Raw genomic sequence first — 57671 nt, 5'->3', positions numbered from 1 at the left:
TACATTTATAAATTATGTAAAATTAGTATGGTTTGTATCTTCACTAGGTTTACTTGCTGGGGCAATGGGGTCTACTGTAGAGAATGAAGAAAAAATCCGTCAGATTACTTATTCGTATCGACAGTATCATCGTTATAAAGAAGCAGAACAAGAGAAGAAAGAAAAAGAACAAGCTCAATCATCTTCTCATGATGCATCAAATCAACAAGTTAAAGAAAGTGCATCCAATAAACAAAATAATGATAACCAACAAGATGAACATAAAAAACAAGATCATAGAGAGGAGGAAACAACATGAGTGAAGAAAAAATAATTGGTCTCGTTGTGGCACCAGGAGTGACGGAGAAATTAGCACAAAGTTTAATTAATGAGATACCCAATATATTATCAGAACAAGATAATCACCAACGTGACTGGAAAGTTGATCTCGTGGTGGATCCTCTTACTGGTTTTGCGGAAAGTGTGGAAGAAATATTCAAAAAAATTCAAGATTATCATAATAAAAGAGAATGGGATTATGTTGTAGGAATTACAGACTTACCTATGTTCTATCATCAAAACGTACTTGCTTTAGATATTAATAAAAAAAATGGCGCTGCAATATTTTCGTATCCTGCTTTTGGATGGCGTCCTGTAAAGAATCGTTTTAAACATGCTATCGTAACTATTATTAATGAACTTCATTATTCTGAAAGAGCGCATGTGGGTTATGATGACAATAATAGGGTTAAGAAAGAAATCAATAAACAATTTCCTTTTTCACGTATTGAGAAAACAGAAGTACATTTAAAAGAAACAGGAAACAATCATTTAAGATATTTATCAAATTCACGTAGCCTTGGAATGATACGACTTGTCAGTGGGATGACCTTTGCGAATAACCCACTGAATATGATGGCAAGTTTAAGTAATATTGTAGCGATTGCTTTTACGACAGGTGCATTCGGATTGATTTTTTCAACCATGTGGAATATGGGGCTTAATTTTTCTCCATGGCGATTATTTGGAATTTCCATCATGGCAATTTTAGGTATGCTCGTTTGGATAATGGTCTCCCATGGTCTATGGGAATCTACAAAAAAAGCTAAGCATAAAAGAATTGTAATGTTATATAATTTAACAACGATCATGACTTTATTGATAGCCATTGTGATATATTATATGATTTTATATTTATTATTCTTAATTGCAGAGCTTGTTTTATTACCTCCAGGATTCTTAGGACAACAAGTAGGTTTAAAAGGACCAGCCAGTGTCCAACTTTATTTAAGTATTCCTTGGTTTGCAACCTCAATATCTACTGTTGCAGGAGCAATAGGCGCAGGTTTGCTTAATGATCAATTAATTAAAGAAAGCACATATGGTTACCGTCAAAAAGTACGTTATGAACAGAATAACTAATTAGTAATAATGAAGTGAGAAACACTTCATTATTATTTTTATATACTATAATAAATTTATAGAAAATATCTTTAAAGTCATTTGAAATCATGAATAAATATAAGTGTGAATGGATATATAGTTTTTCAAGTATGACTGAAAAGGAAGTTAAAAAGATAGTCGGAAAATATAAAATTCATATAGAGTGTATAGATTATGAATTGATTACAAGGATTTAGTAGTTAATTATAATCCTAGTTTTAAAGAAAAGGTAGTAATTACAGTTGGAGTTGCTTCAACAATGAAAAAAACGATTATGAAGTAGGCACTTATTTAAGTAGGAATAAAATAAAACTTATATTTGTAGTTCGAATCAAAAATGTATGTTTATTTTAAAATAAATATTCCCTAAACTTTCTTGACTTTCTCCTCAAAACTCGTTAAAGTATTAGCATATTATTCTGACAATTCTGATAGGTATTAGATTAATAAATTTGTAAATACTGAGGAGGGACCATAGGTTTATGTCAGTATCAAAGATAACGTATGAGAGTTTTGATGGCGATCCATTTATTGACTCCATTTCTACTGACGACGCGACAAAGGGTGCCTATGAAATTTTAAAATGGGCTTATACTACGTATGGTGAAGATATCGTTTACTCATGTAGTTTTGGGGCAGAGAGCATGGTACTTATTCATTTGATTTATCAAATTAAACCAGATGCTCAAATTGTATTTTTAGATACAGATTTACATTTTCAAGAAACATACGATTTAATTGATAGAGTAAAAGAACGTTTTCCTAAGTTACGTATTGAAATGAAGAAACCAGAATTGACGCTTGAAGAACAAGCTGAGAAATACAATCCTGCATTATGGAAAAATAATCCAAATCAATGTTGTTATATTCGTAAAATTAAACCTTTAGAAGAGGTACTAGGTGGTGCGATTGCCTGGATTTCAGGACTACGAAGAGATCAATCTCCGACTCGTGCTAAAACAAATTTCATTAATAAAGATGAACGTTTTAAATCGATTAAAGTATGTCCTTTAATTTATTGGACGGAAGATAACGTTTGGGATTATATTAAACAACATGATTTACCTTATAATGAACTTCATGACCAGCATTATCCAAGTATTGGTTGTATTCCTTGTACAGCGCCAGTATTCAATTCTGATGATTCCAGAGCAGGACGTTGGTCAAGTTTTGAAAAAACAGAATGTGGACTTCATGTTGCAGATAAACCGTGATGTAAGGGTTAAAAAATTTTTTATATAAAACATAGTATTCTGATAAGGATTTAAAAATATTCTATATTCGATTTTTACTGGAAAGGCGAATATAGATTACATAATATAGAGATAGTAAGTATTTTAAATAAAATAAAGATTGAAATGATAGAGGTGGATGAATTGAATCTAAGTGTTACCAATAGTCCTTTTACTGAAGGACAAGCCACACAAATTAATGAATTATTACAGACACTTACGCCAGAACAAAAAGTATGGTTAAGTGGCTATTTAGTCGCAAATCAACAACTTACATCAGGAACATCTGAGACACAGGGTTCGCAAATAGGAGCTGTTTCAAAGGGTACTGAAACAATGCTTCAACAAAATGAACCAACAATTCAACCTGAAAAACGTGCGATTACATTACTATATGGTTCAGAAACAGGAAATGCGCAAGGTTTAGCAGAAATATTTGAAGAACGTCTTTCAAATATTGGACATAATGTAACGTTAAAGGCAATGGATGAATTTAAACCTAAAAATCTTAAAAATGTCGAAGATTTATTTATTATTACTTCCACACAAGGTGAAGGAGATCCACCGGATAATGCAGCCGAATTACATGAATTTATTCATGGTAGAAAAGCCCCTAAATTAGAAGGAGTAAGATTTTCAGTACTTGCATTAGGTGATCAAACCTATGAATTCTTCTGCCAAACAGGTAGAGATTTTGATAAAAAACTTGAAGAACTTGGGGCCGAACGATTATATGAACGTGTTGATTGTGATGTTGATTATGAAGAAGATGCAGAAAAATGGATGGCTAATGTCATTAATACTATTGACTCAGCACCTGAAGGTACACAAAGTGAACAAGTTGTAAGTGAATCAATTAAATCTGCGAAAGAAAAAAAATACTCAAAGGCGAATCCATATCAAGCTGAAGTATTAGAAAATATTAATTTAAATGGTAGAGGATCTAATAAAGAAACACGTCATATTGAATTCTTATTAGATAACTTTGGTGAAGAATATGAAGTAGGAGATTGCTTAGTCGTTTTACCACAAAATGATCCAGCTTTAGTTGAATTACTGATAAGTACATTAGGATGGGATCCGGGAGATCAAATTCAAATCTCAGAAGATGGAGATACGATTTCATTAGAAGAAGCATTAACATCTTACTTTGAAATTACAAAATTAACGAAACCATTACTTCAAAATGCAGCAGCATATTTTGATAATGAAGCGTTAGAAGACAAAGTTCAAGATAGTGAGTGGATACAAAATTATATTGAAGGTAGAGATTTTATTGATTTACTCAATGATTTCCCACCTGAAGAATTAGAACCTGAAGATTTATATCAAATCCTTAGAAAATTACCTCCTAGAGAATATTCTATATCAAGTAGTTATCAATCATTACCTGATGAAGTTCACATTACGGTTGGTGCAGTAAGATATAACACACACGGTAGAGATCGTTCAGGTGTATGTTCTGTTCAATTTGCTGAACGTATTCAACCAGGAGATACTGTTCCAATTTATCTTAAACGTAATCCAAACTTTAAATTCCCTAAAGATGGAGATACACCTGTCATTATGATAGGACCTGGTACAGGAATTGCACCATTTAGAGCACATATGCAAGAACGTGAAGAATATGGTTATAAAGGTAATACGTGGTTATTCTTCGGCGATCAACACTTTACTACTGATTTCTTATATCAAACAGAATGGCAAGAATGGTTAAAAGATGGTGTTCTTGAAAAAATGAATGTCGCTTTCTCACGTGATACAGATCAAAAAGTTTATGTACAACATCGCATTGCTGAACATAGTAAAGAATTTAATGAGTGGTTAGAAAAAGGTGCATCGATCTACATTTGTGGTGATGAAAAAAATATGGCTAAAGATGTACATCAAGCGATACGCAATGTATTAGTGAAAGAACAAAATTTAACTGAAGAAGATGCTGAAAGCTACTTAAAACAAATGAAAAAAGATAAACGTTATCAACGTGACGTGTACTAAAGAAAGGGTGGAGAGTGAATGGCTAAAACGATTAAACAAATTGCTGATGAGTTAAATGAAAACCTTGATGCGTTAGAACATTTAAAAACTGAAAGTAATTATTTACGCGGTACGATTGAAGAAGGCTTAGCAGATCCTTTAACTGGTGCCATTTCTGATGACGATACTAAATTACTTAAGTTTCATGGGAGTTATCAACAAGATGACCGAGATGTACGTGATGAACGTCGTAAACAAAAATTAGAACCTGCATATGCTTTCATGATTCGTGTGCGACTACCTGGAGGTAAAGCAACACCTGAGCAATGGATTGCAATGGATGATATTTCTAATAATTATGCGAATCATACATTGAAACTCACAACACGTCAAACTTTCCAATTTCATGGTATTTTAAAACGAAATTTAAAATCATCTATGAAAAAAATTAATGAATCAGTGTTAGATACGATTGCAGCATGTGGGGATGTCAATCGTAATACAATGTGTAACCCAAATCCATATCAATCAAACATTAATAAAGAAATACTTGATTATGCTACAGCCATTAGTGATCATTTATTACCTAAAACGAATGCCTATCATGAAATTTGGTTAGATGGAGAGAAAGTGCTTGATTCTAAAGAAGAAGTAGAGCCAATGTACGGGGAAAAATATTTACCACGTAAATTTAAAATTGGTATTGCCGTACCACCATCAAACGATATTGATGTATTTTCACAAGACATTGGTTTAATTGCAATTGTAGAAAATGATGAACTCGTTGGATTTAATGTGGCTATTGGTGGTGGCATGGGTATGACGCATGGTAATCCAGATACATACCCTCAAGTAGGACGCATTGCTGGATTTATTCCTAAAGATAAAGTCATAGATGTATGTGAAGCATTACTTACAATTCAACGTGATCTTGGTAATCGTTCAAATCGTAAAAATGCACGTTTTAAATATACAGTAGATCGTTTTGGTGTAGATAATATTGTTAAAGAATTAAATACACGTCTAGGCTGGGAAATCAGTGAAGCTCGCGAATTTAAATTTGAACATAATGGCGATCGTTTAGGTTGGATTGAAGGTGAAAAAGGTGTATGGAATTATACATTATTCATTCAAAATGGACGTGTAAAAGATACAGAAGACTATAAGTTAAAAACGGCGTTAAGAGAAATTGCAGAAACACATACTGGTGATTTTAGATTATCTCCAAACCAAAATTTAATTATTGCTAATGTAACTGAAGAGAAAAAAGCAGATATTCAATCTCTTATTGATAAATACGGTTTAACTGATGGTAAAAATTATAGTGGTTTAAGACGTAATTCAATGGCTTGTGTAGCATTTCCAACTTGTGGTTTAGCAATGGCTGAATCAGAACGTTATTTACCAACGCTATTATCTAAAATTGAAGATTTATTAGATGAATCTGGTGTTAGTGAAGAAGAGATTACTATACGTATGACAGGTTGTCCTAATGGATGTGCACGACCTGCATTAGCTGAGATTGCATTTATTGGTAAAGCACCTGGCAAATATAATATGTATTTAGGTGGAAGCTTTAACGGTGATCGCTTAAATAAACTATATAAAGAAAACATCGATGAAAAAGAAATTCTCGAAAGCTTACGTCCAATTTTAATGGATTATGGAAAATCACGTCTCGAAGGTGAACACTTCGGAGACTTCGTTATTCGTTCGGGTGTAGTAGCTAAAGTTCATGATGGTAGAGATTTTCACAGCTAATGTTTAAAGAAATAGAAGGCGAACGGGGTGATAAGATGGGAAAGGTTTATCTTGTAGGTGCAGGACCTGGTGATCCTGATTTAATAACTGTAAAAGGTATGAAAGCGATTCAAGCGTCAGATGTGATTTTATATGACCGCTTAGTGAATAAGGAAATTTTAGATTTTGCAAAACCTCACACAAAGTTCTTCTATTGTGGTAAAGATCCAAATAAGCATTCATTGCCACAAGAGGAAACAAATCGTATGTTAGTGAATTTAGCGAAAAAAGGGCACACCATTACACGATTAAAGGGTGGTGATCCTTTCGTTTTTGGACGTGGTGGCGAAGAAGCAGAAATATTAGCGGATAATCAAATTCCATTTGAAATTGTTCCTGGGATTACATCAGGAATTGCAGCTCCTGCTTATGCAGGAATTCCTGTTACTCACAGAGATTATAGTTCATCCGTTGCGTTTGTTACAGCTGTGAATAAACCAGGTATGACGAAAGAAGCATATTGGGAACATTTAGCCCATGGTCCTGAAACATTGTGTATTTATATGGGTGTAAAACGTTTGCCTGAAATTTGTGAACTGTTAGTGCGTCATGGTAAGTCAGTAGATACACCTGTAGCGCTAGTACATTTAGGGACAACAGTTTCTCAAAAAACAGTCACTGGAACATTAGGTAGCATTGTACAATGTGCGTCTGAAATCAAAAATCCTGCAATGATTGTGATTGGTGATGTGGTAAATATGCGTCAAAAAATTAGCTGGTTCAAAGAACAAGTATCAGATGTTGAAATGACATTACCATAATTTGAAAAATATCTAATATAGGAGGACGACAATATGAACCATATGCCGCTCATGATTGATTTAAGCCAGAAATCGATTGTCATAGTAGGTGGCGGAAAAGTTGCAACGAAACGAGCTTCAACTTTAATCGAATATTGTGATGATGTTCATATTGTTAGTCCTATTATTTCAACAACTTTAAAAGAACTATTAGATAACGAAATGATCACTTGGAGCCAAAAAGAATTTGAGCCACAAGATGTTGAACATGCCGATCTTGTAGTGATTGCCACAAATAATAACGACGTCAATACAAAGGTGTTAGAAAGTGTTCCTCATTATGCATTATGTAATCATGCTTCGAAAGCCCAAGTTGGAAATGTTACGATTCCAAGTATTTTAAAACGTGGAAAACTTTCTATTAGCGTGTCAACCAATGGGGCAAGTCCTAAATTGAATAAAAAGATTATTTCAAGAATAAGCGATATGTACGATGAATCATATGAAATGTATATTGATTTTTTATATGAAAGTAGACAACTAATTAAACGATTATCAATCGAGCCATCTAGGAAACAGGATTTATTACAACACATTTTATCTGATGAGTATTTAGATGAGGTTAAGCAACGAGAATTCACACGATGGCTTCATTTACAAGTTTAGGTATGAAGGGATATGTGATATATGAGAAAATTGTTTATATTTGCATTAGCTGGATTTTTAGCACAACTTGTTGATGGATCACTCGGAATGGGATTCGGTGCCTCCTCATCATCCATATTATTAACATATGGAATAGCACCTGCGATTGTTTCAGCAACGGTACATTTTTCAGAAATAGCAACGACTGCTGCATCTGGTACATCACATTGGAAATTTGAAAATGTACATAAGCCAACCATGTTGAAACTTGCAATACCAGGATCGATCAGTGGATTTATCGGTGCAGCATTATTAACTCAAATACATGGTGACTATATTAAACCTTATATAGCACTATTCTTACTTTCAATGGGTTTTTATATTTTATATCAGTTCTTATTTAAACGTCACAAAGACTTTCATACACACGTAGGAACACTTAGTAGTGTGAAACTTGTTCCACAAGGAGCCGTTGCTGGTTTTCTAGATGCTATTGGTGGTGGAGGCTGGGGACCAGTCAATACACCGTTGTTACTTGCAAGCCATAAAATTCAACCACGCTATGCCATTGGTACAGTGTCTGCAAGTGAATTTTTTGTAACACTTTCAACATCATTAAGTTTTATTATCTTTTTAGGATTTACTCAAATTAATTGGTGGTTTGTCATTGCATTAAGTATAGGCGGTATGATTGCCGCACCAATTTCAGCCTATTTAACTAAAATATTACCCATTAATATTTTAGCAATTTGTGTAGGTGGCCTTATTATTTTTACAAATAGTAATGCTTTAATGACGTATTTCATCAAAGACACTACAGTGATAAATGTTATTCGATTCGCAATTATTTGTGCGATTATTGTATTAGTTATTATTACTATTATTCGTAACAAAAAATTGTCTTTTTCTTATAAATAAAGCCGAGTAAACTAATCAAAATAATTAGAAAAGAGGTTATCAATAATGACAACAAATGAAGATATTATCAATTATACAATTAAGCCACATGGTGGAGAGTTAATTAATCGAGTTGTAGAAGGAAAGGAAAGAGAAGCATTAATTGAAAAAGCGAATGCTTTTAAATCCTTAACTTTAAATCCTTGGTCAATTTCAGATTTAGAATTAATCGCTATTGGTGGTTTTAGTCCACTTACTGGATTTATGGGAGAAGCGGATTATAAAAAAGTTGTTGAAGATACACATCTTGAAAATGGACTAGTATGGAGTATTCCTATCACTTTACCTGTCACTGAGACACAAGCGAATGAATTTAATATTGGTGATGATATTGCTTTATATGGTGAAGATGGAGTACTTTATGGTACTTTAAAACTTGAAGAAAAATATACGTATGATAAAGAAAAAGAAGCTCAAAATGTCTACGGTACGACTGAAGAAGCGCATCCAGGTGTCAAAAAAGTATATGAAAAAGGGAACGTTTATTTAGCAGGTCCTATTCAATTAGTAAATCGTCCTAAACATGATGAATTTTCAGATTATCATTTAGATCCTGCTGAAACACGCCAATTGTTCAAAGACTTAGGGTGGAAAACAGTAGTCGGATTTCAAACACGTAATCCTGTCCACCGCGCACATGAATATATTCAAAAATCTGCATTAGAAATTGTAGATGGTTTATTATTAAATCCTTTAGTTGGTGAAACTAAAGCGGATGATATCCCAGCAGATGTACGTATGGAAAGTTATCAAGCTATCTTGAAAAATTACTTCCCACAAGATAGAGCACGTTTAGTTATCTATCCCGCAGCGATGCGTTATGCAGGTCCCCGTGAAGCAATTTTACATGCTACAGTTCGTAAAAATTATGGTTGTACACACTTTATTGTTGGACGTGATCACGCAGGTGTGGGTGATTATTATGGTACTTATGAAGCACAAGAACTTATCTCTCAATTTGAAGATGAATTAGATATTCATATTTTAAAATTTGAACATGCATTTTACTGCAAAAAATGTAGCAATATGGCTACAGCTAAAACGTGTCCACATGATGCATCAGACCATGTACATTTAAGTGGTACAAAAGTAAGAGAAAAATTACGTAATGGCGAATCATTACCAAAAGAATTCTCAAGACCTGAAGTTGCAGAAGTATTAATTAAAGGATTAAGACAAAAGTAATTTGGGGGAGTATATAAAATGAGTCAATCAACAAATATTACATGGCATGATTCAGAAGTAACTAAAGAAGATAGACAACACCAAAATGGTCATAAAAGTGCTGTCATTTGGTTTACAGGGTTATCTGGTTCTGGTAAGTCCACAATCTCTGTGGTACTTGAAAAGGCTCTATTTGAAAAAGGTAAACATTCATATCGATTAGATGGCGATAATGTCCGTCACGGTTTAAATAAAAATTTAGGTTTTAGTCCAGAAGACCGTAAAGAAAATATTCGTCGTATCGGTGAAGTAAGTAAATTGCTTGTAGATGCGGGAACAATTGCAATTACTGCATTTATTTCTCCATATAGAGAAGATCGTGATGAAGTACGTGATATTCTAGAAGACGGAGAATTCATTGAAGTATATACGAAGTGTAGTGTAGAAGAATGTGAGAAACGAGACCCTAAAGGTTTATATGAAAAAGCACGTTCAGGTGAAATTAAAGAATTTACAGGAATTAGTGCGCCTTATGAAGCGCCAAAACATCCTGAAATAACTATTAATACTGAAACACAAAGTATAGATGAATCAGTTGAACATATTCTTAATTACTTAAAAGAACACAAATATATTTAATGAATAACCAAACGAGTGAGATAACGAATTTAAAATGAATGTTGTCTCACTCGTTTTTTTGCTATAAATTCTTGAAAATAATAGTTAATATTCCCTTATTTTATGAAATAAAACATATTTAAAATAATCAGATATATTACACCATCTGTAATGACACTGTTGATTAAGTTGATAAAAAGACTGATAATAAAGCATTTTGAGTGATGTAACAAACGAGATATTTAATTACAAAAATCATCGTATTATTATGATTCAATTACAAGGTATTAACAACGCCCACAAACGCTTGTTTATCTGATAAAGTATGTCTTGTCGTTAATTAACGAGAAAAAATAATTCGAAGTAATTGAATATTGAGATGTCATTTGAAAGTAGCCACGTGATAAATAAAGGAAGAATGTTTTAAATTTCTAGGAGGATATTTAATTATGAAAAAAATCGCTACAGTAACTATCGCCACAGCCGGAATCGCTACAGTTGGATTTGCGCATCATGACGCACATGCAGCGGAAAATAATGGATATAACCCTAATGACCCAACTTCATATAGCTACTCTTATACAATTGATCAACAAGGTAACTATCATTACACATGGAAAGGTAATTGGAGTCCTGATCGTTTAAATCACACTAATGACTCAAATCATAGTCAATCTAACTATAATAATTACAACAATAATAGCTATAACTACAATAGCAATTATTCATATACAACAAACAATAACCAAACATCTACTAACAATAATCAATCTTATACAACTAATAATACGACAGGTGGATTAGGCGCTAACACTGCATCAACATCAAATAGTAATGTAAAAGTTACAACTCAAAGTGCACCAAGAACACAATCAACTGCTTCGACTCAAGCATTTTCAGGTAAAACAAATTCAGGTGCGAATTACTATACTTGGGGTCAATGTACGTATTATGTATATGATAAAGTTGGTGGTTCAATCGGTAACACTTGGGGTAATGCAAATAACTGGGCTAACGCAGCAGCGCAATCTGGTTATACTGTAAACAATACACCTAAAGCAGGTGCTGTGATGCAAACAACTCAAGGTGGTTATGGTCACGTTGCATATGTTGAAAATGTAAATAGTGATGGTTCTGTTACAGTATCTGAAATGAACTATCAAGGCGTAGGTGTAGTATCTACACGTACAATTTCAGCAAGTCAAGCAAGTTCATACAACTACATTTCATAATTTAAGGAAATAAATGGTTTAAACATTAATGTAAAATAAAGACTAAGATATTAAAACAATAACGTTGTTTAAAAGAGCAAGTATATGAATTCAAAACGAATTTTAACTTGCTCTTTTTTTATTTTTAAAAATTATATTTAATATGATTTAAATCGCTTTATAAAGGGAATATATAACTACTAGTTCTTATAGTGTTCAAATATAAAGGTGGTGATTCACAATGGCGTTAGGAGTACTTCAATGGATCCTAGTGATCGCAATTGTGGTAATTACGATTGGCGTCATATTTGGTCTCATTTGGGGTTCGCTTTTTGAGGAACGCTTTTATAGAAGTCGTTCTAAAAAAGAAGAAGAAGCACGTATTGAGAAAAATCTTAAAATGGCAAAAGGCCATACCGATGATGACGTAGCATATGATGAAGAAGGTCGTGCATCACTCAACGAAGATGATAAAAAACAATAAATATTCATAAACCTTTAAGAATCCGTTTGATTTTTAAAGGTTTTTTCTTATCAAAATATTTATATTAATTAACTTTATGCAATTATATACTTTTAACAAATAAAAGTGATAAAATAGATATGTTAAAAAATTCACATGAATTATTTAAAGTTAGGAGTTATTATAATGCTACTGTTTATAGTAGAAATTATCATAATGATTGTAGCCATTATGCTAGGATTGCGCACAGCAGGTGCTTTAGGCTGTGGTATTTTTGCTATTGTGGCCCAACTGATTATGATATTTGGTTTTCAACTTCCTCCTGGTTCTGCCCCTGTTACAGCAGTCCTAATTATTCTGGCAATTGGTATAGCTGGAGGAACGTTACAAGCTACAGGCGGAATTGATTATCTTGTCTATCTTGCTTCGAAAATCATTGAACGGTTTCCAAAATCAATTATTTTTATTGCACCGATGATTGTATTTGTCTTCGTATTTGGAGTAGGGACTGCAAACATTGCTTTATCACTAGAACCTATTATTGCTCAAACCGCAGTAAAAGCTAAAATCCAACCTAAGCGACCACTCATTGCTTCAGTATTAACTGCTAATTTGGCTTTACTTTGTAGTCCAGCTGCATCCGCAACAGCCTATGTCATTTCAGTACTTGCAGGTCATGACATTTCAATGGGTCAATATTTGAGTATCGTCTTACCTACATCATTAATCACTATGTTTATGTTAAGTATATTTTGTACGTTTGTAGGACGTAAAAATACAATTACTGAAAGTGAAATTGCCCATACACCTGACGTTGAAGTAAATCATGCTTTTTCTACTAGAGTAAAGATAGGTGTTTTAGCATTTATTTTATGTGTGTTTGGTATTCTTACATTTGGTATTTTTCCTCAATTCATGCCTTCGTTTAATGTCAATGGAAAAGATGTCACTGTATCAATGACAGAGATTGTACAATTCTTTATGTATTTAAGTGCAGCAATTAATTTATTGATGTTAAAAGTGAATACGAGTGATATTCTCTCTTCAAATATTACACAATCTGCTATTGGTGCATTATTTGCAGTACTCGGACCTGGTTGGTTAGGTGCGACAGTATTTAACGCACCTCATAATTTACATATCATACAAAATGATGTTGGCAAAACGATTCAACATATGCCCTGGCTTGTGATTATTCTTGTAGCTGTAGTAGCGATGATTGTTATTTCACAAACAGCAACAGCATCGATTATGGTGCCTATCGTCATGAGTATGGGAATTCCACCCATGTATTTTGTAGCAATGGTACAAACATTAAATGTTAACTTTGTTATACCTGCGCAACCAACGTTATTATTCGCAGTTAATTTAGATGAAACAGGACGTACACGACCTACAAGCTTTATTATTCCAGGATTCTTTGCAATAGGTGTTTCAGTTATTGTTGGTTTTATAATAAAAATAATATTAGGATATTAGTTTATAATAGGGTATTAGTCATATAAACGATTTAAAGTTTCGTGAAAATTTAATAGATTGAGAAGACCTTTTGTGCCATTTCGAATATTGAAGAGAAGAATGTGAATTCTATTATGAATTGCATTCTTCTCTTATTTTTAATTTAAAACAGAAAATGTCAAAAAAATATATATTCATTAAAAGTGAATAAAAATTCAATATTTATAATTTAAGATTTGTTTAAAACGTTTATTTTTAATTTAACACTACTGATATAGTTAATTTTTCGATAGTTTAAATGGGATGAAATATATAAATATTCAGTTTTGCTCAAATAATTTTATGAATGTAATTTGCATTTTTATTTAATTTTAGATATTGTCATTACGTGGATCATTCACTTAAATACATTATAAGTCGTACATATAATATTCAAAGGAGGATCTTAGTTGAAAAAAGAAAAAATAATGGATTGGCCCACCTTTATAGGTACTGTGATTGTCTTGCTTGCAGCAGTTATACCTATGATGGTCTTTCCAAGTGCAAGTGAGAAAGTTATTACTGATATAAATAGTGCTATTTCTAACTCGATAGGATCTGTTTACTTATTTATAGGTTTAGCTGTTTTATCCTTTGTACTCTATATTGCTTTCGGCCGATATGGTAATGTGACTTTAGGAAAAGCAAGTGATAAACCTGAATTTAATAATTTTAGTTGGGCTGCAATGCTATTTTGTGCAGGCATTGGTTCAGATATTCTTTATTGGGGCGTTATCGAATGGGCCTTCTATTATCAAGTACCTCCAAATGGAGCTAAAGGAATGACTGATGAGGCGCTTACATATGCAACGCAATATGGCATGTTTCATTGGGGACCTATTGCATGGGCAATTTATGTATTACCAGCTTTGCCTATTGGCTATTTAGTATTTGTAAAGAAACAACCAGTATATAAAATTAGTCAAGCTTGTCGTCCAGTACTGAAAGGACAAACTGATAAATTTTTAGGTAAATTAGTAGATATCTTATTTATATTTGGACTATTAGGAGGAGCGGCAACCTCTTTAGCATTAGGTGTGCCATTAATTTCTTCTGGAATTGAACGATTAACAGGTATAGATGGAGACAATATGGTTATTCGCTCAATTATACTTTTCACAATCACAGTCATTTTTGCCATTAGTTCTTATACTGGTTTAAAAAAAGGAATACAAAAATTAAGTGATATTAACGTATGGTTATCATTCTTACTACTTGCATTTGTATTTATTGTAGGTCCAACCATCTTTATTATGGAAACAACGTTAACTGGTTTTGGGAATATGATGCGAGATTTCTTCCATATGGCAACATGGATGGAGCCATTTGGTGGAATTAGAAACCGTAAAGAAACAAATTTCCCTCAAGATTGGACGATATTTTATTGGTCATGGTGGCTTGTATATGCGCCATTTATTGGTTTATTTATTGCTCGAATTTCAAAAGGTCGTCGTCTCAAAGAAGTCATATTAGGAACAATTGCTTATGGTACATTGGGATGTGTCTTATTCTTTGGTATTTTTGGTAACTATGCCGTTTATTTACAAATTAGTGGACAGTTTAATGTGGTTGATTTTTTAAATAAACATAGTACTGAAGCAACAATTATAGAAGTTATGCACCAATTACCAATGGGTTCTTTAATTATAGTGTTGTTCTTAATATCTGCATTTTTATTCTTAGCAACGACTTTTGATTCAGGTTCTTATATTTTAGCAGCTGCTTCTCAGAAGAAGGTAATAGGGGAACCATTAAAAGCGAATCGTTTATTCTGGGCTTTCGCTTTATGTCTATTACCTTTCTCCCTTATGTTAGTTGGTGGAGAACGAGCTCTTGAAGTGTTAAAGACTGCTTCATTATTAGCAAGTGTACCACTTCTATTTATATTTACATTTATGATGATATCCTTTATTATCACACTTAATAAAGATCGGATTAAACTGGAAACAAGAGCAGATAAACTAAAAGAAGTAGAACGACGTTCACTTCGTATTGTTCAAGTTAAATCAGACCCTGAAGACGATAATTTATAATGTAAAAATGATAATACATTTAAAAATCCTCAGAAATTAGATAATAAATCTAATTTCTGAGGATTTTTGAATCATATTGATATTGAATTAAGTTATAAATCTTCTTCTTTTGGTATAGGATAATGTTCGAAAATGTCTCCAGATTCAATCGCAGAAATTAAATTTTCTAACCATTTATAATATAATTTTGTGTGGTTCAATTGGGATTGTATACTATCTATTTTTTCTTTTTCTTCTTCACTTAAATGATTAGTTTGTATTATGTTTTGAAGAATGTTTTCTGCTTTTTTCGTCGCTTCTAAATTTGTATCGATTTCACGTTCCCATTTTTGTGTGAAAAAGTTTCGAAAAAAATTAAAGAAATCTTTCTCGGCTATAAAATGTTGTTTCCGACTGCCACGGGTAAATTGTTGTTTAACGATATCGTATTCTTGCAATTTTTTTACACCCGCACTCATACTAGGTTTGCTCATTTGCAAATGTTCACGCATTTCATCAAGCGTCATACTACCTTCAAAAACCATCGTACCGTAAAGATTACCAACACTACGGTTTGTACCATATAAATCCATGGTTTCACCAATTGAGTTAATAACTAAATCTTTCGCTTCCTCTATTTTTTGATTAATATTATTAGAATTGCTCATATTGCACCTCACTTATTTTCATCTTCATAAGATGTGAAATATTAACACAAATTTTACATTCTCACTCATTATATGATTTTTTCTTAAGAGTTTCAAAAGTCAATTTTAATCCCTACAATATTAAAAATAATATAAAAAAATATATAAAGATGATTTTTGCAATGACTTAAGAAATATGATAAGCTACTTTTGTAAAATTCGTTAAATAAAAATTTAACAAACTTAACGGAGGTAGTATGATGGAACTTGTAAAAGCATTGTCTAATCGCCAATATATCAATGGTGAATGGGTAGAGAGCGCTAACAAAAATACTAGAGATATTATTAATCCATATAATCAAGAAGTGATTTTTACTGTTACTGAAGGGACTAAGGAAGATGCAGAACAAGCTATTTTAGCAGCACGTCGTTCATTTGAAAATGGTGAGTGGTCACAAGAAACAAGTGAAGTCAGAGGTAAAAAAGTAAGAGCAATTGCTGATAAAATTACAGAAAATCGTGACGAATTAGCCAAATTAGAAACGTTAGATACCGGTAAAACATTAGAGGAATCTTATGCAGATATGGATGATATTGCAAATGTGTTTAATTATTTTGCAGGTTTGGCGGATAAAGACGGAGGAGAAATTATTGATTCTCCAATACCTAACACTGAAAGTAAACTTGTCAAAGAACCTGTAGGTGTAGTTACACAAATTACGCCTTGGAATTATCCATTATTACAAGCTTCATGGAAAATTGCACCTGCATTAGCAACTGGTTGCTCATTAGTAATGAAACCAAGTGAAATTACGCCATTAACAACAATTCGTGTATTTGAATTAATGGAAGAAGTTGGATTCCCTAAAGGGGTTATCAACCTAATATTAAGTAGTGGTGAAGAAGTAGGAGATACATTATCAGGTCATAAAGAAGTTGATTTAGTATCATTTACGGGTGGAATTGAAACTGGTAAACACATTATGAAGAATGCTGCAAATCATGTAACTAATATTGCATTAGAGCTTGGCGGAAAGAATCCAAATATTATTTTTGATGATGCTGATTTTGAATTAGCTGTAGATCAAGCATTAAATGGCGGATATTTCCATGCAGGTCAAGTTTGTTCAGCAGGTTCAAGAATTTTAGTGCATAACGATATTAAAGATAAATTTGAAAAAGCATTAATTGAACGTGTTGGAAAAATTAAATTAGGTAATGGATTTGATAGTGATACAGAAATGGGTCCAGTGATTTCTCCAGAACATCGAGATAAAATTGAAAAATATATGAAAGTTGCTAAAGATGATGGTGCAACAATTGCTATCGGTGGGAAACGTCCAGACGATGAAGATTTAAAAGATGGTTTATTCTTTGAACCAACTGTAATCACTAATTGCAATACTCATATGAGAATTGTTCAAGAAGAAGTATTTGGTCCTGTTGTTACAGTAGAAGGGTTCGATAATGAAGAAGAAGCGATTGCACTCGCTAATGATTCAATTTATGGTTTAGCAGGTGCAGTATTTTCTAAAGATATAGGAAAAGCACAACGTGTAGCTAATAAATTAAAACTAGGCACAGTTTGGATTAATGACTTCCATCCTTACTTCGCTCAAGCGCCATGGGGTGGTTATAAACAATCTGGTATTGGACGTGAGTTAGGTAAAGAAGGATTAGAAGAATATTTAATCTCTAAACATATTCTTACAAATAGAAATCCAGAACCTGTAAATTTCTTTAGTAAATAACTTTTACAATTTAACTATAAAGGACCGTAGGCGTATTATTTTACGGTCCATTTATTTTGAAGTATAAAGATGTATCAAATCAAACTAAATTGTATTTAAATAGAAGATTTATATTTTTAGGGGAGGACGACAATATATGAGTAAAAATCAATCATATGATTACGTAATTATTGGCGGAGGAAGCGCTGGATCAGTATTAGGAAATCGTTTGTCAGAAGATAAAAATAAAGAAGTACTTGTACTAGAAGCAGGACGTAGTGATTATCCATGGGATTTATTTATACAAATGCCTGCAGCATTGATGTTTCCTTCAGGAAATCCATTTTACGATTGGAGATACCAAACTGAAGAAGAACCGCATATGGGACGTAAGGTAGACCATGCTCGAGGTAAAGTATTAGGTGGTTCAAGTTCAATTAATGGCATGATTTATCAACGTGGTAATCCAATGGATTATGAAGGCTGGGCTGAACCAGAAGGAATGGAAACTTGGGACTTTGCACATTGTTTACCTTATTTTAAAAAACTAGAAAAAACATTTGGAGCTGCGCCATATGATAAATATAGAGGACATGATGGTCCGATTAAATTAAAACGTGGGCCAGCCACAAATCCATTATTTAAATCATTCTTCGATGCAGGTGTTGAAGCAGGTTATCATAAAACAAACGACGTCAATGGATATAGACAAGAAGGCTTTGGTCCATTTGATAGCCAAGTACATAATGGTCGTCGTGTTTCAGCTTCACGTGCCTATTTACGTCCTGCAATGAAGCGTAAAAATTTAACAGTTAAAACACGTGCATTTGTTACTAAAATACATTTTGAAGGTAAGAAAGCTACTGGTGTAACGTTTAAACGTAATGGTAAACTTCATACTGTGAATGCCGGTGAAGTGATTCTTTCAGGTGGTGCATTTAATACACCTCAGTTATTGCAATTGTCTGGTATCGGTGATTCTGAATTCTTAAAATCTAAAGGTATAGAACCACGCATGCACTTACCTGGTGTTGGAGAAAACTTCGAAGACCATTTAGAAGTATATATTCAACATAAATGTAAGCAGCCAGTTTCACTACAACCAAGCTTAGATGTAAAACGTATGCCTTGGATTGGATTACAATGGATATTTGCACGTAAAGGTGCAGCAGCTTCAAACCACTTTGAAGGTGGCGCTTTTGTTAGATCTAACAATCAAGTTGCATATCCAAATTTAATGTTCCATTTCTTACCGATTGCTGTAAGATATGATGGTCAAAAAGCACCAGTGGCGCATGGGTATCAAGTACATGTTGGTCCTATGTATTCAAATTCACGTGGTAGTTTAAAAATTAAATCAAAAGATCCATTTGAAAAACCAAGTATTGTATTCAATTATTTATCAACAAAAGAAGATAAACAAGAATGGGTTGAAGCAATTCGAGTAGCACGTAATATTCTATCTCAACCTGCGATGGATCCATATAATGGCGGTGAAATCTCACCAGGACCATCTGTACAAACAGATGAAGAAATTCTTGATTGGGTACGTAAAGATGGTGAAACTGCTTTACATCCTTCTTGTAGTGCTAAAATGGGGCCAGCGTCAGATCCAATGGCAGTTGTAGATCCATTAACTATGAAAGTACATGGTATGGAAAATTTACGTGTTGTTGATGCGTCTGCTATGCCTCGCACTACTAATGGTAATATTCATGCACCAGTTTTAATGCTCGCTGAAAAAGCAGCTGATATCATTCGTGGTAAAAAACCATTAGAACCACAATATGTTGATTACTATAAACATGGTGTTAGTGATGAAAACGCTGGAGCAATGGAATTCGATCCATACTATAAACATTAATAAAATAGTTATATGAAATAAGGGTTGGAATCAAAGATGATTCTGACCTTTTTATTTTAAATATCCCCTTCTACAACATTTTTAATACGTAAAGGCATATAATGAATGAAAGAGAAGGAGTGAAATGAAATGATTAAAGATTTGGTGCAACGTTTACAAGATAAGGAAAAACGTATGATCGAGGTTCGCAGACATTTACATGAATATCCTGAGCTATCATTTCATGAAACTGAGACACCCAAATATATTGCTAATTTTTATAAAGATAAAGATTGTAAGGTAGAAACAAATATAGGACAAAATGGTGTAAAAGTGACGATAGATAGTGGTAAACCTGGGAAAACGATTGCTATTCGAGCAGATTTTGATGCGCTTCCCATTCAAGAAGATACTGGTTTATCATTTGTTTCTAAAAACGAGGGAGTCATGCATGCGTGTGGACATGATGCACATACAGCATATATGCTTATTTTGGCAGAAACATTGATAGAAATGAAATCTCAGTTCAGTGGCAAAGTAATTGTTATTCATCAACCCGCTGAAGAAATGCCACCTGGTGGAGCTAAAGGTATGATTGAAGATGGCGTATTGGATGGCGTGGACCATGTTTTAGGTACCCATGTGATGACTAATATGGCGCCTGGTAAAGTCTATTATCATAAGGGTAACGTTCAAACAGGACGTTCTTACTTTAAATTAATTGTAAAAGGTGAAGGAGGACATGGTTCTTCTCCGCATACTGCAAATGATGCGATTGTAGCGGGAGCTCATTTCGTTACTACCGCTCAAACAGTAGTCTCACGTCGTCTTAATCCATTTGAAACAGGTGTCGTCACAATTGGATCATTTGATGGTAAAGGTCAATTTAATGTGATTAAAGATAAAGTAACCATTGAAGGTGACGTTCGCGCTTTGACAGATGCTACACGTGATCGTATTGAAACGGCTTTAAAACAAATAGTTCACGGTTTGGAAGAAACGTTTGGTGTAAATTGTGAGTTTACATTTAGTAAAGATTATCCTGCATTGTATAATGATCCTGATTTTACTGAATATGTTGCAGAAACAATTAAACAGTCAAAATTAGCTGATGTTAAAGGCGTAGAAATATGTGAACCTCAACCGCCATCTGAAGACTTCGCTTTTTATGCTAAAACATTGCCAAGTACTTTTATATATTCTGGAGCAAAACCTAGAAAGGGTAAAGCATATCCACATCATCATCCTAAATTTACGATTGATGAATCAAGTATGTTAGTTGCAGCAGAAGCAGTAGGTGCTGTGGTATTAAACTATCTAACTATTGAATAAGCAGTCATACTATATATTTATAAGAAATCAATTTACATTTTTAAAGTAGAAGTCGAGTTGATATTCTAGTATTAAAGAATGTGTCATGATAGTATTATTCTATATCTAGATATTGGGGTGAGTTGATGAGTTTCTATGATTTTATGCAAGGATTTATTGATGATAAGACCCCATTAGGTGAACTTGCATCATGGATAAATCAAGACCAAGATTTTCCAAAACATGAATATCTTGCTGAAAATATACTTGATTACTTTTCTAAGATGTCGATGTTAGATCATGAATTCTTAGAAATTGTTAAACGTTCCCTTTCGTTATATGAAAAAAGATAGATGTGAATAGCAAAAATAAAAAATGATAGCTTAAAGCTAGTTAAGAAATGAAGGAACAAAGAAATGACTTTAACTGATAATTATAAAACATATGTCATAGAAGAAAAAGAAGATCAAACGATGTCTATCGAAAAAAATAATGATGTTCAATTATATACAGTACTTGAGTCAATAAATGAGTTAACAAACGATTCAATGTGTGTTTTAAATCACTTGTTTGTTAATGAAGGTAATGAACCTCAATTTGAATCTAAATTTTTAAAGCGCACTAAATATTTACAAGATGTGCCAGGATTCAAAGCTTTACGTTTTTTACGTCCTCAAACTAAGCATCGTCATTATATTATTTTGACGTTATGGAAAGATCGACAATCGTTCTATGATTGGCAAAGTTCAGACGCTTATGGTAAAACGCATAAAAAAAGAGGCACTAAACAAGGTGTCGATAATAAAATAGTTAATCGCGATTTATCTTATAATGTAAGAATAGAACTTGCTAATTTAGAAACGAGTATTGATATAGATAATATGTTTAATATTCAATGATTAAGTTTCTAAAAAAGTAATATACTGGTATAGAAACTTAATCTTTTTTATATTTAAAACAAATACCGCGTAGAATTGCATGAAATTAAGATGTATGATTTTATGAACGATGAAGATTTAAAAATTGGAAGGAAAGTAAAGTAATGAATCATTTAAATTTATTAGCACCAGAAACATATAATATTGTATCTGAAATAGAAAAACATGCTTCAAATCAAAATAAACAAGCAATTATTTATGAAAATGGTGTAGAAGAACCCATTAGTGTGACATACTCTGAATTAATTAAAAACGCTAATAAAGTAGGACATGTATTATTAAACCATGGACTAAAAAAAGGCGATAAAGTGTTAATCATGATGCCACGTGCTATCATCACGTATGAACTTTATATTGCAGCATTAAAATTAGGTATTGCAATTATCCCGAGTTCTGAAATGTTAAGAACAAAAGATTTACAATATCGTATTACGCATGGAGAAATTAATGCAGTTATTGCGTTAGCTGATTTTATAGAAGAATTTAGAGACATTAAAGAATATCATGAATTAACAAAATTTGTTATTAATGGAAATGAAGAGAATTGGATTAGTATTGAAGAGGAAAAAGTAAAGCAAAGTGATGAATTAGACACAGCAAATACAACAAGAGATGATGTTGCTATTTTATCTTATACTTCTGGAACTACAGGTAATCCAAAAGCTGTTACACATTCTCATGGTTGGGGATATGCTCATATGAAAATGGCACCTGAACATTGGTTAGCTATAAAAGAAGATGACTTGGTGTGGGCAACAGCTGCACCTGGTTGGCAAAAATGGGTATGGAGTCCATTCCTATCTATTATGGGATCAGGAGCGACAGCATTTGTGTATAATGGTAAATTTAATCCTTCTCGTTATTTATCATTATTACAAAAATTTAAAATTAATGTGCTTTGTTGTACACCAACAGAATACCGTATGATGGCAAAATTAGATAACTTAGATAAATACAATTTAGATCATTTACACAGTGCAGTATCTGCAGGAGAACCATTAAATAGAGAAGTCGTTGAACAATTCCGTAAACATTTTAATTTAACAGTGCGTGACGGATATGGACAAACAGAAAGTACGTTACTAATTGGTTTCTTAAAAGATACAGAACAACGTCCTGGTTCTATGGGTAAAGCTATTCCTGGTAGTCGTGTAGCAGTTGTTGATGATGAGGGAAACAAAGTGGATACAAATGTAAAAGGTAATATAGCATTACCACTTGATTTCCCTGGATTATTTAAAGGTTACTTTAAAGATGAGAAACGTACAAAAGATGCACATGCAGGAGATTATTATATTACTGGAGATTTAGCACATATCGATGAAGATGGTTATTTCTGGTTTGAAGGTCGCCGTGACGATATTATTATTAGTTCTGGCTATACTATTGGACCTTTCGAAGTTGAAGATGCACTCACAAATCATGAAGCGGTAAAAGAATGTGCAGTTGTAGCAAGTCCACATCCAATTCGTGGCAATATTGTTAAAGCATTTATTATTTTAAAAGAGGGTTATAAACCAAGTGATGATTTAGTGAAAGAGTTACAAACTTTCTCTAAAAAAGTAGTCGCACCATATAAATATCCACGTGCGATTGAATTTGTAGAAGATTTACCCAAAACAAACTCTGGCAAAATTCGTCGTGTTGAATTACGCGAAGCTGAACGCACAAAACATAACAACGCTCAAAATAAATAATCATATGCATCACACTGATAAATTAGTATGTCACTAATTTATCAGTGTTTTTTTATGATGAGTATACTGATGTATCAGATAACATCAATGTTGGAAATATGTCTATATTTAAAAAAATTGAAAATAAAGATAATTTTAATTGTATTTCATGCATTATTATGACATACTTTTAAATAATTAGTATGACATAATAAAAATTTGAGGTGATTTATAATGACTAAATATATTTATGCATTTGATGAAGGACAAAAATCAATGAGAGATTTATTGGGAGGTAAAGGAGCTAATCTATCTGAAATGAAACGCTTAGGTTTACCTGTACCAGATGGTTTCACCATTACCACAACAGCATGTATTGAGTATTTAAAACAAGGGAAGTCATTATCTACTGAGATCAAAACAGAATTAATTGATCACTTGGCTTCATTTTCAGAGAGAACCGGAAAAATCTTCTCTTCTGATACGAATTTATTGCTTGTTTCTGTAAGAAGTGGGGCAAAAATTTCTATGCCAGGAATGATGGATACAATATTAAACTTGGGTTTAAATGATGAAAATGTAGAAAAATTAGCTGAAAAAACTGGGGATAAACGTTTTGCTTATGACTGTTATCGTCGTTTATTACAAATGTTTGGTGAAGTCGTATATAGTGTGCCTATGCAAGCATTTGATACATATTTCGAACAGTATAAAAAACAACATCATTTTGAGAATGACGCTGCCATTAGTGCAGATGGTTTAAAAGAAATTTGTAAGCGCTTTAAAGAGATATATGTAGAAGAAGTACATCAACCTTTCCCGCAAGAGCCTTTGAAACAACTGGAAGAAGCTATAGAAGCTGTATTTAAATCTTGGGATAATGATCGTGCTCGTATTTACCGAGATTTAAATGATATTCCACACGACATTGGTACAGCAGTAAATATCCAAGAAATGGTTTTCGGTAATAGTGGAGATAATAGTGGGACAGGCGTTGCTTTTACACGTAATCCAGTGACTGGCGAAAATAAATTATTTGGTGAATATTTGCTTAATGCGCAAGGAGAAGATGTTGTTGCAGGTATTCGTACACCTAAAGATATCTCAACATTACACGATCAAATGCCAGAGGTTCATCAAGAATTTGTAGATGTGACAAAACAATTAGAAAAACATTATAAAGATATGCAAGATATTGAATTTACAATTGAAAATGGACAATTATATTTACTCCAAACTCGTAATGGTAAACGTACAGCACGTGCGGCTATTCAAATTGCTGTAGATTTAGTGAATGAAGACATTATTACTAAAAAAGAAGCAATGAAAAAAGTTGAAGTAAAATCAATTGATCAACTTTTACATCCTAATTTCGATGAGTCTTCATTAAAAGAAGCAACAGTTGTATCTAAAATGGGATTGCCAGCGAGCCCAGGTGCTGCAACAGGTCAAATTGTATTTACTGCTGAAGAGGCGAAAGCACAATCAGAGCAAGGTAAAAAGGTGATCTTGATGAGACCAGAAACGTCTCCTGAAGATATTGAAGGTATGATTGCAAGTGAAGCGATTGTAACCACACATGGTGGCATGACGTCTCATGCAGCAGTTGTAGCTCGTGGAATGGGTAAATGTTGTGTGACAGGATGTTCTGATTTAGAAATTAATACGAGTGCTAAGACGGTATACTATGGCAATCAAACACTACATGAAGGAGATATGGTTTCAGTTGATGGTTCAGAAGGTGACATTTATTTAGGTGAGATTAAAACAGTCAATGCTGAGCATAGTGAGTCATTCAATCAATTTATGGAGTGGTCAGAAAAAACAGCTCGTTTAAAAGTACGTATGAATGCAGAAACACCTCAAGATATTAAAGTAGGTTACCAATTTGGCGCTAAAGGCATCGGATTAGTACGTACAGAGCATATGTTCTTTGGGGCTGAGCGACTAGTAGAGATGAGACGTTTCATTCTATCATCCTCTCGTGAAGATCGTCTCGAAGCACTTAATCATATTAAACAATATCAAGTAGAAGACTTTAAAGAAATTTTTAAATTATCAGGTGAACATCCTACCATAGTGCGTTTACTTGATCCGCCATTGCATGAGTTCTTACCACATTCTGAGGAAGATATTGCGAATGTTGCGAAGCAATTAAATATACCGAAGGAAACATTAGATAAACGCATTGTGGATTTAAACGAAGTGAATCCAATGCTTGGACATCGTGGTTGTCGTTTAGCAATCACATACCCTGAGTTATATGAAATGCAAGTAGAAGCGATTATTGAAAGTGTATTTAAATTAAAAGAAGAAGGCATTCAGTGTAAACCAGAAATTATGATTCCGTTAGTGTCTACAGTAGAAGAATTTACCACTTTAAAAGAAAACCTTGTTAAGACGATTACCCAATTAGAAAAACAACATCAGAAAAGCGTAGATTACTTAATGGGAACAATGATCGAAACGCCTCGTGCATGTCTTATTTCAGACGAATTAGCAAAACATTGTGATTTCTTCAGCTTTGGTACGAACGATTTAACACAATTGTCATTTGGTTTTTCTAGAGATGATGCAGGGAAGTTTATAAATGTGTATACTGAAAGAAATATATTGAAACTTGACCCGTTCCAAACATTAGATAAAGATGGCGTTGGAAAACTAATTGAAGTGGCAGTTAAACAGGCAAAGAAAGTGAACGAAAATATTAAGATTGGTGTATGTGGTGAATTAGGTGGAGATGCGAAATCTATTCATTATTTCAATCACTTATCAATTGATTATGTATCATGTTCACCATTCCGAATTCCAGGAGCAATTTTAGCGACTGCTCAAAGTCAAGTGGAGGAAAGTGAGTAATCAAAAATGAATGAAGTCGAGTCACAAGCGCATAATTTAAAATTGTTTATTGTTTCAGATTCAATTGGAGAAACTGCTCAACGTATGATTCATGCAACCTTAACCCAGTTTCCAGATTTAAATAATGTAGAAATAAAAAAATTTCCTTATATTAAAGATGAGGAAGAATTTTTAAATATATTAAATTTAGCGAAAGAACACAACGCAATAGTAGCTACGACATTAGTAAGTGAATCATTTAATGCACTTGGTCACGAATTTGCTAGAGAACATGATATCCCATATGTAGATTATATGTCTGATTTAATTAGCATTGTTGAACACGTGACAGGTGAAAAACCATTGATGGAAAGTGGTGCATTAAGAAAGTTAAATGAAGCTTATTTTAAGCGTATTGAAGCCATTGAATATTCAGTTAAATATGATGATGGTAAGCATTTTTCTGATATAGGTGAAGCAGATGCATTGATTGTAGGGGTATCACGTACTTCAAAGACACCATTAAGTATGTATTTAGCGAATAAAGGCTACAAAATAGCAAACATTCCTTTAGTACCTGAAGTTAGTATTCCAGACAGTGTTTTTAAGCAAAAAGGGTTACAAGTATTTGGATTAACTGCAAGTCCACAGTATATTGCAAATATACGAAAAAGTCGTGCTGAAACATTAGGTTTGTCAAAAGCGTCTCAATATAATAATTTAAATCGTATAAAAGAAGAACTCAGTTATGCAGAAGAAGTATTTAAAAAATTAAATGCTACAGTGATTAATACTGAGTATAAATCAATTGAAGAATCAGCTTTTTATATTGAAAAGTTTTTACAAAATAATAAATAATCATCATATAAGGTTGTAAGTAAATCATTAAGTGATTGTAATGACATCATGTTATAATAAAACTTTGATCATTCAACTAAACATTCTTACTGTTTAGCTTATATTGATAAATCTTTCTGCTTAATTTAATGATAATGAATTCATTAATTCGAATATTTAAGTTTTTCTGATTTACAATTGACTATATTTGTTTTAACATAGTAATGAAAGACTTAACACATTACTAAAACAATATATTGATTACTAGATATTAGGGAAACAAGAGCAACAGGTAATTATAATATATTGTGAAACATAATTTTTGGAGAGGTGTACAAACATGACAGAATCAAAAGATATGATTATTGTCGGTGCTGGTGTAATTAGTACAACAGTTGCATCTATGTTCAATGAACTTGTACCTAACTGGAACATCGATCTTTATGAACGTTTAGATCGTCCAGGTATCGAAAGTTCAAATGAACGTAACAATGCTGGTACTGGTCACGCTGCATTATGTGAATTAAACTATACTGTAAGACAACCAGATGGTACGATTGACATTGAAAAAGCAAAAGAAATTAACGAACAATTTGAAATTTCTAAACAATTTTGGGGTCATTTAGTAGAATCAGGACAAATTAAAGATCCTAGAGATTTCATTCATCCTTTACCACATATCAGTTTCGTACGTGGTAAAAACAACGTTCAATTCTTAAAAGAACGTTACGAAAAAATGAAAGATTTCCCTATGTTCGATGATATCGAATACACTGAAGACATCGAAGTAATGAGAAAATGGATTCCATTAATGATGCAAGGTCGTTTCGATGATGGCTTAATGGCTGCTAGTAAAATCGACGAAGGTACTGACGTTAACTACGGTGAATTAACTCGTAAAATGGCACATAACTTACAAAACGACGATTCAAACGTAAACGTCAACTATAATCATGAAGTACAAGACTTCAAACGTTTATCTAACGGTAAATGGCAAGTTAAAATTAAAGATTTAGCTAACAATAAAGTCTTTACTAAAGAAGCTGACCATGTATTCATCGGTGCTGGTGGTGGATCTATTCCATTATTACAAAAAACTGGTATCGAAGAAGGTAAACATATCGGTGGTTTCCCAATCATTGGTCAATTTATCGCTTGTACAAATCCAGAAGTTATCGAACAACATGATGCGAAAGTTTATGGTAAAGAGCCACCTGGCACACCACCAATGACTGTTCCTCACTTAGATACTCGTTATATCGATGGTGAAAGAACATTATTATTCGGACCATTCGCAAATGTTGGCCCTAAATTCTTAATTCACGGTTCTAACTTAGATTTATTCAAATCAGTTAAACCACACAATATCACTACGTTATTAGCTGCAGCAGTTAAGAATATGTCATTACTTAAATATTCATTTGACCAAATCATCATGACTAAAGAAGGTTGTATGAACCACTTACGTACGTTCTACCCTGAAGCTCGTGATGAAGATTGGCAAGTATATACTGCTGGTACACGTGTACAAGTTATTAAAGATGATGAAAAAGAAGGTAAAGGATTCATCCAATTCGGTACAGAAGTGGTTGACTCTAAAGACCACTCTATCATTGCTTTACTTGGTGAATCACCAGGGGCTTCTACATCAGTTTCAGTAGCGTTAGAAGTTATCGAAAGAAACTTCGAACAATATTTAGATGAATGGAAACCAAAAATCAAAAAAATGATTCCTTCATATGGTGAATCATTAATTCATGATGTTGACTTAATGAGAAAAACTCGTCGTTTAACATCTAAACAATTAGAATTAGGTTTCTATGAAAATACTAATGCTAAATAAGAAAAATTAGAAAACTGTTAACAGGACATCACGTTCTGTTAACAGTTTTTTTATTAAATAAATTTAATGGTTATAACTGCTTAAAAACATGAAAAAAGTGATGAGCACGTGACTCATCACTTTTAAATAAAAATCTGACTATTAATTTTTATTTACTGAAGCATCGTAGATTGAATCTACTGCATCGCCTAAAGCTTTATCAAATTCTTCTTTTGATTGGCCTGCACGTAAATCACTTGCTAATGCACGTGAGAAGCTTGCAATTAATTCATCATTGTCTTTTAATAATTTGTTTGCTTCGTCTCTGCTGTAGCCACCAGATAATACAACAACACGAACAACATTTGGATGATCAGCTAATTCTTTGTATAAGTTAGCTTTAGTAGGGATAGTTAATTTTAGCATTACTAATTGATCATCATTTAAAGAATCTAAGCCTTTTTTAAGTTCAGCTTTTAATACTTCTTCGATTTCAGCTTTGTCTTTAGCGTTAATGTTTACTTCAGGTTCAATGATAGGTACTAAACCTTTAGCAATGATTTTTTTAGCAATTTCAAATTGTTGTTCAACAACGTCTTTGATACCTTGTTCATTTAATTCTAAGATGTTAGAACGCATTTTAGTACCGAAGATATGACGTTCAACTGCACGGTCTAAAGTTTCATCTAAGTTGTCGATAGGTTTCATTAATTGGACACCATTTTGCTCTTCAGCTAAACCTTTGTCGACTTTTAAGAAAGGAACGACACCTTTATCAGCTAAGTAGTCACCAGTATATTTACCTTCAACTTCACGATCCATAGTTTGTTCAAATAGAATCGCACCTAAAATTTTATCTGAAGTAAATGAAGGTGAAGTGACAACACGTGTACGCATATCATGTACAAGTTGGAACATTTCGTCATCATTGCTGTATTGATCTTCGTTTACACCATATTCTTTTAATGCTTTTGGAGTACTACCACCACTTTGGTCTAATGCAGCGATGAATCCTTTCCCATGACTTACTTTTTCTAATTGTTCTTTATTCATTATGCCTTTCACTCCTTTAATAAACTTTCAATATCATTATCGTAAAAAATAATAATATTCTCAAGTATAAAGTAATTAATTATTGAAATTTCTTAATTAACAATTTACAATTTTATGAAATTACCGTATTTATACATTTAATGTAAACATTCAAACATATTCAAAGGGGATTGTTATGAAACAACGTATATTAATTATTGGTAGCCCTGGTTCTGGAAAATCAACATTGGCATATCAACTACATTTAAAATATCAACTGCCACTTTACCATATTGATCAAATTCAATGGCTTAATAATAAAAACGTCATTACTTTTGAAGAATTAAAACAAAAACTTGAATCTATTGTAGTAAAAGAGGAATGGATTATTGATGGAAATTATTCTAGTACACTTAGTATGAGATTAAAATATGCAACTAAAGTCATATGGATTAAAGAACCAAGAGTAAAATGTATACTTAGAGTAATCAAGCGTTACATATATTCACTATTTAACAGAGAACATATCGGAGGAAATCCTAAAACATTAAGTTTTGAATTTATTAAGTATATTTGGGATTTTCCTAAAAATAATGAGCAATTTATCATGCAACAAATGAAAAGATCAATACCAAATGTTCAGTGGATCATCGATGATTCTAAAGCATTATCTTTACGTTTTCTTTAAAATTTTAATATATGTAAATATTAAATAGAATATTTTATAAAACTTTAGTGTATCGTATATTTTTTGTTAAAATATGCTATTCTAAAGTAAGTTAAGTTCTTATTAATTGAAGTTAGTCTTTATTTTTAAATCGTTTATATATGATAACTAAGTTCTTAATTAATACTTATATACTTTCTTGGAGGAACAGTAATGAAGAAAAATAAAATTTTTGCTGTATTAACAACAAGTGCTCTATTATTGGCGGCTTGTAGTAATGGAGATAATGCATCTGATAGTGGACAAAAAGATGGAAATCAGAAAAATGAGCAATCTAGTAATAAAAGTGGTAATAGTCAAAGTGATGCATTGAAAAAGAATAATGATAAAAATACAAATGAAAATAAAGTAGAGTATCCTAAAGATGGTGTTAAAGGGATTTATGTAACAAGTAATTCTACACAGGGTGCTAAAATGGATGAGTTAGTTAAATTCATCAAAGATTCTAATTTAAATACCATGGTTATCGATGTGAAAGATGATACAGGTAACATTACTATGAAATTAAATACAGGCAATAAACAAGTGGATAAAAATACGCTTGATATTGTAGATGGTAAAAAATTATTAAAAAAACTACATGATAATAATATTTATCCAATTGCACGTATTGTGACATTTAAAGATACAAAATTAGCAAATGAACACCCTGAATGGACATTCAAAAATAGTGATGGTTCTGTTTGGACAAATGGTAAAGGGGATAGCTTTGTTAATCCATTTATGAAGGAAGTATGGAAGTATGATATTGATGTTGCAAAAGCAGCTGCAAAAGCAGGCTTCCAAGATATTCAATTTGACTATGTACGCTTCCCAGAAGGATTTGAAAATCAAGCAGATAGCTTAACTTATAATAAAGGTGAATATAAAAATAGTCAGATGAGTTCAGGCGATCAACGTGTGGATACAATTACTAAATTCTTAGAATACGCAAATAAAGAATTAAAACCAATGGGAGTTAATGTGTCAGCTGATGTATTTGGTTATTCTGCATTAGTTGAAAATGCACCTGGTATTGGTCAAAGCTTCCCTAAAATTTCTAAAAATGTAGATGCCATTTCATCAATGATTTATCCATCTCATTGGAGTAATGGAGATTTCGGTTTACAAGCACCAGATACTGAGCCATATAAAACAGTTAATCGCTATATTCAAAAAGAAAATAGTTTATTAGATACATTAGGTAAAGATAAGCCTATTTCAAGACCATGGATTCAAGACTTTACCGCTTCATATTTAGGGGCTGGTAATTATATTGATTATGATGCAAAAGCGATATCTGAAGAAGTTCAAGCTTTAAAAGATAACGGTGTGAATGAGTTCTTATTATGGAATGCAGGTAATGATTATACAGAAGGTGTTAATTATAATCCAAAAAAAGGCAATGCTAAAGAACAAGACCCTGAAGGTGTAGAACAAACTAAAAACAAAGATGATCAACATTCTGATAGTCAAGATAATGAACAAGCGGATAATAAAAATAAATAATATAGAGACAGTTTCTTGTATATTAATTTAGTATGGAAATGATTTATCTTGTAGAACTATTTAAACGAAATCATGATTAAACAAAAGGAGTGAGTCAGAATTCATTTTGAATTTGTTGACTCACTCCTTTTTTATTTATTAAAAATGTTTAGTAGATCAATAAGAATGACTATGATGTTTTCGTTTAAGTAATAATGAAGTTCCCATAACTAATAGAAGTGAGGCTAAAAGTTGAGTTGAGTGTTGTTGTGTATCGTCTCCAGTACTTGGGAGTGTTTTAACAGAAGATTGTGATGTTTGAGTATTTTTAAGTGACTTAGAGGATGGCACCTCAGAAGAAGCAACTGTTCCTACATAATAACGATTGAGTTCACGTGCACAATCAACAGAATTAACTTGTTTATCATTAGAAGAGGAAGGTGTTTTAGCAGCTTTAGCGATACCTGATTCTGCATGAATACGTGTATCTTGAAGTTGATTAAAGTCACTATATGTACCATTTTTGTACTCAACTTCGCCATTTTTATAAACTTTATACATTCCACTGCCTTCATTTAATCTATTATGACTTATAATTTCAAAGTATGCGCCTTTGTCAACAGTACGACCAAGTCGTTGTAGATTTGGATTACCTCCACTATTAGATAATGCATCTGTAGCAATTTGTTTAGCGTTTTCTTTAGTCACTAAGTCAGCAGTATGTGCTTCTACAGATTGAGTCGTTGTAAGTAGCATTGTACTTGTTAAAAGTGTAGATGCGATGAAAGATACTTTCTTCATAATGAAAACCCCATTTCATTCATGATCAATTACAACTAGAGTGTAGCATTTGAATAGATCAGAAACAGGGTTTTAAAAAAAATCATAATAAATCTTTAACTTAACTTAAAGAATAAATGTTTTGTAAACATTAAATCAATATTTATCACATAATTTATATAAGGTATTAATATTTCTTTTTAGAAAAATATGAAATGGAACAAGCCATTAAAATCATAAAAATAATATGAGCAATCATCCATAAACCGTATTCTGTCCAGTTAAAGTGAAAGAATGAACGCTTTGCCATAGCGATGAGTGACGGATAAAGAGAGGCAAAAACAATCATTAATAAGACATAACTTAGTTTATATAATGGTTTAAAGACATGATAAATAAGTAAGAAAATAAAATATATTAACCATCCTATAAAAATATGAATGGCTAGTTCTAATAATAATGGCGTTTTGCTTGGGTCAATTAAGAAATCAATATTAATTAACAATAAAGTAAGATGAGTCGATTGAACTAAGACATCCATTATAGCCATTGTAATTAATAAGATGATACTTATAACTAAAGCACTAAGACAATGATAAAAATAATAGATCATAATTTCCCTCCTTCTTATATACATAGTATAAGAATATTCCCTGAAATATTTGGTTTAACACTTTTTGAATTTTTAGAATATTAAAAAAACATATTGACCAACGTTTAAATCAATGATAAGTTATTAATAATTCAATAATCTATTAACTCTTATCAAGAGTGGTGGAGGGATGTGCCCTACGAAACCCAGCAACCGTCATGGTATGACATGGTGCTAATTCACATAAAGTTAATCATACTTTAGAAGATGAGAGAAAGTGTATCGATGCTTTCTCTTAATAGTAGAAAGTATTTTTTTATGTCTTTACATATCTAGTAAGAGTAAATGAGAGTTGAAAATTTATAAAAAGGTGTCAATACATATGAAAAAATTAATAGGTATGATCAGTATTGTATTAGTAATTATTACGCTAACGGCTTGTGGAAATCAGAAAGAAGATAATAAAAAAATTACCGTAGCAGCGTCGCCAGCACCTCATGGTGATGTGTTGAAAAAAGCTAAAGAAGAAATGAAGAAAAAAGGATATGATTTAGAAGTCAAAGAAGTTAATGATTATAAGGTGCCTAATAAATTATTAGATAAAGGCGATGTTGATGCGAACTTCTTCCAACACGTTCCATACTTGAATGCTGAAAAGAAAAGTCATGGTTATAAAATTGAAGAATTAGGTAAAGTGTTTACAACGCCTATGGGTGTATATAGTAAAAAATATAAAAATTTAAAAGACATTCCAGATGGATCGACGATTTACGTTTCTAATAATCCTGCAGAAGAAGGACGTTTTCTATCTTTCTTTGTTAATGAAGGATTAATTAAATTAAAAAAAGGCGTTAAAATTGAAAATGCAAAATTTGAAGATATTGCTGAAAATAAAAAACACTTGAAATTTAACCATCAACAAGGGGCAGAGTTTTTACCAAAAACATATGAGAATGGTGAAGGAGCTGCAGTAATTATAAATTCAAACTATGCGCTTGATAATGGTTTAAAACCGTCTAAAGATGCTATTGTTATGGAAGGTAAATCATCACCATTTGCGAATACGATTGCCGTGCAAGAAGGTCATAAAAATGATGAAAAATTCCAAACATTATTAAAAGTTATGCAATCTAAAGAAATCAAAGCGTATATTAAAAAAGAATATGGCGATGATGTTATTCCATACGAAAACAAATAAGTCATAAAAGGTCTCTATTAGAGGCCTTTTATGATTTATATTTATCATTGTTTAAAAGATAGAAACAATATATTTTAATTTTTCTGAAAATATTTACAAATCTGACAATTATTAGTAAGATATTGATTATTATCACAAGAATTGAAGTCAATAAAGAAAGTTAGATATAAGTTGTTGATACTTTGGGAGAGGATGAGTCAATTTGAGTAAAGCAGAGGATATGATAAAAGAAGAGAGCAAGTATTTTGCTACTTCAGGACGTATAAAATATTATCCATTAGTGATTGATCATGGATATGGAGCAACTTTAGTAGATATAGATGGAAAAGAATACATCGATTTGTTAGCTAGTGCAAGCTCACAAAATGTGGGTCATGCACCACAACAGGTAGCAGAGGCGATTAAAAAGCAAGTAGATAAATTTATTCATTATACCCCCGCATATATGTATCACGAGCCTTTAGTGAAACTGTCTAAAAAGTTATGCGATATTGCGCCAGGTGATTATGAAAAACGTGTCACATTTGGTTTGAGTGGTTCGGATGCGAATGATGGTATTATCAAATTTGCACGTGCTTATACGGGACGACCCTATATTATCAGCTTTACAAATGCTTATCATGGCTCTACATTTGGAGCGTTATCAATGTCGGCTATCAGTTTAAATATGCGTAAACATTATGGCCCTTTATTAAATGGTTTTTATCATATTCCATTTCCAGATAAATACAGAGGGATGTTTGAACAATCTAAATCAAACACTGTTGAAGAATATTTAGCGCCATTGAAAGAGATGTTTGCTAAATATGTTCCAGCTGAGGAAGTAGCTTGTATTGTGTTAGAAACGATTCAAGGAGATGGTGGACTATTAGAACCAGTAGAAGGCTATTTTGAAGCACTTGAAGCGTTATGTCGAGAATACGGTATTTTAATTGCTGTTGATGATATCCAACAAGGATTAGGTCGTACAGGTTCTTGGAGCTCTGTGGACCACTTTAACTTTACACCAGACCTCATTACATTTGGTAAATCATTAGCAGGTGGATTACCAATGTCAGCGATTGTGGGTCGAAAAGAAATTATTGAAAGTCTTGAAGCACCAGCACATCTATTTACGACAGGGGCAAATCCAGTAAGTTGTGAAGCGGCTCTTGCTACGATTGAAATGATAGAAAACGACGACTTACTAACAGCTAGTTCTGAAAAAGGAAACTACGTGCGTCAACGTATGAATCAATGGGTAGATCAATACGATTACGTAGGAGATGTGCGCGGTATTGGGTTATCTATTGGAATTGATATTGTTAAAGACAAACAGTCAAAAGAAAGAGCTGCTGAAGAAGCATTGAAAATTTGTAATTACTGTTTTGAACATGGTGTAGTGATTATTGCAGTTGCTGGGAACGTCTTACGTTTTCAACCGCCACTCGTTATTACTTATGAACAGTTAGATAAAGCGTTAGATATTATTGAAGAAGCGCTTCAAGCACTACAAGATGGTAATTTAAATCAATATAGTATAGAAGGACAAGGTTGGTAAAATATATTAAAAGAGCAAGAAAAGACATTAAGTGAATGTCTTTTCTTGCTCTTTTTCAGTATACTCCCCTTAAAAAACAATTGAATGTTTCTTAAGGGGATATGAGAAATATAAGTTAGTTCATTATCTTAATCTTTTGGTACGACATAATCATCTTCATCATTCTTTTTAGAATGTTTAATACCATAGAGTACATAAATAACAATACCAACTAAGAACCAGATTAATGTATAAAGTTTAGCTTCAAAACTTAATCCCCAGAATACAAGCAAGACTAATAAAAAGGTAATGACAGGTAATACAGGGAAGAATGGCACTTTAAATGCTGGAACTGGTAAATCTTTGCCTTCACGTTTTCTTAAACTATACATTGCAATAGATACAAACATAAATGCAATTAATGTACCTGCTGAAATTAATTGAGCTAAGAAAGCAAATGGGAACATTGAACCAATTAAAACACCGATAACAGTGAGAATAACAAGCGCTCTATTAGGTAAATGTTTATCATTTAATTTGGCTAACCAAGAAGGTAATAATCCGTCACGACCAAATGAATAAAGTAAACGTGAACCAGCTAACATCATACCGATTAATGCTGTAAACATACCGATGACTGAAATAGCTTGAACTACTGCTGCTACTACACCATGTCCACTTTGACGAAGTGCCCAACCTACAGGTTCAGCATTCCCAGCATATTTTGAATAATGGAACATACCAACTAATACTAAAGCTACAGCTACGAATAAAACAATCGCAATGATTAATGAACCTAAAATACCACGAGGCATCGTTTTTTGCGGATTAATAGCTTCAGCTGAGTTGGCAGCAATTGAATCAAATCCTATGTATGCCAAGAAAATCATTGATACACCCGCATAAATACCTTGCCATCCACCAAAATCACCAGTTTCAGTGACTTTATGCTCAGGAATAAATGGAACATAGTTACTTGCTTGAATTGCTGTTAATCCAACAATAACGAATAAAACAATCGCTAGAACTTTTAAAATAACAAGAATATTTTCGATACGAGCAGCTTCACTCATACCACGAGATAATAATAATGCAGTTAAAATAATAACAATTGCTGCAACTAAGTCTATAATTCCTCCATTTGCACCAAAAGGGTTAGATAAAGACTTAGGTAACGCAATACCTAAAGGAGACACAAGTCCTCTTAAATTGGCTGAAAAACCAGAAGCTACAAAGGCAACGGCAATAAAGTATTCGGCAAGTAATGCCCAACCAGCTACCCATCCAAAGAATTCACCAAATAAAACGTTAATCCAAGAATATGCAGAACCAGCAAAAGGCATGGATGCAGCCATTTCAGCATATGAAAATGCAACTAAACCAGCAACAATTGCAGCTAATAAGAAAGATAAAGCTACGGCTGGACCAGCATGCTCTGCTGCTACTACACCAGGTAGTGTGAAAATCGATGTTGATACAATAGTACCTACACCTAATGCAAGAAAATCTTTAACACGTAACGTACGTTTTAAATGTCCATCTTTACTTTGATAGATAGTGGGATCTTCTTTTCTAGTAAAATTTTTGAAAAAACTGGCCATAATTATGAACCTCCACTAATAAGTTTAAAATTTAATGAATTAGCTTGTTAGCTATATAACATTTATTATCATAGCATAAAAGAACGGTATTTTGTCTAAAATTTCTGAAAATTTCAAGTTTTCTTACTTTTAATCAAACAAGAATACATAACTAGAAAATTTAAATGATAGATTTGATTATATCAGATAAATCTAAAATAAAAACAACAAAAAAGAGTATATTTACTCCAAAAATATAAAAAGTAGTAATTATATCAATATTGGCACTATAATGATAGAAGACAAGTCAAGTCATTAGACCTTTTTAATTGTGTCATTTTACAATGGTTAAAGTATATTGACCTATTCCAATATGGAATGGTTACTATCGAAAATATGTATTTTATTAATGTTTCGATGCGTACTATAATAAGAAACGTAATAAAGTTACAACGTATTCAAATGTTCTAATAAGTATGTCTTACTATCATTCCCTTAAACATGACATATATAATAGAAAACTCCCATCTCATATTTGAATATGTCTAATTAACTGAGGTTACACTTCAACTTTAAAAATTGAAGTTATTTAAATATAAAGAAGCCGCAATTAACATGTGACTAAGTCTTTCCCTCTTTTTCCCTAAAAAAATAGACATGTGTGTGGCTTCTTTTTAATTGGGTATAAAAAAATAGAAAAGTAATTTTGAAATAAAAAATTTAAATTACAAATGTAAACTTGAAAGGATATGAATATAAAATGGCTAAAGAAAACTATTCTGCTGCAGATATGGTCATTGATACTTTAAAAAATAATAATGTGGATTATGTATTTGGTATTCCAGGTGCAAAAATCGACTATTTATTCGATGCATTAGAAGATGATGGTCCAGAACTTATCGTTACACGTCATGAACAAAATGCTGCAATGATGGCACAAGGCATTGGACGTTTAACAGGTAAACCTGGTGTTGCATTAGTAACAAGTGGTCCAGGGGTAAGTAACTTAACAACTGGATTATTAACAGCTACTTCAGAAGGTGACCCTGTATTAGCAATCGGTGGTCAAGTTAAACGAAATGATTTATTACGTCTTACTCACCAAGCTGTAGATAATGCTGCGTTACTAAAATCATCAACTAAATATAGTGCAGAGGTTCAAGATCCTGAATCATTATCTGAAGTTATGACAAATGCAATCCGCACTGCAACTTCTGGTAAAAATGGTGCAAGTTTCATTAGTATTCCACAAGACGTTATTTCATCTCAAGTGCAAAGTAAAGCAATCGACTTACCAGAAAAACCTCATTTAGGCGTACCAACAGATGAAGAAGTGAATGAAGTGCTTCAAGCAATTAAAGATGCTAAATTCCCTGTATTACTTGCAGGTATGAGAAGTTCTAGTGAAAAAGAAACAGAAGCAATTCGTAAATTTGTTGAAAAAACAAGCTTACCTGTTGTAGAAACTTTCCAAGGTGCTGGTGTAATTAGTCGTGAATTAGAAGACCATTTCTTTGGTCGTGTTGGTTTATTCCGTAACCAAGTGGGTGACGAATTACTAAGAAAAGCTGATTTAGTAGTTGCAATCGGTTATGATCCAATTGAATACGAAGCAAGTAACTGGAATAAAGAATTAGATACTGAAATTATCTCAATTGACGAAGTACATGCTGAAATTACAAATTACTTACGTCCTAAAAAAGAATTAGTAGGTAATATTGCAGGTACAATTCAAATGATGTCAGAAAAAGTGTCTGAACCAATTATTGATCAAAAACATTTAGATGACTTAGAAGAATTAAGAGCAAATATTATCGAAGCTACTGGTATTAAATATGAACATGAAGATGGTATTTTACATCCAGTAGAAATTATTAATACAATGCAAAAAACGTTAACTGATGATACAACTGTTACAGTAGACGTAGGTAGTCATTATATTTGGATGGCTCGTAAATTTAGAAGTTACAATCCAAGACACTTATTATTCAGTAACGGTATGCAAACTTTAGGTGTTGCGTTACCATGGGCTATAGCAGCTGCATTAGTACGTCCAAACACACAAGTTGTGTCAGTTGCTGGTGATGGTGGTTTCTTATTCTCAGGTCAAGATTTAGAAACTGCTGTACGTAAAAAATTAAATATCATTCAATTAATTTGGAATGATGGTAAATACAACATGGTTGAATTCCAAGAAGAAATGAAATATAAACGTGCAGCTGGCGTAGCATTTGGTCCAGTAGATTATGTTAAATATGCAGAGTCATTTGGTGCGAAAGGTATCCGAGTAACAAGCCCAGAAGAACTTGAAGCTGCAATTAAAGAAGGTTACGAAACAGAAGGACCTGTTTTAATTGATATTCCAGTAAATTATAAAGATAATATTAAATTATCAACAAATATGTTACCAGATTCTTTAAATTAATTTTCTAAAAATAGGAGTGAATATTAATATGGGTCATGTATTATATCAACATGGTACATTAGGTACATTGATGGCAGGTTTATTAGAAGGAACTGCCACAATCGATGAATTATTAAAACATGGTGATTCAGGACTAGCAACACTTACAGGTTCAGACGGTGAAGTTATCTTCATTAATGGAGAAGCTTACCATGCAAATGAAAAAAAAGAATTCGTTAAACTTAAAGGTGATGAATTAACACCTTTTGCAACAATTACTAAATTTGAAGCAGATGAATCTTATGAAACTTCTAATAAAGATTCTGAAACAGTATTAAATGAAGTAAAAGAACATATGTTAAGTGATAATTTATTCTCAGCAGTAAAAATCACTGGTAAATTTAAAAAAATGCATGTTCGTATGATGCCAAAACAAGAACCACCATATACAAGATTAATTGATTCAGCACGTAGACAACCTGAAGAAACTCAGGAAGATGTTAACGGTACAGTGATTGGCTTCTTTACACCTGAATTATTCCATGGTATTGGTTCTGGTGGTTTCCATATTCATTTCGCCAACGATGATCGTAATTTCGGCGGACACATTTTAGATTTTGAAGTAGATGATGTAAAAGTTGAAATTCAAAACTTTGAAACATTTGAACAACACTTCCCAATCGATAATAAAACATTCACTAATACTGAAATTGATTATGCAGATATCGATGCAGAAATTAGAGAAGCTGAATAATATATCATCATTAGAGTTCGAATCTTTTAAGATTCGAACTTTTTTATTTCATTAAAATAATATTTTAAGCAATTCAATTTAATGGTATAATGATTTCGAATTTTATGTTTATGGAGGTATATAGGATGCAATGTCCAAATTGTGGTCAGTCATATCAACAAGGAGATTTATTTTGTGGAGAATGTGGAACGAAATTAGATCAGATTACACCATCTACAACAACACCAGAATCATTAAACTTGGATAGTCATATAAACAAAAGTGTAAATCACTCTACTTCAAGTTCTGTTACTTCGCCAAATGCTATATCAAAAGAACAGCCTACAGTGAATCAATACAACAATATTGAGTCATCTCAAACGCAAGATGCACCTGATTATACATCTTATCAACAACGTTATGGTAATCCTAGTGCTTCAAGTCAAAAAGTTAAATCTGTTGTCGAAGAAAGTAAAAAATTCTTTAAACAAGTGTTTAAACGGCATGATACAATCATTGAGAGTCATCATTCATTTAGTTACTCATTATTAGCTTCATTAGTGATAGTGGGCTTATTAATTTTAGGATTTTTTATTCATTTTATGATTGAAGATAGTTTTGGTTATATCGTTTCAGGAGTATTTACTATTGTTCTAAGAGTAATACTAGGCATCGCTATTGCTATAGCTATTCTTTTCTTTATTACTTATGGAGTGATACGTTTAACTGTACTTCAACCTTTTCAAATTAAAAAAGTTTTGTCAGACTTTATTTTAACGAATACATTATCAGTGCTTATACTTTTGTTAGGATTTATTTCACTATTTTTAAAACTTTATATTTTAAGTGGGGTATTAGGAGTATTTTCGATTATCTTATTATTCACATCATGTATATATTTAATTGCTAAATATAGTGTAAATAGAAAATTACGTATCCCTAGTTTTTACGGTGTTATCATATTTTTCGTTATTATTGGATTTGCATTACATTTATTTGGATCATCGTTAATTAGTCAATTCGATGATTTCGGAGTACTACGTAGATTATTTGGAAGAGGTTTTAGTGGCTTATTGTAAGCATTATGGAAGTAAATTTGTTCCAATTTAAAATGTATGTACTCAATGTGATACGCGTGTCATTAATGAATTTAAGTAATCACCATCTTTAAGAAATAATATAAAAAATACATAGGGCAATAAAAATTTTCAAAGAAATAGAAGATGAGGCTATTAAAAAAGTTCAAGATATAGTAAGTCGATAATATCTGATATATTTTTATTGTATAAGTCTCAAACTAAAAATAATATATAATATTTTATAAGGAGAATTGAGAAATGTTAAATGCTGAACCTATGATTAAGAAGATGAAAAATCAAAAAATCAATTATGATAGGGTGTTGAAAAAACTGATTAATCAATGGGAGCGTGAAGGCGTTCGCCCTAAAATTTTATTACATAGTTGTTGTGCACCTTGTAGCACATATACATTAGAATATCTATCTCAGTATGCAGATATTGCTATTTATTTTGCTAATCCTAACATTCATCCTAAAAATGAATACTTAAGACGTGCCAAAGTCCAAGCACAATTTGTAAAAGATTTTAATGAGAAGACTGGATATTCGATAAAATATATTGAAGCTGATTATCAGCCATATGAATTCATGAAGATGGCGAAATCGCGTGGTCTTACTGAAGAACCTGAAGGTGGAAAACGTTGTACAGCGTGTTTTGAGATGCGTTTAGAGCTTGTCGCAGAAGCAGCAGTGAAGTATGGATATGATTATTTCGGTAGTGCATTAACATTATCTCCTAAAAAGAATGCTCAATTAATTAACGAACTCGGTATGGAAGTTCAACGATTATACAATACATATTATTTACCTAGTGATTTTAAGAAAAATAAAGGTTACGAACGGTCTATAGAAATGTGTAATGATTATAATATATTTAGACAATGTTATTGCGGATGTGTATTTGCAGCGATGGAACAAGGTATTGATTTTAAAAAAATTAATCGAGAAGCTAAAGCATTTTTAGAACAATTTTAAAAGGAGTAAGAGAGAATGAGTTAACCATTCTTTCTTACTCCTTCGCTTTTAGTTATAACGTACGATGGATAAAACGCACAATAGCTAAAATAGCAATAACAAGGGCAGATAGTAGTCCAGCAATTTTTATACCTTTCTTCTCTTTTTCAGGTTCAGGATCTTTATTTTCCATCATTTCTAATAGTTCACGTTCAATTTCAAGATCCAAAGCTGTTTTCTTTTCACCATTGTAACCGATACTATTATCGTATTCTTGAGAAGATTTGGCATCTTCAATGTTATGCTTATCTTTAGTTTGTGACTTTGTTTGTTTATCTTCTATAGTCATCAACATACCCTCCGATAGTACGTGCTACGTGTAATATTAGTATAGTACACTTTATCGTTTAGTGAAATATTTTAACGTCTAGCATCTAGTCCAATAATCTCACTAATATGACTATAATGGTTTGCTTTTAAATATTTAGCAATATCTCGATTAATCTTTTTAGTTAAACCAGGGCCTTCTATCACGAGGGATGAGTAGATTTGTACAAGTGACGCACCATTTCGCATCATTTGAATAGTATCTTGTGCACTAAAAATACCACCTGTACCAATGATTAAAAATTCGCCATTCGTTTGTTGATAAGCCCATTTTACAAGTTCTAAATTACGTTTAAATAAAGGTCGACCACTTAATCCTCCGTCTTCTACTTTATTTGGAGAAGATAATCCATCACGTTGACGTGTGGTATTGGCTAAAATCATACCATCAAAGGTTTCTGTAATTTGAGGTAAAATAGTTTTAAAACCTTCAAGTTCTAAATCTGAAGTTAGCTTTAAAAAGATTGGGACATTCACTTCGTGTTGTGCTTTATAATCTATTAAAGCATGACATAACATTGAAAATTCATCTTTATCATGGAAACTTTGTAAGTTTTCAGTATTAGGTGAGCTAATATTCACAGTGAAAAATGATACATCTGCTTTAAACGCATCGATGACTTTAATATAATCTTGATAACGCTCTTCGTAAGGTGTCGTTTTATTAACGCCCACATTTAAACCTACAGGAATAGTGTAAGCATGACGTCTTAAATTCCATAAAGCTTTATTCATCCCCATATTATTAAAGCCCATACGATTGATTAAGGCATCATCTTCAAGTAAGCGATACATACGCGGTTTAGGATTGCCATCTTGTGGTTTAGGTGTAATGCCACCAAGTTCAAGAGCACCGAAACCAGCATTTTCAAGTGCTTTAGGCACTTCACATGATTTATCAAAACCAGCAGCTAAACCAACTGGATTTTTAAATGTTATCCCTTTAATGTTTTGTGAAAGAGAGGGGTGTTCATATGTAAATAATTTATTTACAAAAGGTAGTAAAAAAGCGTTTTTCTGAGTGAATTTTAAGGCATCTACTGTTAATCCATGTGCCTTTTCAGGTTCGATTTTGAATAAAAGAGGTTTAATTAATTTGTACATAATAATGCTCCATTTCATTGTATTTGAGGCTTACGATCCTCATTTAATATCATTGAAAAAACATTCCTTTAATAGACTAGCACGTTCGATTAAAAATGAATAGTCAAATTTGAAAGTGTTTGAAAAATTGCCTAACTTTAAATCATTTTGGAATGACAAAGGTTAAAGCACATCCATTTAGGTAATAGAATAGTAGATAAAGAATTGGACTAAGGAGGATAATTAATGAAATCAGATTGGAAAAATCAATTACCTTTAGAGGGTATTCAAGATATTTCACCAGTAAGCGGTGGAGATGTAAATGAAGCATTTAAAATTACAACAAACGATGATATATATTTTTTATTAGTTCAAAGAAATCGTAAACCCTCTTTCTACGCTGCCGAAATGGCTGGACTAGAAGCATTTGAAAAAGCAGATATTACAGCACCAAGAGTGATTGAAAATGGCGAAATTAATGGCGATGCGTATCTATTACTCAGTTATTTAGAAGAAGGCGGTAAAGGAAGTCAAAAAGAATTAGGACAACTTGTAGCCAAAATGCATAGTCATCAACAGTCAGAAGGTAAGTTTGGATTCGAGTTACCTTATGAAGGGGCTGATGTCTCATTTGATAATACATGGTCAGAGTCTTGGAGTGAAATTTTTGTAGAACGCCGTATGGATCATTTAAGGGATGAACTATTACGTAAAAATTTATGGAATGAAGAAGATAATAAAGTATACGAACAAGTACGTTCTGTTATGATTAATGAATTAGAAAATCATAATAGCAAACCGTCTCTTTTACACGGTGATTTATGGGGCGGTAATTATATGTTTTTAAAAGATGGGCGTCCCGCTTTATTTGATCCAGCGCCGTTATATGGAGATAGAGAATTTGATCTAGGTATCACTACTGTCTTCGGTGGATTTACACAAGAGTTTTATAATGAATATGAAAAGCATTATCCTTTAGGAAAAGGAGCAGAAAAACGCTTAGAGTTCTATAGATTATATTTATTCATGGTGCATTTAGTTAAATTTGGTGGTATGTATGCAAGTAGTGTGAATCGTTCAATGGATCACATATTGGCCTAATAAAATACTTCGGGTTAAGTCGTCTTAATCCGAAGTTGTTTCTTTCGTCTTTAATGAAGTGATTATATCATTAGGTGTTAAAACTAATAATGAAGTGGATGAATTAATGCATAAAGTGGAAGCATTAGGTGGTAAGGTGATTGATGAACCTAAGACTTCTCAAGGTTATTACGGTGCAACATTTGCTGATCCAGATGGACATAAATATAATTTCTTAGTTTGTTAGTTCAATTAATTTTATAAAATACGCCAATTAATATACGCCCCAAAGTTAGAATGAGATCTAATGGTGGGGCGCATTTTTAATGAAAAAGTTATCATGAAGACGTTTTTTTATCTTTATATAGATTCATATAAATAATAGAAATAATGATTAAAATCGCGCCGGTTATGAATTTAGGCGTTAATGGTAAAGGGAAAAACGGGAAAGAAAATATAAACACAAATATAGGATTGAGGGTTCTTATAATATTCGCTTCACGAAACGAAATGTATTTCAAACCTTCATAAAATAATAAAAGTCCTATTACGCCACTACACAAAGCAGAAAGTAAAATAGAGAACAAGCCTATGCTTATATGTATGGTATGTAAATGATTAGTCACAATTAATATGATACCTAGCAACAAAGTAGAAGTCGCCTGATTGTATAGTAAGATGGTTTTAGAATCAATGTCTTTGACGGTCTTTTTAGCTAACATATTCGTTAGCGCAAAAAAGAATGTATAAGATAGGGTGACAATCACACCTAATATACTGTTAAAATCACCTGAAAAATGAGTAATCAAGAATGAACCTATAACAGCAAAAATTATAGGAAGGATATCGTTTTTGCACAACGTTTCATTTAGAAAGAGCACTGAAAGAAACAACGCAAATATAATATAAAATCTTCCTAATAATCCAACACTAACTGGATCTAACAAACTTAAACTTACATATTGGAGTAAAATACCTATTGTATTAGTAATACCTAAGAGCCATATAAATTTGTTATGATAGATTTTTATTTTACTTTTATCGAGTAATACAGTTATTAATAATATTAAAGTTGAAAACAAAGCATTAAAAAAACTTGCTTGAATAGGTGATAAATCAGTGAGTGAAAGTTTGTTTAATATTGGGGTTAAAGACATGATTGCTACGGAAATAATATTAAATAAATACCCTTTTTTAACCTTATTCATGGTATACCCCTAAATATTTAAAAATTTCTTCATATAACCCATCTTGAAATGATAATAAATTTTTGTCTAATGGTTCTTTCGTAAGTATTCTTTCAGTAGTTTCTGAATATTTCGGTATATCTTTAAAATAGCTTACTTCAGCTTTTGTAATTGTAGTGGTATGGCCATTTGGTAGTATATAGTAACCTAAATAGTCTATATCACTTTCATTGATGACAGCGCCAGACTCTTCATAAGCCTCTCTGATAGCTGTCTCATTCATCGTTTCATTATGGTTTACCTTACCTCCTGTTAATTCCCATGCTCTTTTTTTATTTTTAACAAAAACAAGATGTCCTTGATAGGTTAAAACAATTAAAACAGAATCATATTTTGTAACTGTCTCATTAAATTGAAGTTTGATATGATTTATAATCATTTTTATCTACCTCCTTTATGAGGTAGATATAACTGTAGAATCCAAAATTTTTATTAAAAACATTTAATATTTGATCAATTGATGAAATCAGTTTAAAACTGATTGAGTCGTTCTTAAAAGTCTTTCGTGAGACTACTTTAAAACCATATTTATTAGCTATCTTTTCTAAATCATTTACGCTATATTCCGTTTGATAACCAAATTTCCAAACTTTTAATAAAATTTTTATTTTCTTATCTAAAATACCAAACGAATATTTATTTGGTGTCATTAATATAAGGTGTCCATTAGTTTTCAATACTCTATACATTTCCTTCATGACTTTATCAGGGTTTAGAAAATGTTCTATAACACCTAATGAACTAACTGTATCAAATGTATTTTGAGGGTAAGGTAAATTTTGAACATCTCCAATAACATACTTAAATTTGATTCCAGTTTTAATCATATACTCAGTTGCAATACTTTTTGCATTTTCAGAAATATCAATACCATGTCTTTCAATTTTATATTTCTCAATAAGTTTGAATAGGATGGCCCCATCCCTGCATCCAGCTTCTAATACTTTATCGCCAGGACTAAAATAATATTCATTATAAATAAATGTTTTTAATTTATCTTTTGCTCTTTCAATTCTTGATGGTGGGAAATTATATGATACTTTATTCATAGATGCACCTTCTTAGTTGTTTTATATATTATTATATATTTATTTTATATAATATCATAATTATTATCGTGATAAGTTATGATGTTTGATTCTATACCTGAATATATCTTATAAATAAATATTTGTGGCTTGAACTATTCTACGATAGACTATGAAATATATTTGTTGAGTGGCATATAGAATCAGTCGCATAAACGAACATAAGTGAGCAATCACTTCATTAAGTAGTTTTAATTATTAAAATCAAAGAACTACTTTATATTTTCTCTAGGAAAGGGTTTCAACAAAATGAGCTGTGATTCAATTAAGAACTTTACTCAAAATATGGACATAAAAAATCTGCCCTCAAAGTCAGAACTTTGAAGGCAGTCTAAGTCTTGATAATAAAATTTTAATTTTTTTGAATGTTGCCGTATTCTTCTCTTAAGTCATACACTTTATCAGGTGTAACGTCTTGACCAAGTGGATCGACAACTTTCATAGTTGAGAATGTATGAAGGACTTGGCCTCTAATCATTCCTAAATATTCTTGTCTTAATTGATGTTGTTCTTGTTTTTCTTCAACACTCAAACTTTCAACTTTTTCTTTATTTGCTAATTGATTAATTCTATCTAGTAATTCTCTCATTATTTATTCCTCCTAATTTGTATGAGCTGGGAAGTGGGGTACAATATACGTTCCAACTTCTTCTATAAGTGCTTCGATATCACGATCATCATTTGTAAATCTTAAGATAATATGATTTGTATTAATGGATTCATAAGCTTTTAATATTTGTAGTAAATTTTTACGTCCAGTACGGAAACCACCTTTAATCGGTTTTACGGTTTCATTTGGATTTTGGGATAAATCAATCATTAGAATATTCATAAACGGTTTGAATCGGTCGGTACCACTGTGCCAAGCTTCAACTAATTTCTTTTGATCTTGAAAAGGTTGTGCGTAAAATAGCCAACCATCCATATGCTGTTGTAACCAGGACATGGATTGTCTTGAGTAGCCTGTACCAAACATCGGAATCGTATGATGTTTAGGCAATACTTGTAACCCAGAATCCTCATATAATTCAAAAATTGAATTTGAAATGTTGGGAGAATGTGATTGCCAAAGTGCTCTTAATGATTGAATGGTTGTTTGATAACGTTCTGTTAATGCACTTTCATCTACTTTAAATGCAGGGAATTCGAAAGAACGATCACCGGTAGCCATACCGAGTAATAAACGTTGATTGGAAATAAGATCAAGTGAGGCTGATGATTTAGCTAAATGGATAGGATGACGTAGTGTTGCCACAATACTGCTGGTCCCAAGTGCAATTTTTGAGGTAAACGCACTTAAATACGTTAGGAAAACAAATGGGTCGTAATTTTCAGTTACAGATCCTAAATGAGGACTATAAAGTGGATTATCTCTTACGAATAAACTTGTAAATCCTAATCGTTCAGCTTGTTGTGCAAACTTCACTTGTTCGTTAAAATCAATATGCTCTTTATTTTTACTATCAAATGGTATGGATAGACCTAATGTTAATTTATGATTTTTAAAGGTACGTTTAAAACCCTCATGATTTTCTATCTTGGACATATCATCCCTCCTAACTAAACTTTACATAAACAACACTTATTATCTAAACAACAAGTGTTGTTTATAATATAACCTAAATAATCATTTTATGCAAGTCGCATGCTTTTCTATAAAACAACACTTACAATCATTAAGACTGTAAGTGTTGTTTATAGAATTATAGATTTGTAATATGGTGAAGTAAAAATGGTAAGTTTTGATCAATAAATTGCTCAGCACTTAGTTCGCTTGTATCTAACCAATGTCTTGCCAGTCCGCATAAACCAGCAGCTAAAAAGCTTGCGCTATTTTCAATAATACTAGAATCGTGCTCGGAATATTTATGTTGTAACATAAGGGTAAACATAGCTTCCAACTCGTTGTTAATGCATTTATGAGCATGGTTACAAAATGTCTCACGATTGAGTTTGCAAGCATTTTGTACATTTTCCAAATAATATGCTATCGAGACAAATAATTTAGAGATAATCTGACCATTGAGCGTTTCTGAAATAGACAACGTTTCTTTAATATCTTTAAGAACAGTCATTGATAATGAATAATCTAATATTTCATATTTATCATTAAAGTGTGCGTAAAATGTAGCCCGATTAACAGTAGCACGGTCAGTAATATTTTTTACTGTAATTTGGGTCATTTCTTTTTCTTGTGACACATTTAGAAATGCTTCTACGAGTAATTGTTTTGTACGTATGACTCTTGGATCCATTTTATTGCTTGGCACAAAGACACCCCTTTCATTTTAAAATGTGTTTACTTTAAATTATTAAACGAACAAAGAAGGTTGTCAAAGAGTATGATTACTCTTTCTATTTTAAACTATTATAATAGAAGAAATTTGTTTTTTCTTTTTAAATTACATATATATTGTTGGTCAAAATTCTTAAAATATCCATAAAACTAGAAAAATTTAAGAAAATGATAAAATAAATATTCTGAAAATTTAGAAAATGTGTTATAGTATTTTTTATCATTACTTAATACAACAACAAAATATTATAGGAGGTATAAGAATGACAACAGAACTTAGAAAAATAAGCGTTGGAGATTTTATTTTTAGAGTACTTTCCGGAGTGGCTATTGGGATTGTGGTAGGTTTAGTACCGAATGCCATTTTAGGTGAAATCTTTAAAGCTCTTATGCATCACCATCCTATTTTTGCAACATTACTACATGTTGTTCAAGCATTACAATTTACTGTACCAGCATTAGTAGGTGCGTTAATTGCGATTAAATTTAATATGACTCCTCTTGCGATTGCAGTCGTATCAAGTGCAGCTTATGTAGGAAGTGGTGCTGCTCAATTTAAGAATGGGGCTTGGATTATTGCAGGTATTGGTGATCTAATCAATACGATGATTACTGCTGCAATTGCAGTTTTATTTATTCTACTTATTGAAAAACGTGTAGGAAGTATGGCATTAATTGTTTATCCAACAATTGTTGGAGGTATCTCAGCTACAATTGGTGTGCTCATCCTACCATATGTACATACTATAAATATTGCGATTGGTAATATGATTAATAGTTTCACTGAATTACAACCCGTATTGATGTGTATGTTAATCTCAATGGTATTTAGTTTTATTATTATTTCCCCATTATCAACAGTAGCTATTGCTATTGCCATTGGTATTACAGGTTTGGCAGCTGGTTCAGCTTCAATTGGTATTTCAGCTACTGAAGCGGTTTTACTTATTGGCACAAGTCAAGTAAATCGTGTTGCAGTACCAATTTCTATTTTCTTTGGTGGCGTGAAAATGATGATGCCAAATATGGTGAAATATCCAATTATTATGCTACCTATTTTGATTACCGCAGCGGTTTCTGGTGTAGTTGGTAGTCTTATCGGTATTGCTGGAACAAAAGAGTCTGCTGGGTTTGGATTTATTGGTATGATTGGGCCGATTAGTGCATTTAAATTTTTACACGTCGATTCAGCTGTTATGAGTATCATACTAATTATTATTGGATTTTTTGTTGTACCTTTAGTAACAGCATTTATACTAGATGTTATTTTACGCAGAGTCTTAAAATTATTTACAAATGATATTTACAAATTTATGGGATAAACGCATTAGCCTGGGACATGATGAATTGTCTCAGGCATTTTTAAATTTAAACGATAAACGCCAATAATGTTACAATAAAATAGAAAAAAGATTAAAAGGATGAAGGGTTAATGGCGAAAAAAATTGAAGCTTTAGCATTAAAAACAGCAGAATTAACACGACGTACACATGAACTAGGCATTCCAGTGATGTTATTATTTGAAGGTGTACCTGCATCTGGGAAGACGCGCTTATCTAATGAGTTATTATTAAATTTAGATGCGAAGTATACACAATTTATTGCGACACAGTCACCTAAACAGGATGATTTAAGATATCAATTTTTACAAAAATATTGGAATACCTTACCTAAAAAAGGTGATATAAATATTTATTTTAGAAGTTGGTATTCTCATTATCTAGATTATAGAGAAAATAAAATTAAACACGCCAAATATAAAAACTATGATGTACTCAAACAACAAATTTCTTCTTTTGAAAATATGCTTAAACGAGATCACTATGAAATCATTAAGTTTTTCATAGAAATTAATGAAGAAAAACGTCAAGAACATATTCAACAAACCAAAGATAATCCATTGACGCGTTGGAAAGTTCAAGAATATAGTAATGTACTTTCAACAGATATTTATCTTAAAGACATGCGTCAATTTATAAAAAATGATAAAGCATGGGAAATCATTGATTATACCGAAAGAGAAAAAGCGATTGAAACAATGTATGAACATATTATCAAACGTCTTGAAACAGCGATTGAGAAGCATGAGCAAAAAGAAGAACAGCGAGACGGTAAATTTCATTCTAATTTTAAAACACACCTTTTTGATAGAAAGGTGGATAAAGTAAAAAAAGATGAATATAAACAGCTCATTGAGGAATTGCAAAATCGTATGAGAGAAATTCAATTCGCTTTATATGATAGAAAGATTCCACTTATTTTAGTATTTGAAGGTATGGATGCAGCTGGTAAAGGTGGAAATATTAAACGAATTAGAGAAAAATTAGATCCAACGGGTTATCGAGTGAATGGCATTAGTGCCCCTACAGATGTTGAATTAAAACATCATTATTTATGGAGATTTGCGAAAGAAATGCCAAGAATAGGGCACATCGAATTATTCGATAGAAGTTGGTATGGTCGTGTATTGGTAGAGCGTGTCGAAGGTTTTGCTACTGTCGATGAATGGCAACGTGCATATGATGAAATAAACGCATTTGAGAAAATGTGGACAGATGAAGGAGCGATTATTTTAAAGTTCTTCCTTACATTAGATAAAGAAGAACAATTAAAACGTTTTAAAGATCGTCAAGAAAATGTTAATAAACAATGGAAAATTACAGATGAAGACTGGCGAAATAGAGAAAAATGGGATTTATACGTGGAATCAAGTCACGATATGGTTGAGAAAACAAATACATCCTATGCACCATGGCTTGTGGTCCCTGCTGATCATAAAAAAACCTCTCGTATTGAGATACTAAAATATATTATTCGTAATTGTGAAAAGGTACTTTGGGGAGTAAAGGATTATTAAAAATAAATAAGGAAACTTAATACGTACAAGCTCTTGTTTTTTTATCAAAAGTAAAGAATTTAAATAGCCAATTACACTTTAAAAATATTACAGTAATGTAACAAAACATTAATTTGTAATATTACTAATGATGTTAAAGTATTGTAATTTTTGTAAGAAAGTATTGTAAAACGTTAATTTATAATAAAAATAAACTCCATATTGATAGATTTTATATATTACAAGAAGTATTTAATATATTTCAATATTACAAAATGATGGATTAATTGTAATTTTTTGTAAAAAAAGCGTAATACTATTCTATGAATTTTGTGTTATAGTAGCTATTGTCAAAAGTTAAACAACAAATCAAAACAGAAATTAATCTTAAACAAAGAACGAAACATAACGAAAATATATATTTCAATTTTGGAGGAATTATTTATTATGAAAAAGACAATAATCGCTTCGTCATTAGCAGTAACTTTAGGTTTAACAGGATATGCTTTAACAAACGATCACAGTGCACATGCATCAGAACAAACAACTAACTATTCTCATTTAGCTGACTTAGCTCAAAATAACCCATCTGAATTAAATGCTCACCCAGTACAAGCTGGTGCATATGACATTTCATTCGTAAAAGACGGTTTCAAATATAACTTTACTTCAAATGGTAACACTTGGTCTTGGAACTATACTTACACTGGTGGTGCTGACACAGCTCAATCAACTACTGACTACACTGAGTCTTATAATCAAGCTTCAACTCAATCAGTAAGTTCAAATAATCAAGCTAGCACTTCAAATGTAAAAGCTGTTTCAGCTCCAGTACAAAGAACGTCTAGCTACAATAACTACAGTGCTCGTACAACTTCATACTCAGCACCAAAAACAACTTCATACTCAACTGCTTCAACTGGTGGATCAGTTAAAGCTCAATTCTTAGCTAACGGTGGTACTGAAGCTGCTTGGAACGCTATCGTAATGCCAGAATCAAGCGGTAACCCAAATGCTTCTAATGGTCAATATCATGGTTTAGGCCAAACTAATCAATCATGGGGTACTGGTTCAGTAGCATCACAAACTCAAGGTATGGCTAACTATGCTAAATCACGTTACGGTTCATGGGATGCAGCAATTGCTTTCCGTAATGCTAACGGTTGGTGGTAAGATTTAAGTAGATAACTGGATAGGACATCGAGTTATTGAAATAAAGCCTGGGACATTATTAAATGTCTCAGGTATTTTTAATATATTGACAATTGATAACTGAATTGAAAATGTGCTTGTTTAAGCTTTTTCAACTTTAGTCTTTTTTGCTGAAGTGGGACGACGAATTCAAAGTGAATTCTATCCCACTTCTTTTTTATTAAATAATGTCATGTATATTCTAAACGATGAATGGATAAAAAAATTTAACTAAAGAAGATGTTTATTTATAAGATGACTATCGTAATGTGATGTATTGAACTAGTTCATTGGTTTTCTATACTGTCAGTTATTATTTTTGTGAGAGCGTCTGCCTATATTAAAATAAATGATATATTAAATACTTTATTAGTGAATTTACTGAGACACAAAATAATTATTATCTGTCCTGTAATTATATAGATTTATATTTTTCAGGCGTAAAGCAAGCATATATCCAGACGGAGACGTACCCATTGTATTAACAAGTGCTAAAATAACAGCAGAGGCTATGTTAGAAGATATAAAAAATATGAAATAGAATAAATAAATCTGAAAATTGACAATTATCAGTGTAATGTTAAAATAAGACTTAATACGTAAGAACTTATCGAGAGAAGTGAAGGGATTTGGCCCAATGAAACTTCAGCAACAGGCTTCATAAATATAAAGTACTGTGCTAACTCCAAGAGGATAATAAATAACCTCAAAGATAAGTGACATATATCTCATGAAGCTATATGCCACACAAAAGTGGTATATAGCTTTTTATTTAAGGAGGAATAACATGGTTATTTCAAAAAGATTAGCAGCCATTCCTGATAGCTATTTTGGAAAAACGATGGGACGTAAAGTAGAACATGGCCCTTTACCACTTATTAATATGGCAGTAGGCATTCCCGATGGTGAAACACCAGAAGGTATTATTGAGCATTTTTCTGAAGCGATTCGGATTCCTGAAAATCAAAAATATGGTGCCTTTCATGGTAAAGAATCATTTAAAGAGGCCATTGTTAATTTTTACCAACGTCAGTACAATGTGACATTAGATAAAGAAGATGAAGTATGTATTTCATATGGTACAAAAAATGGACTAGTAGCTTTACCTACATGTGTTGTTAATCCTGGAGAAAATGTGCTACTTCCGGATCCTGGATATACAGATTATTTAGCAGGAGTGATGCTCGCAGATGCCAATCCGGTTCCATTAAATTTAGATCCTCCAGATTATTTGCCAAATTGGGATAATGTAGATAAGAGAGTACTAGACAACACAACGCTTGTTTATTTAACATATCCCAATAATCCAACAGGATCAACGGCTACAAAAGAAGTATTTGATGAAGCAATTGAACGATTCAAAGGTACAAATACAAAAATTGTGCACGACTTTGCTTATAGTGCTTTTGGCTTTGATGCTAAAAATCCAAGCATACTTGCTTCAGAACACGGTAAAGATGTCGCTATTGAAATTTTCTCACTTTCAAAAGGATATAATATGTCAGGTTTCCGAGTGGGTTTTGCAGTAGGAAATAAAGATATGATTCAAGCATTAAAGAAATATCAAACGCATACAAATGCTGGAATGTTTGGTGCGTTACAAGATGCAGCGACGTATGCACTTAATCATTATGATGAATTTTTAGAAGAACAGAATGAAACATTTAAACGGCGTCGAGATAAGTTTGAAGCAAAATTAAGTGAAGCCCATCTACCATTTGTGCATTCTAAAGGCGGTATCTATTCATGGTTACGTACACCTCCAGGTTATGATAGTGAAACCTTTGAACAATATTTATTAAAAGAGAAATCTATTTTAGTTGCTCCAGGTATACCGTTTGGTGAAAATGGAAAACATTACGTGCGTATCTCACTTGCATTAGATGATAAATGGTTAGAAGAAGCAGCTAGTAGGTTAATTGACCTAGCTGATATGTATAAAGCAAAGCATAGTTAAAAAATTATGAAGGAAGAGGATCAATATATGACCAAAATTAAAATTATGAGTGTAAGAGATGAAGATATACCATATATTAACGAGTGGGCGAAACAAAACAATGTTGATGTTGATTTAACCAAAGAAATGTTAACAGAGACAACAGTTGATACTGTAAAAGGATTTGATGGTCTATCGTTATCTCAACAACATCCAATTTCAGAAGAGATTTTTGCGAAATTGAAACAATATGGAATTAAGCAAATTGCACAACGTAGTGCAGGATTTGATACGTATGACTTAGATTTAGCTACTAAGTACGACATCATTATCTCAAATGTACCCTCGTATTCTCCAAGTTCAATTGCTGAATTTGCTGTTACACAAGCCATCAATATTGTAAGGTATCAAAAACGTATTCAACATAAAGTGCATAATTATGACTTTCGTTGGGAACCTTCTATATTATCACAATCTATCCGAGATTTAACTGTGGCAGTAATTGGTACTGGACGCATAGGTTCGATTGTGGCAGAAATTTTTGGAAAAGGTTATAACAGCAAGGTTGTTGCTTATGATCCATTTCCAAATAACGCTTTAGCAAAATTCGTTGATTATAAAGATACATTAGAAGAAGCAATTAAAGAAGCTGATATTGTTACCGTGCATATTCCAGCTACGAAATATAATCATCATTTGTTTAATGACGTTGTTTTTTCAAATTTTAAAAAAGGTGCCGTATTTGTGAATGCGGCAAGGGGATCAATTGTAGATACACAAGCTTTACTTTCTGTTATAGATAGTGGTCGAATTAAAGGGGCTGCATTAGATACATATGAATATGAAAGAGGATTATTCCCAGGTGATTATCGTGGAAAAGAGATAGATGATGTACTGTTAAAGCAACTTATCAAAAGAGAAGATATTATTTTAACACCACATATTGCTTTCTATACAGAAGCAGCTGTCAAAAATCTCATAGTAGATGCACTTGATGCAACTATGGATGTTTTAACTAGTGGTACGACTAAACTAAGGGTAAATTAAAATAAAAAGAGGCTGGGACATAATTTCTAACAAAT

The 57671-nt window shown here is 32.2% G+C and carries 50 protein-coding genes, 2 pseudogenes and 2 riboswitches (1 of these 54 running past the window's edge); of the genes and pseudogenes, 39 read left to right on the top strand and 13 right to left on the bottom strand.

The window, feature by feature from the left end:
* The 14 genes from HMPREF2647_RS05385 to HMPREF2647_RS05320 all read left to right on the top strand — a co-directional run.
* Positions 1-298: the 3' end of a 5,10-methylene-tetrahydrofolate dehydrogenase gene (locus HMPREF2647_RS05385; RefSeq protein WP_070859686.1), read on the top strand. Its footprint begins 905 nt before the window's first position; 298 of the gene's 1203 nt are visible here — the last part of the coding sequence; the start codon falls outside the window, past its left edge; the stop codon is at positions 296-298.
* Positions 295-1401, top strand: coding sequence for a 5,10-methylene-tetrahydrofolate dehydrogenase (locus HMPREF2647_RS05380; RefSeq protein ID WP_070859684.1), 1107 nt, complete (start codon positions 295-297; stop codon positions 1399-1401). Before HMPREF2647_RS05385 ends, HMPREF2647_RS05380 begins: the two co-directional genes overlap by 4 nt.
* A 503-nt stretch (positions 1402-1904) precedes the next feature.
* Positions 1905-2636, top strand: a complete 732-nt coding sequence (locus tag HMPREF2647_RS05375; protein ID WP_002488232.1) for a phosphoadenylyl-sulfate reductase — start codon at positions 1905-1907, stop codon at positions 2634-2636.
* Positions 2637-2798: 162 nt separating this feature from the next.
* A complete protein-coding gene (locus tag HMPREF2647_RS05370) occupies positions 2799-4652 on the top strand; it encodes an assimilatory sulfite reductase (NADPH) flavoprotein subunit (RefSeq protein WP_070859682.1) in 1854 nt (617 codons plus the stop codon).
* Positions 4653-4670: 18 nt separating this feature from the next.
* Positions 4671-6392, top strand: coding sequence for an assimilatory sulfite reductase (NADPH) hemoprotein subunit (gene cysI, locus HMPREF2647_RS05365; protein WP_070859679.1), 1722 nt, complete (start codon positions 4671-4673; stop codon positions 6390-6392).
* A 35-nt stretch (positions 6393-6427) separates the two neighbouring features.
* A complete protein-coding gene (gene cobA / locus HMPREF2647_RS05360; protein WP_019835187.1) occupies positions 6428-7192 on the top strand; it encodes a uroporphyrinogen-III C-methyltransferase in 765 nt (254 codons plus the stop codon).
* Between the two features lie 33 nt (positions 7193-7225).
* A complete protein-coding gene (locus HMPREF2647_RS05355) occupies positions 7226-7837 on the top strand; it encodes an NAD(P)-binding protein (RefSeq protein WP_019835186.1) in 612 nt (203 codons plus the stop codon).
* Between the two features lie 21 nt (positions 7838-7858).
* Entirely contained in the window at positions 7859-8734 is an 876-nt protein-coding gene (locus HMPREF2647_RS05350) for a sulfite exporter TauE/SafE family protein (RefSeq protein ID WP_002449439.1), read from the top strand.
* Between the two features lie 45 nt (positions 8735-8779).
* A complete protein-coding gene (gene sat / locus HMPREF2647_RS05345; protein ID WP_037555812.1) occupies positions 8780-9958 on the top strand; it encodes a sulfate adenylyltransferase in 1179 nt (392 codons plus the stop codon).
* An 18-nt stretch (positions 9959-9976) separates the two neighbouring features.
* Positions 9977-10576, top strand: coding sequence for an adenylyl-sulfate kinase (gene cysC, locus HMPREF2647_RS05340; RefSeq protein ID WP_070859676.1), 600 nt, complete (start codon positions 9977-9979; stop codon positions 10574-10576).
* Between the two features lie 428 nt (positions 10577-11004).
* Positions 11005-11787: a CHAP domain-containing protein gene (locus tag HMPREF2647_RS05335; protein ID WP_002488240.1), complete on the top strand. Its 783-nt coding sequence runs from the start codon at positions 11005-11007 to the stop codon at positions 11785-11787.
* A gap of 220 nt (positions 11788-12007) precedes the next feature.
* A complete protein-coding gene (locus tag HMPREF2647_RS05330; protein ID WP_002449304.1) occupies positions 12008-12250 on the top strand; it encodes a hypothetical protein in 243 nt (80 codons plus the stop codon).
* 165 nt (positions 12251-12415) lie between these two features.
* The gene (locus HMPREF2647_RS05325; RefSeq protein WP_002454790.1) at positions 12416-13708 is read left to right on the top strand and encodes an anaerobic C4-dicarboxylate transporter family protein; all 1293 of its coding nucleotides are present in this window, start codon (positions 12416-12418) and stop codon (positions 13706-13708) included.
* Between the two features lie 428 nt (positions 13709-14136).
* Entirely contained in the window at positions 14137-15759 is a 1623-nt protein-coding gene (locus HMPREF2647_RS05320) for a BCCT family transporter (protein WP_019835179.1), read from the top strand.
* Between the two features lie 92 nt (positions 15760-15851).
* Here HMPREF2647_RS05320 and HMPREF2647_RS05315 read toward each other — a convergent pair whose 3' ends face one another.
* Positions 15852-16406 (bottom strand): choline uptake/conversion transcriptional regulator CudC, encoded by a 555-nt coding sequence (locus HMPREF2647_RS05315; RefSeq protein ID WP_070859673.1) that lies wholly within the window; start codon positions 16404-16406, stop codon positions 15852-15854.
* Positions 16407-16645: 239 nt separating this feature from the next.
* Here HMPREF2647_RS05315 and betB point away from each other — a divergent pair, with 239 nt between their 5' ends.
* The 9 genes from betB to lqo all read left to right on the top strand — a co-directional run bounded on the left by betB (position 16646) and on the right by lqo (position 29401).
* Positions 16646-18136 (top strand): betaine-aldehyde dehydrogenase, encoded by a 1491-nt coding sequence (betB, locus tag HMPREF2647_RS05310; RefSeq protein WP_049414267.1) that lies wholly within the window; start codon positions 16646-16648, stop codon positions 18134-18136.
* A gap of 136 nt (positions 18137-18272) precedes the next feature.
* A complete protein-coding gene (betA, locus tag HMPREF2647_RS05305; RefSeq protein ID WP_002449442.1) occupies positions 18273-19979 on the top strand; it encodes a choline dehydrogenase in 1707 nt (568 codons plus the stop codon).
* A 129-nt stretch (positions 19980-20108) separates the two neighbouring features.
* Positions 20109-21290 (top strand): amidohydrolase, encoded by a 1182-nt coding sequence (locus tag HMPREF2647_RS05300; protein ID WP_070859670.1) that lies wholly within the window; start codon positions 20109-20111, stop codon positions 21288-21290.
* 125 nt (positions 21291-21415) lie between these two features.
* The gene (locus tag HMPREF2647_RS05295) at positions 21416-21622 is read left to right on the top strand and encodes a YozE family protein (RefSeq protein ID WP_002488219.1); all 207 of its coding nucleotides are present in this window, start codon (positions 21416-21418) and stop codon (positions 21620-21622) included.
* 63 nt (positions 21623-21685) lie between these two features.
* On the top strand, positions 21686-22168 hold the full coding sequence (locus HMPREF2647_RS05290) for an antibiotic biosynthesis monooxygenase family protein (RefSeq protein WP_048762286.1): 483 nt from the start codon (positions 21686-21688) through the stop codon (positions 22166-22168).
* Between the two features lie 143 nt (positions 22169-22311).
* On the top strand, positions 22312-23904 hold the full coding sequence (mbcS, locus tag HMPREF2647_RS05285; protein ID WP_002449501.1) for an acyl-CoA synthetase MbcS: 1593 nt from the start codon (positions 22312-22314) through the stop codon (positions 23902-23904).
* Positions 23905-24117: 213 nt separating this feature from the next.
* Positions 24118-26742 carry a pyruvate, phosphate dikinase gene (gene ppdK / locus HMPREF2647_RS05280; RefSeq protein WP_070859667.1) on the top strand — a complete coding sequence of 875 codons (2625 nt, stop codon included), beginning with the start codon at positions 24118-24120 and terminating at the stop codon, positions 26740-26742.
* Between the two features lie 6 nt (positions 26743-26748).
* Positions 26749-27579, top strand: a complete 831-nt coding sequence (locus HMPREF2647_RS05275; RefSeq protein ID WP_002449455.1) for a pyruvate, water dikinase regulatory protein — start codon at positions 26749-26751, stop codon at positions 27577-27579.
* 319 nt (positions 27580-27898) lie between these two features.
* Positions 27899-29401: an L-lactate dehydrogenase (quinone) gene (gene lqo / locus HMPREF2647_RS05270; RefSeq protein ID WP_002449218.1), complete on the top strand. Its 1503-nt coding sequence runs from the start codon at positions 27899-27901 to the stop codon at positions 29399-29401.
* A 141-nt stretch (positions 29402-29542) separates the two neighbouring features.
* On the opposite strand, the gene HMPREF2647_RS05265 is transcribed toward lqo, so the two are convergent.
* Positions 29543-30433 carry a fructose bisphosphate aldolase gene (locus HMPREF2647_RS05265; protein WP_002449395.1) on the bottom strand — a complete coding sequence of 297 codons (891 nt, stop codon included), beginning with the start codon at positions 30431-30433 and terminating at the stop codon, positions 29543-29545.
* Positions 30434-30608: 175 nt separating this feature from the next.
* On the opposite strand from HMPREF2647_RS05265, the gene HMPREF2647_RS05260 reads away from it, so the two are divergent.
* Both HMPREF2647_RS05260 and HMPREF2647_RS05255 read left to right on the top strand, forming a co-directional pair.
* Entirely contained in the window at positions 30609-31100 is a 492-nt protein-coding gene (locus HMPREF2647_RS05260) for a P-loop NTPase family protein (RefSeq protein ID WP_017175435.1), read from the top strand.
* Positions 31101-31292: 192 nt separating this feature from the next.
* Positions 31293-32627, top strand: coding sequence for a putative glycoside hydrolase (locus HMPREF2647_RS05255; protein ID WP_017175109.1), 1335 nt, complete (start codon positions 31293-31295; stop codon positions 32625-32627).
* 156 nt (positions 32628-32783) lie between these two features.
* On the opposite strand, the gene HMPREF2647_RS05250 is transcribed toward HMPREF2647_RS05255, so the two are convergent.
* Together HMPREF2647_RS05250 and HMPREF2647_RS05245 are read right to left on the bottom strand one after the other, a co-directional pair.
* Positions 32784-33407 carry an LPXTG cell wall anchor domain-containing protein gene (locus tag HMPREF2647_RS05250; RefSeq protein ID WP_017175108.1) on the bottom strand — a complete coding sequence of 208 codons (624 nt, stop codon included), beginning with the start codon at positions 33405-33407 and terminating at the stop codon, positions 32784-32786.
* 166 nt (positions 33408-33573) lie between these two features.
* The gene (locus HMPREF2647_RS05245; RefSeq protein ID WP_049382381.1) at positions 33574-33999 is read right to left on the bottom strand and encodes a hypothetical protein; all 426 of its coding nucleotides are present in this window, start codon (positions 33997-33999) and stop codon (positions 33574-33576) included.
* A gap of 146 nt (positions 34000-34145) precedes the next feature.
* Positions 34146-34252, top strand: a riboswitch (SAM riboswitch).
* A gap of 108 nt (positions 34253-34360) precedes the next feature.
* On the opposite strand from HMPREF2647_RS05245, the gene HMPREF2647_RS05240 reads away from it, so the two are divergent.
* Positions 34361-35176 carry a MetQ/NlpA family ABC transporter substrate-binding protein gene (locus tag HMPREF2647_RS05240; RefSeq protein WP_017175106.1) on the top strand — a complete coding sequence of 272 codons (816 nt, stop codon included), beginning with the start codon at positions 34361-34363 and terminating at the stop codon, positions 35174-35176.
* A gap of 202 nt (positions 35177-35378) precedes the next feature.
* On the top strand, positions 35379-36716 hold the full coding sequence (locus HMPREF2647_RS05235; RefSeq protein WP_017175105.1) for an aspartate aminotransferase family protein: 1338 nt from the start codon (positions 35379-35381) through the stop codon (positions 36714-36716).
* Positions 36717-36844: 128 nt separating this feature from the next.
* On the opposite strand, the gene HMPREF2647_RS05230 is transcribed toward HMPREF2647_RS05235, so the two are convergent.
* Positions 36845-38296, bottom strand: a complete 1452-nt coding sequence (locus HMPREF2647_RS05230; protein WP_070859664.1) for an APC family permease — start codon at positions 38294-38296, stop codon at positions 36845-36847.
* Positions 38297-39035: 739 nt separating this feature from the next.
* Here HMPREF2647_RS05230 and alsS point away from each other — a divergent pair.
* The 4 genes from alsS to HMPREF2647_RS05210 all read left to right on the top strand — a co-directional run bounded on the left by alsS (position 39036) and on the right by HMPREF2647_RS05210 (position 43466).
* Positions 39036-40700: an acetolactate synthase AlsS gene (gene alsS, locus HMPREF2647_RS05225; RefSeq protein ID WP_017175103.1), complete on the top strand. Its 1665-nt coding sequence runs from the start codon at positions 39036-39038 to the stop codon at positions 40698-40700.
* A gap of 28 nt (positions 40701-40728) precedes the next feature.
* Complete coding sequence (gene budA / locus HMPREF2647_RS05220) at positions 40729-41433, top strand: acetolactate decarboxylase (protein ID WP_002449310.1); 705 nt, start codon at positions 40729-40731, stop codon at positions 41431-41433.
* A gap of 125 nt (positions 41434-41558) precedes the next feature.
* Positions 41559-42491 (top strand): zinc ribbon domain-containing protein, encoded by a 933-nt coding sequence (locus HMPREF2647_RS05215; RefSeq protein WP_017175102.1) that lies wholly within the window; start codon positions 41559-41561, stop codon positions 42489-42491.
* A 258-nt stretch (positions 42492-42749) separates the two neighbouring features.
* Positions 42750-43466, top strand: coding sequence for an epoxyqueuosine reductase QueH (locus HMPREF2647_RS05210; RefSeq protein ID WP_070859661.1), 717 nt, complete (start codon positions 42750-42752; stop codon positions 43464-43466).
* A gap of 52 nt (positions 43467-43518) precedes the next feature.
* On the opposite strand, the gene HMPREF2647_RS05205 is transcribed toward HMPREF2647_RS05210, so the two are convergent.
* Both HMPREF2647_RS05205 and HMPREF2647_RS05200 read right to left on the bottom strand, forming a co-directional pair.
* Positions 43519-43794 carry a hypothetical protein gene (locus tag HMPREF2647_RS05205; protein WP_070859658.1) on the bottom strand — a complete coding sequence of 92 codons (276 nt, stop codon included), beginning with the start codon at positions 43792-43794 and terminating at the stop codon, positions 43519-43521.
* A 71-nt stretch (positions 43795-43865) separates the two neighbouring features.
* On the bottom strand, positions 43866-44936 hold the full coding sequence (locus HMPREF2647_RS05200; protein WP_017175099.1) for a quinone-dependent dihydroorotate dehydrogenase: 1071 nt from the start codon (positions 44934-44936) through the stop codon (positions 43866-43868).
* A gap of 225 nt (positions 44937-45161) precedes the next feature.
* Between HMPREF2647_RS05200 and HMPREF2647_RS05195 the strand changes: the two genes are divergently transcribed.
* Both HMPREF2647_RS05195 and HMPREF2647_RS05190 read left to right on the top strand, forming a co-directional pair.
* Positions 45162-46016, top strand: coding sequence for a fructosamine kinase family protein (locus HMPREF2647_RS05195; protein ID WP_017175098.1), 855 nt, complete (start codon positions 45162-45164; stop codon positions 46014-46016).
* Positions 46017-46068: 52 nt separating this feature from the next.
* Positions 46069-46242 (top strand): annotated as a pseudogene (locus HMPREF2647_RS05190) (VOC family protein); the annotation flags it as partial.
* Between the two features lie 91 nt (positions 46243-46333).
* Here HMPREF2647_RS05190 and HMPREF2647_RS05185 read toward each other — a convergent pair.
* From HMPREF2647_RS05185 to HMPREF2647_RS05160, 6 genes are all read right to left on the bottom strand, one after another.
* On the bottom strand, positions 46334-47203 hold the full coding sequence (locus tag HMPREF2647_RS05185) for a DMT family transporter (RefSeq protein WP_049379266.1): 870 nt from the start codon (positions 47201-47203) through the stop codon (positions 46334-46336).
* On the bottom strand, positions 47196-47621 hold the full coding sequence (locus tag HMPREF2647_RS05180) for an NUDIX hydrolase (protein ID WP_049379267.1): 426 nt from the start codon (positions 47619-47621) through the stop codon (positions 47196-47198). The genes HMPREF2647_RS05185 and HMPREF2647_RS05180 overlap by 8 nt, the downstream gene beginning before the upstream one ends.
* Positions 47590-48291 (bottom strand): class I SAM-dependent methyltransferase, encoded by a 702-nt coding sequence (locus HMPREF2647_RS05175; RefSeq protein WP_070859655.1) that lies wholly within the window; start codon positions 48289-48291, stop codon positions 47590-47592. The genes HMPREF2647_RS05180 and HMPREF2647_RS05175 overlap by 32 nt, the downstream gene beginning before the upstream one ends.
* A 391-nt stretch (positions 48292-48682) precedes the next feature.
* Positions 48683-48919: a DUF896 domain-containing protein gene (locus HMPREF2647_RS05170; protein WP_002488270.1), complete on the bottom strand. Its 237-nt coding sequence runs from the start codon at positions 48917-48919 to the stop codon at positions 48683-48685.
* A 12-nt stretch (positions 48920-48931) separates the two neighbouring features.
* A complete protein-coding gene (locus HMPREF2647_RS05165; RefSeq protein ID WP_049420460.1) occupies positions 48932-49876 on the bottom strand; it encodes an LLM class oxidoreductase in 945 nt (314 codons plus the stop codon).
* A 157-nt stretch (positions 49877-50033) separates the two neighbouring features.
* On the bottom strand, positions 50034-50600 hold the full coding sequence (locus tag HMPREF2647_RS05160) for a TetR/AcrR family transcriptional regulator (RefSeq protein ID WP_061815454.1): 567 nt from the start codon (positions 50598-50600) through the stop codon (positions 50034-50036).
* 289 nt (positions 50601-50889) lie between these two features.
* On the opposite strand from HMPREF2647_RS05160, the gene HMPREF2647_RS05155 reads away from it, so the two are divergent.
* From HMPREF2647_RS05155 to HMPREF2647_RS05135, 6 genes and pseudogenes are all read left to right on the top strand, one after another.
* Complete coding sequence (locus HMPREF2647_RS05155) at positions 50890-51948, top strand: PTS sugar transporter subunit IIC (protein ID WP_049434794.1); 1059 nt, start codon at positions 50890-50892, stop codon at positions 51946-51948.
* A gap of 110 nt (positions 51949-52058) precedes the next feature.
* Entirely contained in the window at positions 52059-53483 is a 1425-nt protein-coding gene (locus HMPREF2647_RS05150) for a phosphate--AMP phosphotransferase (RefSeq protein ID WP_070859652.1), read from the top strand.
* Between the two features lie 426 nt (positions 53484-53909).
* A complete protein-coding gene (locus HMPREF2647_RS05145) occupies positions 53910-54635 on the top strand; it encodes an aggregation-promoting factor C-terminal-like domain-containing protein (protein ID WP_070859649.1) in 726 nt (241 codons plus the stop codon).
* A gap of 398 nt (positions 54636-55033) precedes the next feature.
* A pseudogene (locus HMPREF2647_RS11590) lies at positions 55034-55194 on the top strand (dehydrosqualene desaturase); the annotation flags it as partial.
* A gap of 63 nt (positions 55195-55257) precedes the next feature.
* Positions 55258-55372, top strand: a riboswitch (SAM riboswitch).
* 68 nt (positions 55373-55440) lie between these two features.
* The gene (locus tag HMPREF2647_RS05140) at positions 55441-56610 is read left to right on the top strand and encodes an aminotransferase class I/II-fold pyridoxal phosphate-dependent enzyme (RefSeq protein WP_061815452.1); all 1170 of its coding nucleotides are present in this window, start codon (positions 55441-55443) and stop codon (positions 56608-56610) included.
* A 27-nt stretch (positions 56611-56637) separates the two neighbouring features.
* Positions 56638-57636 (top strand): D-lactate dehydrogenase, encoded by a 999-nt coding sequence (locus tag HMPREF2647_RS05135; RefSeq protein WP_017175089.1) that lies wholly within the window; start codon positions 56638-56640, stop codon positions 57634-57636.
* Positions 57637-57671 lie beyond the last annotated feature (35 nt).

This window comes from Staphylococcus sp. HMSC035D11 (genome assembly GCF_001836075.1).
In the GTDB taxonomy this organism is placed as follows: Bacteria; Bacillota; Bacilli; order Staphylococcales; family Staphylococcaceae; genus Staphylococcus; species Staphylococcus hominis.
This window is presented reverse-complemented; position numbering and strand designations above follow the sequence as displayed.

Bases quoted from the DNA above. Each gene is read 5' to 3' on its own strand.
- HMPREF2647_RS05380 (WP_070859684.1), top strand. From the start codon at position 295: ATGAGTGAAGAAAAAATAATTGGTCTCGTTGTGGCACCAGGAGTGACG.
- HMPREF2647_RS05375 (WP_002488232.1), top strand. From the start codon at position 1,905: ATGTCAGTATCAAAGATAACGTATGAGAGTTTTGATGGCGATCCATTT.
- cysI (WP_070859679.1), top strand. From the start codon at position 4,671: ATGGCTAAAACGATTAAACAAATTGCTGATGAGTTAAATGAAAACCTT.
- cobA (WP_019835187.1), top strand. From the start codon at position 6,428: ATGGGAAAGGTTTATCTTGTAGGTGCAGGACCTGGTGATCCTGATTTA.
- HMPREF2647_RS05355 (WP_019835186.1), top strand. From the start codon at position 7,226: ATGAACCATATGCCGCTCATGATTGATTTAAGCCAGAAATCGATTGTC.
- HMPREF2647_RS05350 (WP_002449439.1), top strand. From the start codon at position 7,859: ATGAGAAAATTGTTTATATTTGCATTAGCTGGATTTTTAGCACAACTT.
- sat (WP_037555812.1), top strand. From the start codon at position 8,780: ATGACAACAAATGAAGATATTATCAATTATACAATTAAGCCACATGGT.
- cysC (WP_070859676.1), top strand. From the start codon at position 9,977: ATGAGTCAATCAACAAATATTACATGGCATGATTCAGAAGTAACTAAA.
- HMPREF2647_RS05335 (WP_002488240.1), top strand. From the start codon at position 11,005: ATGAAAAAAATCGCTACAGTAACTATCGCCACAGCCGGAATCGCTACA.
- HMPREF2647_RS05330 (WP_002449304.1), top strand. From the start codon at position 12,008: ATGGCGTTAGGAGTACTTCAATGGATCCTAGTGATCGCAATTGTGGTA.
- HMPREF2647_RS05325 (WP_002454790.1), top strand. From the start codon at position 12,416: ATGCTACTGTTTATAGTAGAAATTATCATAATGATTGTAGCCATTATG.
- HMPREF2647_RS05315 (WP_070859673.1), bottom strand. From the start codon at position 16,406: ATGAGCAATTCTAATAATATTAATCAAAAAATAGAGGAAGCGAAAGAT.
- betB (WP_049414267.1), top strand. From the start codon at position 16,646: ATGGAACTTGTAAAAGCATTGTCTAATCGCCAATATATCAATGGTGAA.
- betA (WP_002449442.1), top strand. From the start codon at position 18,273: ATGAGTAAAAATCAATCATATGATTACGTAATTATTGGCGGAGGAAGC.
- HMPREF2647_RS05300 (WP_070859670.1), top strand. From the start codon at position 20,109: ATGATTAAAGATTTGGTGCAACGTTTACAAGATAAGGAAAAACGTATG.
- HMPREF2647_RS05295 (WP_002488219.1), top strand. From the start codon at position 21,416: ATGAGTTTCTATGATTTTATGCAAGGATTTATTGATGATAAGACCCCA.
- HMPREF2647_RS05290 (WP_048762286.1), top strand. From the start codon at position 21,686: ATGACTTTAACTGATAATTATAAAACATATGTCATAGAAGAAAAAGAA.
- mbcS (WP_002449501.1), top strand. From the start codon at position 22,312: ATGAATCATTTAAATTTATTAGCACCAGAAACATATAATATTGTATCT.
- ppdK (WP_070859667.1), top strand. From the start codon at position 24,118: ATGACTAAATATATTTATGCATTTGATGAAGGACAAAAATCAATGAGA.
- HMPREF2647_RS05275 (WP_002449455.1), top strand. From the start codon at position 26,749: ATGAATGAAGTCGAGTCACAAGCGCATAATTTAAAATTGTTTATTGTT.
- lqo (WP_002449218.1), top strand. From the start codon at position 27,899: ATGACAGAATCAAAAGATATGATTATTGTCGGTGCTGGTGTAATTAGT.
- HMPREF2647_RS05265 (WP_002449395.1), bottom strand. From the start codon at position 30,433: ATGAATAAAGAACAATTAGAAAAAGTAAGTCATGGGAAAGGATTCATC.
- HMPREF2647_RS05260 (WP_017175435.1), top strand. From the start codon at position 30,609: ATGAAACAACGTATATTAATTATTGGTAGCCCTGGTTCTGGAAAATCA.
- HMPREF2647_RS05255 (WP_017175109.1), top strand. From the start codon at position 31,293: ATGAAGAAAAATAAAATTTTTGCTGTATTAACAACAAGTGCTCTATTA.
- HMPREF2647_RS05250 (WP_017175108.1), bottom strand. From the start codon at position 33,407: ATGAAGAAAGTATCTTTCATCGCATCTACACTTTTAACAAGTACAATG.
- HMPREF2647_RS05245 (WP_049382381.1), bottom strand. From the start codon at position 33,999: ATGATCTATTATTTTTATCATTGTCTTAGTGCTTTAGTTATAAGTATC.
- HMPREF2647_RS05240 (WP_017175106.1), top strand. From the start codon at position 34,361: ATGAAAAAATTAATAGGTATGATCAGTATTGTATTAGTAATTATTACG.
- HMPREF2647_RS05230 (WP_070859664.1), bottom strand. From the start codon at position 38,296: ATGGCCAGTTTTTTCAAAAATTTTACTAGAAAAGAAGATCCCACTATC.
- alsS (WP_017175103.1), top strand. From the start codon at position 39,036: ATGGCTAAAGAAAACTATTCTGCTGCAGATATGGTCATTGATACTTTA.
- budA (WP_002449310.1), top strand. From the start codon at position 40,729: ATGGGTCATGTATTATATCAACATGGTACATTAGGTACATTGATGGCA.
- HMPREF2647_RS05215 (WP_017175102.1), top strand. From the start codon at position 41,559: ATGCAATGTCCAAATTGTGGTCAGTCATATCAACAAGGAGATTTATTT.
- HMPREF2647_RS05210 (WP_070859661.1), top strand. From the start codon at position 42,750: ATGTTAAATGCTGAACCTATGATTAAGAAGATGAAAAATCAAAAAATC.
- HMPREF2647_RS05205 (WP_070859658.1), bottom strand. From the start codon at position 43,794: ATGACTATAGAAGATAAACAAACAAAGTCACAAACTAAAGATAAGCAT.
- HMPREF2647_RS05200 (WP_017175099.1), bottom strand. From the start codon at position 44,936: ATGTACAAATTAATTAAACCTCTTTTATTCAAAATCGAACCTGAAAAG.
- HMPREF2647_RS05195 (WP_017175098.1), top strand. From the start codon at position 45,162: ATGAAATCAGATTGGAAAAATCAATTACCTTTAGAGGGTATTCAAGAT.
- HMPREF2647_RS05185 (WP_049379266.1), bottom strand. From the start codon at position 47,203: ATGAATAAGGTTAAAAAAGGGTATTTATTTAATATTATTTCCGTAGCA.
- HMPREF2647_RS05180 (WP_049379267.1), bottom strand. From the start codon at position 47,621: ATGATTATAAATCATATCAAACTTCAATTTAATGAGACAGTTACAAAA.
- HMPREF2647_RS05175 (WP_070859655.1), bottom strand. From the start codon at position 48,291: ATGAATAAAGTATCATATAATTTCCCACCATCAAGAATTGAAAGAGCA.
- HMPREF2647_RS05170 (WP_002488270.1), bottom strand. From the start codon at position 48,919: ATGAGAGAATTACTAGATAGAATTAATCAATTAGCAAATAAAGAAAAA.
- HMPREF2647_RS05165 (WP_049420460.1), bottom strand. From the start codon at position 49,876: ATGTCCAAGATAGAAAATCATGAGGGTTTTAAACGTACCTTTAAAAAT.
- HMPREF2647_RS05155 (WP_049434794.1), top strand. From the start codon at position 50,890: ATGACAACAGAACTTAGAAAAATAAGCGTTGGAGATTTTATTTTTAGA.
- HMPREF2647_RS05150 (WP_070859652.1), top strand. From the start codon at position 52,059: ATGGCGAAAAAAATTGAAGCTTTAGCATTAAAAACAGCAGAATTAACA.
- HMPREF2647_RS05145 (WP_070859649.1), top strand. From the start codon at position 53,910: ATGAAAAAGACAATAATCGCTTCGTCATTAGCAGTAACTTTAGGTTTA.
- HMPREF2647_RS05140 (WP_061815452.1), top strand. From the start codon at position 55,441: ATGGTTATTTCAAAAAGATTAGCAGCCATTCCTGATAGCTATTTTGGA.
- HMPREF2647_RS05135 (WP_017175089.1), top strand. From the start codon at position 56,638: ATGACCAAAATTAAAATTATGAGTGTAAGAGATGAAGATATACCATAT.